The 55055-nt window shown below is 71.5% G+C and carries 53 protein-coding genes and 1 pseudogene (2 of these 54 only partly in view); 25 read left to right on the top strand and 29 right to left on the bottom strand.

The window, feature by feature from the left end; genetic code table 11:
• Positions 1-243: the 3' portion of a VOC family protein gene (locus ACFWYS_RS20400; RefSeq protein ID WP_384770539.1), read on the top strand. Its footprint begins 198 nt before the window's first position; only the last 243 of its 441 coding nucleotides appear in the window; its start codon lies off the left edge, out of view; its stop codon occupies positions 241-243.
• A 91-nt stretch (positions 244-334) separates the two neighbouring features.
• Here ACFWYS_RS20400 and ACFWYS_RS20395 read toward each other — a convergent pair whose 3' ends face one another.
• Entirely contained in the window at positions 335-1696 is a 1362-nt protein-coding gene (locus ACFWYS_RS20395; RefSeq protein WP_384770536.1) for a glutamine synthetase family protein, read from the bottom strand.
• A 320-nt stretch (positions 1697-2016) separates the two neighbouring features.
• On the opposite strand from ACFWYS_RS20395, the pseudogene ACFWYS_RS20390 reads away from it, so the two are divergent.
• Positions 2017-3269, top strand: a pseudogene (locus ACFWYS_RS20390) (globin domain-containing protein).
• An 88-nt stretch (positions 3270-3357) separates the two neighbouring features.
• Here ACFWYS_RS20390 and ACFWYS_RS20385 read toward each other — a convergent pair.
• On the bottom strand, positions 3358-3792 hold the full coding sequence (locus tag ACFWYS_RS20385) for an Rrf2 family transcriptional regulator (protein ID WP_384770533.1): 435 nt from the start codon (positions 3790-3792) through the stop codon (positions 3358-3360).
• A gap of 121 nt (positions 3793-3913) precedes the next feature.
• Here ACFWYS_RS20385 and ACFWYS_RS20380 point away from each other — a divergent pair, with 121 nt between their 5' ends.
• From ACFWYS_RS20380 to ACFWYS_RS20370, 3 genes are all read left to right on the top strand, one after another.
• On the top strand, positions 3914-4582 hold the full coding sequence (locus ACFWYS_RS20380; RefSeq protein WP_384770530.1) for a DUF3105 domain-containing protein: 669 nt from the start codon (positions 3914-3916) through the stop codon (positions 4580-4582).
• Positions 4579-5202 carry a DUF305 domain-containing protein gene (locus tag ACFWYS_RS20375; protein WP_384770528.1) on the top strand — a complete coding sequence of 208 codons (624 nt, stop codon included), beginning with the start codon at positions 4579-4581 and terminating at the stop codon, positions 5200-5202. The genes ACFWYS_RS20380 and ACFWYS_RS20375 overlap by 4 nt, the downstream gene beginning before the upstream one ends.
• A gap of 146 nt (positions 5203-5348) precedes the next feature.
• A complete protein-coding gene (locus tag ACFWYS_RS20370; RefSeq protein ID WP_384770525.1) occupies positions 5349-7292 on the top strand; it encodes a protease pro-enzyme activation domain-containing protein in 1944 nt (647 codons plus the stop codon).
• Between the two features lie 68 nt (positions 7293-7360).
• Here the strand turns inward: ACFWYS_RS20370 and ACFWYS_RS20365 are convergent, their stop codons facing one another.
• Positions 7361-8338 (bottom strand): SDR family NAD(P)-dependent oxidoreductase, encoded by a 978-nt coding sequence (locus tag ACFWYS_RS20365; protein WP_384770523.1) that lies wholly within the window; start codon positions 8336-8338, stop codon positions 7361-7363.
• Positions 8339-8403: 65 nt separating this feature from the next.
• Here ACFWYS_RS20365 and ACFWYS_RS20360 point away from each other — a divergent pair, with 65 nt between their 5' ends.
• The gene (locus ACFWYS_RS20360; RefSeq protein WP_384770520.1) at positions 8404-8826 is read left to right on the top strand and encodes a MerR family transcriptional regulator; all 423 of its coding nucleotides are present in this window, start codon (positions 8404-8406) and stop codon (positions 8824-8826) included.
• A gap of 120 nt (positions 8827-8946) precedes the next feature.
• On the opposite strand, the gene ACFWYS_RS20355 is transcribed toward ACFWYS_RS20360, so the two are convergent.
• The 4 genes from ACFWYS_RS20355 to ACFWYS_RS20340 all read right to left on the bottom strand — a co-directional run bounded on the left by ACFWYS_RS20355 (position 8947) and on the right by ACFWYS_RS20340 (position 13840).
• Positions 8947-10173 carry an MFS transporter gene (locus tag ACFWYS_RS20355; RefSeq protein WP_384770517.1) on the bottom strand — a complete coding sequence of 409 codons (1227 nt, stop codon included), beginning with the start codon at positions 10171-10173 and terminating at the stop codon, positions 8947-8949.
• A 94-nt stretch (positions 10174-10267) separates the two neighbouring features.
• Positions 10268-11326 (bottom strand): endonuclease/exonuclease/phosphatase family protein, encoded by a 1059-nt coding sequence (locus ACFWYS_RS20350; RefSeq protein ID WP_384770515.1) that lies wholly within the window; start codon positions 11324-11326, stop codon positions 10268-10270.
• Between the two features lie 187 nt (positions 11327-11513).
• On the bottom strand, positions 11514-12161 hold the full coding sequence (locus ACFWYS_RS20345; protein ID WP_384770512.1) for a TetR/AcrR family transcriptional regulator: 648 nt from the start codon (positions 12159-12161) through the stop codon (positions 11514-11516).
• Between the two features lie 89 nt (positions 12162-12250).
• Positions 12251-13840 (bottom strand): MFS transporter, encoded by a 1590-nt coding sequence (locus ACFWYS_RS20340; RefSeq protein WP_384770509.1) that lies wholly within the window; start codon positions 13838-13840, stop codon positions 12251-12253.
• Between the two features lie 192 nt (positions 13841-14032).
• Here ACFWYS_RS20340 and panB point away from each other — a divergent pair, with 192 nt between their 5' ends.
• From panB to ACFWYS_RS20320, 4 genes are all read left to right on the top strand, one after another.
• The gene (gene panB, locus ACFWYS_RS20335; protein ID WP_384770506.1) at positions 14033-14908 is read left to right on the top strand and encodes a 3-methyl-2-oxobutanoate hydroxymethyltransferase; all 876 of its coding nucleotides are present in this window, start codon (positions 14033-14035) and stop codon (positions 14906-14908) included.
• Positions 14909-15055: 147 nt separating this feature from the next.
• Positions 15056-15625 carry a DinB family protein gene (locus ACFWYS_RS20330; RefSeq protein ID WP_384770503.1) on the top strand — a complete coding sequence of 190 codons (570 nt, stop codon included), beginning with the start codon at positions 15056-15058 and terminating at the stop codon, positions 15623-15625.
• A 94-nt stretch (positions 15626-15719) separates the two neighbouring features.
• Entirely contained in the window at positions 15720-16745 is a 1026-nt protein-coding gene (locus ACFWYS_RS20325) for an ATP-binding cassette domain-containing protein (protein WP_384770500.1), read from the top strand.
• Positions 16742-17566 (top strand): ABC transporter permease, encoded by an 825-nt coding sequence (locus ACFWYS_RS20320; protein ID WP_384770497.1) that lies wholly within the window; start codon positions 16742-16744, stop codon positions 17564-17566. The genes ACFWYS_RS20325 and ACFWYS_RS20320 overlap by 4 nt, the downstream gene beginning before the upstream one ends.
• Before the next feature lie 27 nt (positions 17567-17593).
• Here ACFWYS_RS20320 and ACFWYS_RS20315 read toward each other — a convergent pair whose 3' ends face one another.
• Together ACFWYS_RS20315 and ACFWYS_RS20310 are read right to left on the bottom strand one after the other, a co-directional pair.
• The gene (locus ACFWYS_RS20315) at positions 17594-20998 is read right to left on the bottom strand and encodes a BTAD domain-containing putative transcriptional regulator (RefSeq protein WP_384770494.1); all 3405 of its coding nucleotides are present in this window, start codon (positions 20996-20998) and stop codon (positions 17594-17596) included.
• A 145-nt stretch (positions 20999-21143) separates the two neighbouring features.
• A complete protein-coding gene (locus ACFWYS_RS20310) occupies positions 21144-21560 on the bottom strand; it encodes a DUF6578 domain-containing protein (protein ID WP_384770491.1) in 417 nt (138 codons plus the stop codon).
• A 115-nt stretch (positions 21561-21675) separates the two neighbouring features.
• On the opposite strand from ACFWYS_RS20310, the gene ACFWYS_RS20305 reads away from it, so the two are divergent.
• Positions 21676-22476, top strand: coding sequence for a site-2 protease family protein (locus tag ACFWYS_RS20305; RefSeq protein WP_384770488.1), 801 nt, complete (start codon positions 21676-21678; stop codon positions 22474-22476).
• Here ACFWYS_RS20305 and ACFWYS_RS20300 read toward each other — a convergent pair.
• The 3 genes from ACFWYS_RS20300 to ACFWYS_RS20290 all read right to left on the bottom strand — a co-directional run bounded on the left by ACFWYS_RS20300 (position 22466) and on the right by ACFWYS_RS20290 (position 24635).
• Positions 22466-22651, bottom strand: coding sequence for a hypothetical protein (locus ACFWYS_RS20300; RefSeq protein ID WP_384770485.1), 186 nt, complete (start codon positions 22649-22651; stop codon positions 22466-22468). The two genes, ACFWYS_RS20305 and ACFWYS_RS20300, sit on opposite strands and share 11 nt — an antisense overlap.
• A 53-nt stretch (positions 22652-22704) precedes the next feature.
• Complete coding sequence (npdG, locus tag ACFWYS_RS20295) at positions 22705-23430, bottom strand: NADPH-dependent F420 reductase (protein ID WP_384770482.1); 726 nt, start codon at positions 23428-23430, stop codon at positions 22705-22707.
• Between the two features lie 131 nt (positions 23431-23561).
• The gene (locus tag ACFWYS_RS20290) at positions 23562-24635 is read right to left on the bottom strand and encodes an exo-alpha-sialidase (protein ID WP_384770479.1); all 1074 of its coding nucleotides are present in this window, start codon (positions 24633-24635) and stop codon (positions 23562-23564) included.
• A 107-nt stretch (positions 24636-24742) separates the two neighbouring features.
• On the opposite strand from ACFWYS_RS20290, the gene ACFWYS_RS20285 reads away from it, so the two are divergent.
• Both ACFWYS_RS20285 and ACFWYS_RS20280 read left to right on the top strand, forming a co-directional pair.
• Positions 24743-25345, top strand: coding sequence for a hypothetical protein (locus ACFWYS_RS20285; RefSeq protein ID WP_384770476.1), 603 nt, complete (start codon positions 24743-24745; stop codon positions 25343-25345).
• Between the two features lie 110 nt (positions 25346-25455).
• Positions 25456-26802 carry an MFS transporter gene (locus ACFWYS_RS20280; protein ID WP_384770473.1) on the top strand — a complete coding sequence of 449 codons (1347 nt, stop codon included), beginning with the start codon at positions 25456-25458 and terminating at the stop codon, positions 26800-26802.
• On the opposite strand, the gene ACFWYS_RS20275 is transcribed toward ACFWYS_RS20280, so the two are convergent.
• Positions 26803-27033, bottom strand: a complete 231-nt coding sequence (locus tag ACFWYS_RS20275) for a hypothetical protein (protein WP_384770470.1) — start codon at positions 27031-27033, stop codon at positions 26803-26805.
• A gap of 57 nt (positions 27034-27090) precedes the next feature.
• Here ACFWYS_RS20275 and map point away from each other — a divergent pair, with 57 nt between their 5' ends.
• Both map and ACFWYS_RS20265 read left to right on the top strand, forming a co-directional pair.
• Complete coding sequence (gene map, locus ACFWYS_RS20270) at positions 27091-27948, top strand: type I methionyl aminopeptidase (protein WP_384770467.1); 858 nt, start codon at positions 27091-27093, stop codon at positions 27946-27948.
• Positions 27949-28085: 137 nt separating this feature from the next.
• On the top strand, positions 28086-28733 hold the full coding sequence (locus ACFWYS_RS20265) for a heme oxygenase (biliverdin-producing) (RefSeq protein WP_384770465.1): 648 nt from the start codon (positions 28086-28088) through the stop codon (positions 28731-28733).
• A gap of 14 nt (positions 28734-28747) precedes the next feature.
• On the opposite strand, the gene ACFWYS_RS20260 is transcribed toward ACFWYS_RS20265, so the two are convergent.
• The 3 genes from ACFWYS_RS20260 to ACFWYS_RS20250 all read right to left on the bottom strand — a co-directional run bounded on the left by ACFWYS_RS20260 (position 28748) and on the right by ACFWYS_RS20250 (position 30544).
• Complete coding sequence (locus ACFWYS_RS20260) at positions 28748-29431, bottom strand: PhzF family phenazine biosynthesis protein (protein ID WP_384770462.1); 684 nt, start codon at positions 29429-29431, stop codon at positions 28748-28750.
• Positions 29424-30269 carry a hypothetical protein gene (locus ACFWYS_RS20255; RefSeq protein WP_384770459.1) on the bottom strand — a complete coding sequence of 282 codons (846 nt, stop codon included), beginning with the start codon at positions 30267-30269 and terminating at the stop codon, positions 29424-29426. The genes ACFWYS_RS20260 and ACFWYS_RS20255 overlap by 8 nt, the downstream gene beginning before the upstream one ends.
• Positions 30270-30355: 86 nt before the next feature.
• Positions 30356-30544 carry a hypothetical protein gene (locus ACFWYS_RS20250; protein ID WP_384770457.1) on the bottom strand — a complete coding sequence of 63 codons (189 nt, stop codon included), beginning with the start codon at positions 30542-30544 and terminating at the stop codon, positions 30356-30358.
• Between the two features lie 71 nt (positions 30545-30615).
• Here ACFWYS_RS20250 and ACFWYS_RS20245 point away from each other — a divergent pair, with 71 nt between their 5' ends.
• The 6 genes from ACFWYS_RS20245 to ACFWYS_RS20220 all read left to right on the top strand — a co-directional run bounded on the left by ACFWYS_RS20245 (position 30616) and on the right by ACFWYS_RS20220 (position 37125).
• The gene (locus ACFWYS_RS20245) at positions 30616-31704 is read left to right on the top strand and encodes a FecCD family ABC transporter permease (protein ID WP_384770454.1); all 1089 of its coding nucleotides are present in this window, start codon (positions 30616-30618) and stop codon (positions 31702-31704) included.
• 207 nt (positions 31705-31911) lie between these two features.
• The gene (locus tag ACFWYS_RS20240; RefSeq protein ID WP_384770451.1) at positions 31912-32730 is read left to right on the top strand and encodes a heme ABC transporter ATP-binding protein; all 819 of its coding nucleotides are present in this window, start codon (positions 31912-31914) and stop codon (positions 32728-32730) included.
• A 128-nt stretch (positions 32731-32858) separates the two neighbouring features.
• Positions 32859-34016: an iron uptake system protein EfeO gene (gene efeO, locus ACFWYS_RS20235; protein WP_384770448.1), complete on the top strand. Its 1158-nt coding sequence runs from the start codon at positions 32859-32861 to the stop codon at positions 34014-34016.
• A gap of 9 nt (positions 34017-34025) precedes the next feature.
• On the top strand, positions 34026-35294 hold the full coding sequence (gene efeB / locus ACFWYS_RS20230) for an iron uptake transporter deferrochelatase/peroxidase subunit (RefSeq protein ID WP_384770445.1): 1269 nt from the start codon (positions 34026-34028) through the stop codon (positions 35292-35294).
• A gap of 6 nt (positions 35295-35300) precedes the next feature.
• The gene (gene efeU / locus ACFWYS_RS20225; protein ID WP_384770442.1) at positions 35301-36173 is read left to right on the top strand and encodes an iron uptake transporter permease EfeU; all 873 of its coding nucleotides are present in this window, start codon (positions 35301-35303) and stop codon (positions 36171-36173) included.
• Positions 36133-37125, top strand: coding sequence for a hypothetical protein (locus ACFWYS_RS20220; protein ID WP_384770439.1), 993 nt, complete (start codon positions 36133-36135; stop codon positions 37123-37125). The genes efeU and ACFWYS_RS20220 overlap by 41 nt, the downstream gene beginning before the upstream one ends.
• 25 nt (positions 37126-37150) lie before the next feature.
• Here the strand turns inward: ACFWYS_RS20220 and ACFWYS_RS20215 are convergent, their stop codons facing one another.
• Together ACFWYS_RS20215 and ACFWYS_RS20210 are read right to left on the bottom strand one after the other, a co-directional pair.
• Positions 37151-37888: a bifunctional DNA primase/polymerase gene (locus ACFWYS_RS20215; RefSeq protein WP_384770436.1), complete on the bottom strand. Its 738-nt coding sequence runs from the start codon at positions 37886-37888 to the stop codon at positions 37151-37153.
• Between the two features lie 220 nt (positions 37889-38108).
• Positions 38109-38744, bottom strand: coding sequence for a TetR/AcrR family transcriptional regulator (locus ACFWYS_RS20210; protein ID WP_384770433.1), 636 nt, complete (start codon positions 38742-38744; stop codon positions 38109-38111).
• Between the two features lie 107 nt (positions 38745-38851).
• Between ACFWYS_RS20210 and ACFWYS_RS20205 the strand changes: the two genes are divergently transcribed.
• Positions 38852-39070: a DUF6243 family protein gene (locus tag ACFWYS_RS20205; RefSeq protein WP_384770430.1), complete on the top strand. Its 219-nt coding sequence runs from the start codon at positions 38852-38854 to the stop codon at positions 39068-39070.
• Between the two features lie 5 nt (positions 39071-39075).
• Here ACFWYS_RS20205 and ACFWYS_RS20200 read toward each other — a convergent pair whose 3' ends face one another.
• From ACFWYS_RS20200 to ACFWYS_RS20190, 3 genes are all read right to left on the bottom strand, one after another.
• Positions 39076-40065 (bottom strand): small ribosomal subunit Rsm22 family protein, encoded by a 990-nt coding sequence (locus ACFWYS_RS20200; protein ID WP_384770427.1) that lies wholly within the window; start codon positions 40063-40065, stop codon positions 39076-39078.
• A 204-nt stretch (positions 40066-40269) separates the two neighbouring features.
• Positions 40270-41469 (bottom strand): serine hydrolase domain-containing protein, encoded by a 1200-nt coding sequence (locus ACFWYS_RS20195; protein ID WP_384770424.1) that lies wholly within the window; start codon positions 41467-41469, stop codon positions 40270-40272.
• A complete protein-coding gene (locus ACFWYS_RS20190; RefSeq protein WP_384770421.1) occupies positions 41397-42743 on the bottom strand; it encodes a multidrug effflux MFS transporter in 1347 nt (448 codons plus the stop codon). Before ACFWYS_RS20190 ends, ACFWYS_RS20195 begins: the two co-directional genes overlap by 73 nt.
• A gap of 88 nt (positions 42744-42831) precedes the next feature.
• On the opposite strand from ACFWYS_RS20190, the gene ACFWYS_RS20185 reads away from it, so the two are divergent.
• Positions 42832-43875 (top strand): Gfo/Idh/MocA family protein, encoded by a 1044-nt coding sequence (locus ACFWYS_RS20185; RefSeq protein ID WP_384770418.1) that lies wholly within the window; start codon positions 42832-42834, stop codon positions 43873-43875.
• Here the strand turns inward: ACFWYS_RS20185 and ACFWYS_RS20180 are convergent.
• Positions 43862-45502, bottom strand: coding sequence for an alkaline phosphatase D family protein (locus ACFWYS_RS20180; RefSeq protein WP_384770415.1), 1641 nt, complete (start codon positions 45500-45502; stop codon positions 43862-43864). The genes ACFWYS_RS20185 and ACFWYS_RS20180 overlap by 14 nt on opposite strands.
• Before the next feature lie 134 nt (positions 45503-45636).
• Here ACFWYS_RS20180 and ACFWYS_RS20175 point away from each other — a divergent pair, with 134 nt between their 5' ends.
• On the top strand, positions 45637-46401 hold the full coding sequence (locus tag ACFWYS_RS20175) for an SDR family oxidoreductase (RefSeq protein ID WP_384770412.1): 765 nt from the start codon (positions 45637-45639) through the stop codon (positions 46399-46401).
• Positions 46402-46661: 260 nt separating this feature from the next.
• Here ACFWYS_RS20175 and ACFWYS_RS20170 read toward each other — a convergent pair whose 3' ends face one another.
• Positions 46662-47648 (bottom strand): aldo/keto reductase, encoded by a 987-nt coding sequence (locus ACFWYS_RS20170; RefSeq protein ID WP_384770409.1) that lies wholly within the window; start codon positions 47646-47648, stop codon positions 46662-46664.
• Between the two features lie 52 nt (positions 47649-47700).
• Positions 47701-48027, bottom strand: coding sequence for a nuclear transport factor 2 family protein (locus ACFWYS_RS20165; RefSeq protein WP_384770407.1), 327 nt, complete (start codon positions 48025-48027; stop codon positions 47701-47703).
• A 133-nt stretch (positions 48028-48160) separates the two neighbouring features.
• On the opposite strand from ACFWYS_RS20165, the gene ACFWYS_RS20160 reads away from it, so the two are divergent.
• Positions 48161-48754 (top strand): DoxX family protein, encoded by a 594-nt coding sequence (locus tag ACFWYS_RS20160; RefSeq protein WP_384770404.1) that lies wholly within the window; start codon positions 48161-48163, stop codon positions 48752-48754.
• A gap of 6 nt (positions 48755-48760) precedes the next feature.
• Here the strand turns inward: ACFWYS_RS20160 and ACFWYS_RS20155 are convergent, their stop codons facing one another.
• The 5 genes from ACFWYS_RS20155 to ACFWYS_RS20135 all read right to left on the bottom strand — a co-directional run.
• Positions 48761-49312 carry a YciI family protein gene (locus ACFWYS_RS20155; RefSeq protein WP_384770401.1) on the bottom strand — a complete coding sequence of 184 codons (552 nt, stop codon included), beginning with the start codon at positions 49310-49312 and terminating at the stop codon, positions 48761-48763.
• A gap of 33 nt (positions 49313-49345) precedes the next feature.
• Positions 49346-51031, bottom strand: a complete 1686-nt coding sequence (locus ACFWYS_RS20150) for a hypothetical protein (protein ID WP_384770398.1) — start codon at positions 51029-51031, stop codon at positions 49346-49348.
• Positions 51028-52824: a flavin-containing monooxygenase gene (locus tag ACFWYS_RS20145; RefSeq protein WP_384770395.1), complete on the bottom strand. Its 1797-nt coding sequence runs from the start codon at positions 52822-52824 to the stop codon at positions 51028-51030. The genes ACFWYS_RS20150 and ACFWYS_RS20145 overlap by 4 nt, the downstream gene beginning before the upstream one ends.
• Positions 52825-53024: 200 nt before the next feature.
• Positions 53025-53741 (bottom strand): response regulator transcription factor, encoded by a 717-nt coding sequence (locus ACFWYS_RS20140; RefSeq protein WP_384770392.1) that lies wholly within the window; start codon positions 53739-53741, stop codon positions 53025-53027.
• 57 nt (positions 53742-53798) lie between these two features.
• Positions 53799-55055, bottom strand: partial view of an esterase/lipase family protein gene (locus ACFWYS_RS20135; RefSeq protein WP_384770390.1) — the 3' portion only. Its footprint extends 270 nt past the window's final position; only the last 1257 of its 1527 coding nucleotides appear in the window; the start codon falls outside the window, past its right edge; the stop codon is at positions 53799-53801.

Here is a 55055-nt window from a genome sequence, read left to right as displayed (position 1 = left end):
CCACGCCCGGCCCCCGGCTCCTACCAGGGCCTCCAGCTCTGCGTGGCCGACATCAAGGCGGCCCACGCGGAACTGACCGAACGCGGCCTGGAGATCTCCGAACCGGTCCAGTACACCCCCGACGACGGCGCCACCTTCATGTACTTCAAGGACCCCGACGGCAACGGCTGGTCGATCCAGGAGTACCGCCGCAGGGCAACAGAGCCCCTGCACGAGGTCCTGTCCAAACTGGCAGAGAAGTAGCCCACCCAAAGGGGCGCGGGGAACTGCGCGACCAGCCCCCACCGGGCGGCACGCGCCAAACCACTCCGCGCCCCTACGGCGAGCAGGCGCACTAAAGAACCGGCAGATTCTTCCGCAGCTCGAACGCGGTCACCTCGGACCGGTACTCGTGCCACTCGTGCCGCTTGTTGCGCAGGAAGAAGTCGAAGACATGCTCACCGAGCGTCTCGGCGACAAGATCGCTGCGTTCCATCAGCGTCAGCGCCTCGCCCAGGTTCTGCGGCAACGGCTCGATGCCCATCGCACGGCGCTCGGCGTCGGAGAGGGCCCAGACGTCGTCCTCGGCGCCCGGCGGCAGCTCGTAGCCCTCCTCGATGCCCTTGAGGCCGGCGGCCAGGAGCAGGGCGTACGCCAGGTACGGGTTCGCGCCGGTGTCCAGTGACCGGACCTCGACCCGCGCCGAGCCGGTCTTGCCCGGCTTGTACATCGGGACGCGGACCAGGGCGGAGCGGTTGTTGTGGCCCCAGCAGATGTAGGAGGGGGCCTCGCCGCCGGCCCCGGCGGTCCGCTCGGAGCCGCCCCAGATGCGCTTGTAGGAGTTCACCCACTGGTTGGTGACGGCCGAGATCTCCGCCGCGTGCTTCAGCAGGCCGGCGATGAAGGAGCGGCCGACCTTGGAGAGCTGGTACTCCGAGCCGGACTCGTAGAACGCGTTGCGGTCGCCCTCGAAGAGGGAGAGGTGCGTGTGCATGCCGCTGCCCGGGTGCTCCGAGAACGGCTTCGGCATGAAGGTCGCCTGCACGCCCTGCTCCAGCGCCACCTGCTTCATGACCAGGCGGAACGTCATGATGTTGTCCGCCGTGGACAGCGCGTCGGCGTAGCGCAGGTCGATCTCCTGCTGGCCGGGGGCGCCCTCGTGGTGGGAGAACTCGACCGAGATGCCCATCGACTCCAGCATGGTGATCGCCTGGCGGCGGAAGTCCATGCCGATGTTCTGCGGGGTGTGGTCGAAGTAGCCGGAGTTGTCGGCGGGGGTCGGCACCGAGCCGTCGACCGGCTTGTCCTTCAGCAGGAAGAACTCGATCTCGGGGTGGGTGTAGAAGGTGAAGCCCTGGTCGGAGGCGCGGGCCAGGGCGCGCTTGAGGACGTAGCGCGGGTCCGCGAAGGACGGTGAGCCGTCCGGCATGAGGATGTCGCAGAACATCCGGGCCGTGCCGGGCGCCTCGGCGCGCCACGGCAGGATCTGGAACGTCGACGGGTCCGGCTTGGCGATCATGTCGGACTCGTATACACGGGCGAAGCCCTCGATCGCCGAGCCGTCGAAGCCGATGCCCTCGTCGAAGGCCTGCTCCAGCTCGGCAGGGGCCACGGCCACGGACTTGAGGAAGCCCAGCACGTCCGTGAACCACAGCCGTACGAACCGGATGTCGCGCTCCTCCAAGGTCCGGAGCACGAACTCCTGCTGCTTGTCCATCTTCCGCTTCCCCATCCTTGCTGGTCAGGCCGCCTGTCTCCGAGTACCGCGGGAGGCGGTCGGGCACCTGAGCATCACACCACAACACCGTTTCAGGCGCGTTGCGCACCTTGATCGCCGAAACGATCCCCGGCTGAACTCCCGACCTACGGCGGGTGTCCCCGAGTGGTGCCGGTGCACTGCTCTGCCGCCCATCTTGCCTGCTCGCACCGACATCCGTAATGCCCGGCCCCTCAGGACCCACCCCGCTTTAATTTGCATCTTGGATGCAAGTTTTAATGGAGGCACCGGAACGGCCCGATCGAGCCCGAGGAGACCCGATGCTGTCCGAGCAGTCCACCGCCACCGTGCGTGCCACCCTTCCCGTCGTCGGCGCGGCCATCGGTGAGATCACCGAGCGCTTCTACGCCGGGATGTTCGCCGCCCGTCCCGAGCTGCTGCGCGACCTGTTCAACCGCGGCAACCAGGCGGCCGGCACCCAGCGGCAGGCGCTGGCGGGGTCGATCGCCGCGTTCGCGACGTACCTCGTGGACCGCCCCGACGAGCGGCCGGACGCGATGCTGGCCCGTATCGCGCACAAGCACGCCTCCCTGGGCGTCACGGCGGAGCAGTACGCGCTGGTGCACGAGCACCTCTTCGCCGCCATCGCCGAGGTGCTCGGCGAGGCCGTCACGCCCGAGGTCGCGGCCGCCTGGGACGAGGTGTACTGGCTGATGGCGAACGCCCTGATCGCGATCGAGAGGCGGCTGTACGACGAGCGCGGCGGGGCCGGATCGCGGGAGTGGGAGGTCGTGGAGCGCGTCGAGGAGACCGCCGACGTCGCCACCTTCCGGCTGCGCCCGGCCGACGGCCGCCCGGCACCGGACTTCCGGGCCGGGCAGTACGTGTCCGTGCAGGTCGAGCTGGCGGACGGGGCCCGGCAGATCCGCCAGTACAGCCTCTCCGCAGCGCCCGGATCACCGATACGCCAGTTCAGTGTGAAGCGCGTGCACGACGGCGCCTCACCCGACGGCGAGGTCTCGAACCACCTCCACGCGTGCGTGCACGTCGGCGACCGGCTGCACCTGTCGGCGCCGTACGGCGATCTCGTGCTCGGTGAGACCGAGGGCGAGGCCGGGACCGGGACCGGGACCGAGGCACCGCTGCTGCTCGCCTCGGCCGGCATCGGTGTTACCCCGATGGTCGCCATGCTCGGTCAGCTCGCGGACTCCGGGCACCAGGGCCCGGTGCTCGTCGTGCACGGCGACCGCTCCCCCGCCGAGCACGCCTGCGCGCCGACCACGAGGGGTACGCCGGGAAGCTGCCGGGGGCGTCGGTCCACTTCTGGTACGAGAAGGACACCGACTGGTACGAGACCGGCGCCGCCGGCGCCGCCACCCCCGGCGTCACCCACCGCACCGGTCTGGTCGACCTCACCGACATCGCCGTACCGCAGGGCACGCGCGCGTACCTGTGCGGGCCGCTGCCGTTCATGCGGGCGGTGCGGGCGCAGCTGATCGGGAAGGGTGTGGCGCCGGCCGACATCCACTACGAGGTGTTCGGGCCGGACCTCTGGCTGGCTCAGGAGGGCTGAGGCCGGGCGGGCGGGGTTTTCCGCGCCCGCTCTCAGGGTGCGCGCCGGTTCTCAAGAGGCGCGCCGGTTCTCAGGGGGCGCGCCGGCTCTAGGGTGCGCGGCCGATCTGGAGCAGCAGCGGCCCGGTGGGGTCGGCGGTCACGTCGGCCACCGTGAGCGGGTCCAGGGAGGCGAAGAAGGCCTCCTGGGCCCGCCGCAGCGCACCGCGCAGCCGGCACCCGGTGTGGAGCGGGCAGGGGTTGTCGCCCTCGCACTCGACGACGTCGCCGTCCCCCTCGAAGGCGCGCACGATCGCGCCGACCGACGCGGTGCGGCCCTTGCCGCTGAGCGAGAGCCCGCCGCCGCGGCCCCGGCGTGCGTCGACCAGGCCCATGTGCTGGAGCTCGGCGACGACCTTGGCGGCGTGGGTGTACGGCACCTCCATGTCCGCCGCGACCTCGCGGGTCGTCGGCGTGGCGTCCCCCAGCACGGCGAGCCGCATGAGGAGGCGCAGTGCCAGGTCGGTCGAGCGCAACAGCCGCATACGTCGCAGCGTAGATAATGCGCATCCGCGGTTCAAAATATCGGTCGCTCTACTGGAGGTCACACCTCCCCCATTACGATCAGCGGACCCGACCGTCCCACCCCCCAGAAGGGCACATCCCATGGGCTCCGCCAAGAACAAGGGCAGCGCGGCGCGCAAAGCGCGAATAGAGGAGATGCGGCGTGCCGAGCAGTCCCGTGAGCGCCGCAACCGGATCCTCACCATCGCGGCCAGCGTGGTGGTGGTCGCCGGTCTCGTCGTCGGCGGTGTGGTGCTCGTCCAGTCGCAGTCCGACAAGAGCGACAAGGCGAAGGCCGACAGCGACAAGACCACCGGGAAGTTCGTCGCGGGCAAGGACGGCGTGAACACCTGGGAGGGGACGCTGGCCCGCACCCACGTCAACACGAGCGTGAAGTACCTGATGGAACCCCCGGTCGGCGGCAACCACCACCAGGCCTGGATGAACTGCAACGGCGACGTCTACACCAAGGAGCTCGCCAACGAGAACGCCGTGCACTCGCTGGAGCACGGGGCGGTGTGGGTGACGTACACCAACAAGGCCTCCAAGGCCGATGTCGCGGCGCTGGCGGAGAAGGTCAAGAAGACGCCGTACACACTGATGAGCCCGGACGAGAAGCAGAAGGCGCCGATCATGCTCAGCGCGTGGGGGCACCAGCGCACGGTGACGAGCGCGAGCGACCCGAACGTCGGCAAGTTCTTCGAGACGTACGTCCAGGGCAAGCAGACCCCTGAGCCGGGCGCGGCGTGCACGGGTGGTCTGTCGGAGTGAGGCAGCACATCGGTTGGATCGCCGGGACCGCGGCGGCCGTGCTGGTCGCGGCCGGCGCGATCACCTACTCGGTCGCCGAGGACGGGGGCGGCGCGAAGACGCCGGCCGCCGACTCCGCGGACGCCGGGTTCGCGCGGGACATGGCGGTGCACCACCAGCAGGCCGTGGAGATGTCGTACGTAGTGCGCGACCGCACCAAGGACGAGGAGGTGCGGCGGCTGGCGTACGACATCGCCCAGACGCAGGCCAACCAGCGCGGCATGCTGCTGGGCTGGCTGGATCTGTGGGAGCTGCCGAAGGTGTCCGCGGACGCGCCGATGACCTGGATGGGCATGGGTGACATGGCCTCCGGCGAGGACGGCGCGCTGATGCCTGGCATGGCGACCAACTCGGAGATGAAGAAGCTCGAAACCCTGAGCGGCAAGCCAGCGGAAGTCTTTTACCTCCAGTTGATGACGGCCCATCACAAGGGCGGCATCCACATGGCCGAGGGCTGTGTCGACAAGTGCTCGGTCGGCGTGGAGAAGAGGCTCGCGCAGGGCATGGTCGAGGGGCAGCAGTCGGAGATCGACCTGATGAAGGACATGCTGGCGGAGCGGGGCGCGAAGCCGCGGCCATGAGAGCCCGTGGCGGGCTCTGACAAATGGCCTTGTCATTAGGTTAATTGGGGTCTTCTTGGCCCTCGCATTCCCCTGACATGAACGGTTCATCGCGAGAGTGACGACAGTCGAGTGATCCACTCGCGACGAACCGCACAGGGGGTTTCATGAGATCCAATCGCGCCACCGCGCGTGCCGGACTGAGCCTGGCAGCGACACTGCCCCTGCTCGCCGGTGCGCTGGCGCTCGGCATACCCGCCGCGCACGCCTCGGACCACCCGGACCGGGACTCGCTCGCCGGCACCAAGCCCACGTGGGCCACGGCCAAGGCGGACAGGGGCGCGGCCTCGGACGACGGCCAGGTGGCCGCGCGGGTCTATCTCGCGGGCCGGGACGCGGCCGGCCTCGCCGCGTACGCGAAGGCGGTGTCCGACCCGAGCTCGGCGTCGTACGGCAAGTACCTGACCGCTCGCCAGACGCAGGCCCGCTTCGGCGCGACCAAGGCCCAGGTGGCCGCCGTCCAGAGCTGGTTGAAGTCGGCGGGCCTGAAGGTCACGGGCGTCACGCGGCACTACGTCGCGGTCAGCGGCGATGTGGCCGCCGCGGAGAAGGCGTTCGGCACCCAGCTGCGCAACTACACCAAGGGCGGGCGCACTTACCGCGCGCCCGCGACGACGGCGTCGGTGCCGGAGGACCTCAAGGGTGCCGTCCTGACCGTCACCGGCCTGGACAACGCGCCGCACCGGGCGAGCCACAAGGACCAGCTCCCGCCGCCGGAGACGGTGTTCCGCAACGCCGGGCCGTTCTCGACGTATCACGGCTCCAACGTGGCGAGCACGCTGCCGGACGCGTACGGCACGAAGATCCCGTACGCCGTCAGGGGCTACACCGGCAAGCAGCTGCGCGCCGCGTACGGCGCGGGCAAGCGCACCGGCAAGGGGGTGCGCATCGCCATCACGGACGCGTACGCCTCCCCGACCATCGCCTTCGACGCGGCCACCTACGCGAAGCGCAACGGCGACGCGGCCTGGACCACGGGCCAGCTGCGCCAGGTGCTGCCGAAGAACTACACGAAGACCAAGGAGTGCGGTGCGGCCGGCTGGTACGGCGAGGAGACCCTCGACGTCGAGGCCGCGCACGCGGTCGCGCCCGGCGCGCAGATCACCTACGTGGGCGCCGCGTCCTGCTTCGACGACGACCTGCTCGACTCGCTCAGCAAGGTCGTCGACAACCATCTGGCCGACATCGTCTCCAACTCCTGGGGCGACATCGAGGCCAACCAGACGCCGGACCTCGCGGCCGCCTACGACCAGGTCTTCCAGTTCGGCGCGGTCGAGGGCATCGGCTTCTACTTCTCCTCCGGCGACGACGGCGACGAGGTCGCCAACACCGGTACCAAGCAGGTCGACACCCCGGCCAACTCGGCGTGGGTGACGGCGGTCGGCGGCACCTCGCTGGCGGTCGGCAAGGGCGACACATATCTGTGGGAGACCGGCTGGGGCACCCAGAAGGCGGTGCTGGCGGCCGACGGCAAGAGCTGGACCGGCTTCCCCGGCGCGTTCACCTCGGGCGCGGGCGGTGGCACCAGCAAGGCGGTCGCCGAGCCGTACTACCAGAAGGGGGTCGTGCCGGACGCGCTGGCCAAGGCCAACAGTGCCGACGGCAACCGCGTCGTCCCGGACATCGCGGCGATCGCCGACCCGAACACCGGGTTCCTGGTGGGGCAGACGCAGACCCTGCCGGACGGGAAGACGCAGGCCTACGACGAGTACCGCATCGGCGGCACCTCACTGGCCGCGCCGGTGATCGCGGCGGTCCAGGCGCTGGCGCAGGAGGCGGGCGGCGGCAAGCCGATCGGTTTCGCCAACCCGTCGATCTACGCGCGGTACGGCTCGAAGGCCTACCACGACGTGACGGACAACCCGACGGGCTCCGGGCTCGCGGTCGCACGCATCGACTTCGCCAACGGCTACGACAAGACGGGCGGCCTGACCACGTCCGCCCGGACGCTGGGCAAGGACAGCTCCCTGCGGGCCGTGAAGGGCTACGACGACGTGACGGGCGTGGGCACGCCGGCGAACGGCTACGTGGAGTCGTACCGCCGCCGCTGACCTGCGGCGGACGACGGGGTCTCTTCACAGGCTCTGAGGGGGTGGCGGCGCGCCACCCCCTCACCTGTTCACCGGGTGACCGGGGTGGCGGCGGTCGCCGCGGCGGACAGTTCCCACAGGCGTGCGGCGGCGTCGGGGTCGATGGCGTGGGCGCGGACGCCGCCGTCGTCCATGGGCTCGTCGGGAGCGGAGACGCGGGCGACGTCGCAGTCCTCCAGGTAGAGCCCGCCGCGTCCGTCGAGCAGCGGGGACGTGGCCGCCCAGAGGCCGGTGGCGGCGCCCTGGGAGGGGGTCTTGAAGCCGGCGCCGATCACCGTGCCGTGCTCGTCCACCCAGCCGCGTTCGATCTGCTCGTGCAGTGTCATCTCCCGCTGGAGACCGGTGATGATCCTGCCCGGGTGGAGCGCGAACGCCCGGACGCCGTCGTCGTGTCCGAGGGTGTCGAGGTGTACGGCGAACAGGGCGTTGGCCGTCTTGGACTGGCCGTAGGCCAGCCACTTGTCGTAGCCGGTGCGCCAGTGCGGGTCGTGCCAGCGGATGCCGGTCAGGGTGTGTCCGGCGGAGCTGTTGACGATCACGCGTGCCCCGTCGGCGGCGGCCAGCAGCGGGTACAGCTCGCAGGCGAGCGTGAAGTGTCCGAGGTGATTGGCAGTGAACTGGCCTTCCCAGCCGGGTCCGACGCGTCGTTCGGGGGTGGCCATGACACCGGCCACGGCCATGAGCAGGTCGATCCGGCCGACGGAGCCGGAGATGTGCGCGGCGGCGGAGCGCACGCCGTCGAGGTCGGTCAGATCCATGGGGACGACGTCGCAGCCGTCCAGTTCCGCCTGCGCGAGGGCGTCGCGGGCGGTCCCGGGACGGCGTGCCGGAACGATGACCCGGGCCCCGGCGGCCGCCAGACCCCGGGTGGTCTCCAGTCCGAGCCCGGAGTAGCCGCCGGTCACGACGGCGGTCGCGCCGGAGAGGTCGAGGCCCGCCATGACGTCCTCGGCGGTACTGGTGGCGGAGAAGGGCGAGCCGAGCGGGCGCTGTTCAGTGGTGGTCATGGCGACGACGCTAGGATCTAGAGCAAGGTCTAGATCAAGTCCCGGGCTGCCCTAGGGTGGGCCGCATGACCACCACCGAGCCCCATGCGCCGCCCCTGAGCATCGGCGAGGTGGCCGAGCGGACCGGCCTCAGCGTGCACGCCCTGCGCTTCTACGAGCGCGAGGGCCTGCTGGTCGGACCGGTCCGGCGCACCTCGGGCGGGCTGCGCCGCTACACCACGGTCGACGTCGACTGGCTGCTGATCTGCGTCAAGCTGCGCGAATCCGGTATGCCGCTGGCCGACCTGAAACGGTTCGCCGAGTTGGTACGGCAGGGCCCCGGCAACGAGGCCGAACGCCTCGAAATCCTCGACACCCATCAACAGCGCGTCGAGGCACAGATCCAGGCGCTCCAGGAGTGCCGCTCCGTCATCGCCTGGAAGGTCGGCGTCTACGCCGAACACCTCGCCCGCGGCGAGGCGAACGGCCTCTGGGACCCGACGGCCTGACGGGACGTCGGGAACGCCGTACGCCCCGAACCTGCCTGGGCGATCATGAGCAGCGAGGTGGTCGACGACGATTGCCGCGGCTACCCGCGAAGCCTCGCCACACGCCCCCCGGAGCCGGTCTCAGGACCGCACCGTCTCCCCCTGTTGCGGAACGTGCCCGGCGACGACCCGCTCCCGGACGGGTCGCGGTGTGGTGACCCGGCGGCGGTCCACCGTGTAGGCGGCGCCCGCGACGGCCAGGCCCAGTGCGGCCAGGACCGCGCCCGCCAGTGCCGGGGACGTCACGCCGAAGCCGGCCGCGAGGGCCAGGCCGCCGATCCAGGCGCCGCCGGCGTTGGCGAGGTTGAAGGCGGCCTGGTTGGCCGAGGAGGCCAGGGACGGGGCCGACGACGCCTTCTCCATCACCATCAGGTTCAGCGGGGAGCCGGTCACGAACGCCGCCATGCCCAGCAGGAACACGGCGAGGGCGGCGCTCCAGGCCGTGGACATCAGCAGCGGGAACAGTGCCAGCACCGCGACCAGCGAGAGCAGGCCCCCGAACAGCGTCCCGCGCATCGCGTGGTCCGCCAGCCGCCCGCCCAGCAGGTTGCCCGCGGTCGCACCCACGCCGAACAGCGCCAGCAGCAGCGTCACGCTGGCATCGGCGTACCCGGCGGACTCGGTCAGCATCGGTGTGACGTAGCTGTACGCGGCGAAGAGCGCGCCGAAGCCCGCGACCGTCGTGCCGAGCGCCAGCCACACCGGCAGGGAGCGCAGCGCGGCCAGCTCGCCGCGCAGTCCGGCCGGCGGGGCGGCGTGAGCCTGGGCGCGCGGGATCAGCAGGGCCAGCGACGCGACCGCCGCCAGTCCGATCGCGCTCACGCCGAGGAACGTCGCCCGCCAGCCCAGCTGCTGCCCCATCAGCGTGGCCACGGGCACGCCCGCGACGTTGGCCACCGTCAGGCCCAGGAACATCAGCGAGACGGAGCGGGCCTTGCGCTCCGGTGCGACCATGCTCGTCGCCACGACCGCGCCGACGCCGAAGAAGGCGCCGTGCGGCAGGCCGCTCAGGAAGCGGGCCGCCACCAGCCAGTCGTAGTCGGGGGCGAGGGCGGACAGCGCGTTGCCCGCGATGAACAGGACCATCAGGCCCATCAGGACCGTGCGGCGCGGCATACGGGCGGTCACTGCCGCCAGCAGCGGGGCGCCGATCACGACGCCGAGCGCGTACGCCGAGACCAGGTGTCCGGCGGCGGGGATGGATATGTCCAGGTCGTTCGCGACTTCGGGCAGCAGGCCCATCATCACGAACTCGGTGGTACCGATGCCGAAGGCGCCCACGGCGAGGGCGAGCAGGGCCAGGGGCATGAAGAGAGCCGTGCCTTTCAGGGGGAGCGGGTGTTCCGTACGAAGCTTATGTTCAGCTTGGGAACAAAGGGGCTCGCCCCCGGTATTCCTCGGGTTAAGAGGACGTGTCGACCTTCACACGGGCGGCCACCGGAAGGTGGTCGCTGCCCGTCTGGGGCAGCGTCCACGAGCTCTCCGGCTCGACGCCCTTCACCATGATCTGGTCGATCCGCGCCATCGGGAACGACGCCGGCCAGCTGAACCCGAACCCGCTGCCCGCAGCGCCCTGCGTGGAGCGCATCTGGGCGGTGACCGCGTTGAGCGCGCGGTCGTTCATCGTGCCGTTCAGGTCGCCGAGCAGGACCACCCGCTGCTGCGGCTCGTCGGCGATGGCCTCGCCCAGCGCGTCGGCGCTCTTGTCGCGCTGCCGGGCGGTGAACCCGGCCTCCATCTTCACCCGCACCGACGGCAGATGGGCGACGTACACCGCGACCTGCCCGGACGGGGCGGTCACCACGGCCCGCATGGCACGCGTCCAGCCCAGCTTGATGTCGACGGGCTTGACCCCGGCCAGCGGGTACTTGCTCCACAGCCCGACGGTGCCCTGCACCGAGTGGTACCGGTACGTCGACGCCAGCGCCTTCTCGTACGTCGGAACCGCCGTGGCCGTCAGCTCCTCCAGGGCCACCACGTCCGCGCCGGACGCGGCCACGTCCCGGGCGGTGCCGGACGGGTCGGTGTTGTCCGCGTTGACGTTGTGCGTGGCCACCGTGAGGTCGCCGCCGGCGCCGGCCCGGTCGACGAGGAGGCCGCCGAAGAGGTTCAGCCACACGATCGCCGGGAGCAGCACGGCGATCAGCGCGGTCGCGGACCTGCGGACCAGGCCCAGCACGAGCAGCAGCGGGACGAGCAGCCCCAGCCAGGGCAGGAACGTCTCGGTGAGGCTGCCGAGGTTGCCGACCGCGTTCGGAATCTGCGCGTGCAGCAGCATCACCAGCGCGAGGATCACCGCGAGGGCGGCCAGTACGATGCCCCGCCGCCAGATGTGCGGATCACCGCGCCAGCCGGCCGCCAGGCCCTTCAGTCGGTTCCTCAGGCGCCGAAGCCCGGATCCCTGGCGCTCGGGACCCGAGCCGCCGTTGTCCGTCTCCGTCACGTACGCCTGCTGCGCCATACCGTCGCCTCACTACCTGCCGTGCACACCGTCGTCCCCCCGCGCCCAGAGAAACCCTAGGGGATGATCGGTTCCGATCCCGCCGTCCCATGACGGCCGTACGGGGGCGAGGACGTACAAGTCGCCTTCCCGAGTTCCGGTCGCGGCAGGGGAAAGCGCGCTCTGTGACGAAACGCGCACATGCGATCTACGGGGTGCGCGAACTGACGGGCCGTAGACCTTCGAGGACGGCGTCGACGATCTGCTCCGACAGTCCCTCCGGGAGGTCACCGTCCGCGCGCATGACGGTGTCGGCGCGCATGACGGTGCGCATCAGCATCGGCCCTATGAACAGGTCGTTCATCAGCTCGGCGTCGATGTCCGCGCGCAGCTCGCCGTTCTCCTGGGCGCGCAGCAGCAGCGCGACCTGCTTTCTGCGGCGCGGCTCGACGACGATGGTGTGGTAGGCGTCCCAGAGCTTCGGACTGCTCTTCACCTGCGCGAAGACACTGCGCAGCAGAGCCGACGAGCGGGTCATCAGCCCTCGCTGGCGCATCTGCTCCAGAAACGCCACGAGGTCGTCCCGCAACGAGGTGCCCGGGAGTTCGGGGTCGGGTGGTTCCGCGGTGCGTACGACGTCGATGAAGAGCTCCTCCTTGCCGCTCCAGCGACGGTAGATGGTGGCCTTGCCGACGCCGGCCGTGCGGGCGATGCGCTCGATGGAGAGTTCCGCGAGCGGTACGCCGTCCTCCAGCAGTTTCATCACGCCCTCGATGATGGACCGCTCCACGGCCTCGCTGCGGGGGCGGCCCCGGGTGGGGCCGTCCGGCCGTGGCTGGCTGTCGGCGAGGCTCACTGGGTTCGGTCCTTTCCGTGGGCTGGGCTGAATTCTCCCCCGAGTACGGCGCCGTCCCGTGCGAAGGCGACGGCGGCGCGTGTCCTCGTCTACTCCGCTGCCGCCAACTCCCGCTCCGGCTCTCCCTCCTGAGGCTTCGTCGGCCGCCCCGGCAGGAACAGCGCCACCACCACCGCGCCGAGCACCGCGACACCCGCTCCCCACAGCGCCGTCACATGCATGGCGTGCAGGAAGGCGTCGTGGGCCGGGCGGACGAGGGCATCGCCCTGCTGCCCGAGCCTGGCGGCGACGCCGAGGGTGGCCTCGACGGACTCGCCCGCCGTGTGCCGTACGCCTTCCGGCAGCACCGTGAGCCGGTCCTCGATGCCGCCGCGGTAGGCCGTCGACAGGACCGAGCCCAGGACGGCGATGCCGAGGGCGCCGCCGACCTGGCGGAAGGTGTTGCTGAGCGCGGAGGCGGCGCCGGCCTTCTCCCGGGGCAGGGCCTGCATGATGACGACGCTGATCGGGGTCATGATGTGCGCCATCGCGGCGCCCATCAGGAAGAACACGACCTCCAGGAGCCAGATCGGCGTGTCCGTCTCGAACGTCGCGAACGCGGCCAGGGTGGCGGCGATGAGCAGCATGGCGCCGGTGGTCGTGGCCCGGTTGCCGAACCGGTCGACCAGGAGCCGGGCACGCGGCGCGAAGATCATCTGGGCGGCGGCGAGCGGCAGCATCAGCAGACCGGTCTGCAGGGGCGAGTAGCCGCGCACGCTCTGGGTGTAGAACACCGAGAAGAAGGTCACGCCCATGAGGGCGAAGAAGACCAGCGCGATGACACCGACGGCGGCCGAGAAGACCTTGTTCTTGAAGTAGGTGACGTCGATGGACGGATGGTCGCTGCGCTTCTCGAAGACGACGAACCCGGCCAGGACGGCGAGACCGGCGGCGATCGTCGCGAGGACCGTCGGGTCGGTGAAGTCCGCGAGCTGGCCGCCCTTGATGATGCCGTAGACGAGCAGGACGAGTCCGACGACGGAGAGCACGACCCCGATCGGGTCGATCCGCCCCGGGTTCGGGTCGCGGGAGTCGGGCACGAGCCACAGCATCAGGGCGAGCGCGAGCAGCACGATCGGCACGTTGATGAGGAAGACGGACCCCCACCAGAAGTGGTCGAGCAGCACACCGCCCGTGATGGGCCCGATGGCGATGGCGAGTCCGACGCCGCCGGCCCAGATGCCGATGGCCTTGGGCTGCTCGTCGCGCTCGAAGACGTTCATGAGGACGGCGAGGGTGGCCGGCATGACGAAGGCGGCACCGAGGCCCATCACCGAGCGGAAGGCGATGAGTTCGCCGGGCGAGCCGGAGAACGCGGCGAGCGCGGAGCCGATGCCGAACATGGTGAGCCCGCCGAGCAGGACCTTCTTGCGGCCGAGCCGGTCACCGAGGAGACCAGCGCTGAACAGCAGGCCGGCGAAGACGAGCGTGTAGGCGTTGATCGCCCACTCCAGCTCGCTCTGGGTGGCGCCGAGGCCGGTCGGGGCGGGGGTCGAGATGGTCTTGATGGCGACGTTGAGGATCGAGTTGTCGAGGACGACGATCAGCAGGCTGAGCATCAGCACGCCGAGGATCGCCCAGCGGCGCCGGTGCACGGCCTCGGGTATCCGGGGGCCGGTGTCAGGGGCGGGAGAAGTCATGTCGTCGAGCCTAGGCATGTTTCGATACGGCACCGTCTCGTATCGTAAATTTTTACCGAGACCTTACGTGGCACGCGCACGGGGCGGAACTCACACAGGGGGGCCTGGCTCTGGTCGGCACGAAGTGCCACCATGGAGGAGATCCGGGGACGCCGTCAGGGCGCTTCGAGATGACATGAAGGAGCCGTTGCAATGACGCAGCTTTCGGCTGCCCAGACGCCTCAGGCGAAGACCTCCGACGGCAGCAAGGCGCTGTACGGAGGGAAGGGCACCCGCCGCATCACTGTCCGGGACATCGCCCTCGCCAAGGAACGCGGCGAGAAGTGGCCCATGCTCACCGCGTACGACGCGATGACCGCGTCCGTGTTCGACGAGGCCGGCATCCCGGTCATGCTCGTCGGGGACTCCGCGGGCAACTGTCACCTCGGGTACGAGAGCACCGTGCCCGTCACGCTCGACGAGATGACCATGCTGTCGGCGGCCGTCGTACGGGGCACCTCGCGTGCCCTGATCGTCGGCGACCTGCCCTTCGGCTCCTACCAGGAGGGCCCGGTGCAGGCGCTGCGCTCGGCGACCCGGATGGTCAAGGAGGCCGGGGTCGGCGCGGTGAAGCTGGAGGGCGGCGAGCGCTCGTACGACCAGATCCGGCTGCTGGTCGAGTCCGGCATCCCGGTGATGGCCCACATCGGCCTGACCCCGCAGTCCGTCAACGCCATGGGCTACCGCGTCCAGGGCCGCGGCGAGGAGGCGGCCGCGCAGCTGCTGCGGGACGCGAAGGCGGTCCAGGACGCGGGCGCGTTCGCGGTCGTCCTGGAGCTGGTTCCGGCGGAGCTGGCGGCCGAGGTGACCCGGGTCCTGCACATCCCGACGGTCGGCATCGGCGCCGGCGCGGAGACCGACGCACAGGTCCTGGTCTGGACGGACATGCTGGGTCTGACCGGCGGCCGCGTCCCCAAGTTCGTCAAGCAGTACGCCGACCTCCGCGAGGTCATGGGCAACGCTGCGAAGGCGTTCGCCGAGGACGTGGTCGGCGGAACGTTCCCGCTGGAGGAGCACTCCGTCCACTGACGGCCACCACCGGGCCGGCACCCCTGAACCACTGCGGCACCGAGCGCCCCGCCGATCTTCCCCCGTCGGCGGGGCGCGCCTTTTGCCCGGCGGAGGTGGGGCGGCCGGGCAGAAACTCGATGGCGGGCCCGGTCCTCGCGCACCAGCATGGTCCGCATGACTGACGAACCCGCACGATGGAGCCAGGCGACCACCTACCCCGACATGTGGGTCGACCCGGACGACGACCCCCGCAACAGCGACGGAGTCAGTCCGGACGGCGAGCTCGGGACGCTGCTGGACTTCCTGACGAACTACCGCATCACCCTGCGGATGAAGTGCGACGGCCTGGACGCGGAGCAGCTGGCCCGCCGGTCGGTGCCGCCCTCGACGATGTCGCTGCTCGGCCTGGTCCGGCATCTCGCCGAGGTGGAACGGGACTGGCAGAACTGGATCACCGAGGGCGACCCGCTGCCGAAGCTGTACGGCGACCCCGACGGAGACTTCCTGGGGGCCGTCGCCGAGCAGTCCGTGGTCGACGCCGCGTACGCCGATCTGGAGCGCGAGCAGGCCGCGACCGACGCGGCGCTCGCCCGGCACCCGGATCTGGGCGAGCGGCTGGGCAAGGACGGGTTCGCGGTCCGGGAGCTGATGGTGCACCGGATCGAGGAGTACGCCCGCCACTGCGGCCACGCCGACCTGCTGCGCGAGTGCGTCGACGGACGGGTGGGCCAGTGACGCGGGCCCGCCGTGACCGCCGCTGTCGGCGCCGTATGGGCCGTGTCGGCGATCTGTCGGTCGTTTGTCGGTGCCCTCTGACACCGTCGTCGGCATGACGCGAATCGACAAGAACCCCGGCGGCGTGAGCAGCGCCGTGTCCGTGCGGGGGTTGGTCAAGCACTACGGCGAGACCAAGGCTCTGGACGGTGTTGACCTCACGGTGCGCGAGGGCACCGTCATGGGTGTGCTCGGGCCGAACGGCGCCGGGAAGACCACCCTGGTGCGGATCCTGTCCACACTGCTCGCGCCGGACGCCGGAGAGGCCACCGTCGCCGGGTACGACGTGCTGCGCCAGCCCCGGCAGCTGCGCCGGGTGATCGGGCTGACCGGGCAGTACGCCTCGGTCGACGAGAAGCTCCCCGGCTGGGAGAACCTGTATCTGATCGGTCGGCTCCTGGACCTGCCCCGCAAGGAGGCACGCGCGCGTGCCGACGCACTGCTGGAGCGGTTCTCGCTGACCGAGGCCGCCAAGCGGGCGGCCGGCACCTACTCCGGCGGTATGCGGCGGCGGCTCGACCTGGCCGCCTCCATGATCGGGCGGCCCAAGGTGCTGTTCCTCGACGAGCCGACCACGGGGCTCGACCCGCGCACCCGCAACGAGGTGTGGGACGAGGTCAAGACCATGGTCGGGGACGGTGTGACCGTGCTGCTGACCACCCAGTACATGGAGGAGGCCGAGCAGCTCGCCACCGAGCTGACCGTCGTGGACCGGGGCACGGTCATCGCGGGCGGCGGCATCGAGGAGCTCAAGGCCAAGGTCGGCGGGCGCACCCTGCGCGTCCGGCCGACGGACGCCCTGCAACTGCGGCCGCTCGCCGGGTATCTGGACGAGCTCGGCATCACCGGGCTCGCCACCACCACGGTGGACACCGAGACCGGCACACTGCTCGTCCCGGTCCTCAGCGACGAGCAGCTCACCGCCATCGTCGGTGCCATCACCGCGCGCGGCATCACGCTCGCCGCCATCACCACCGAACTGCCCAGCCTGGACGAGGTGTTCCTGTCCCTCACCGGCCACCGCGCCAGTGCCCCGCAGGATGCCGTGCCCACCGACGACCGCGAGGAGGTCGCCGTATGAGCGCCGCCACCGCCACCGCCCACGCCACCCCCACCGACGACGCCCGCATCCCGCTGCGCGGGCACCTGCGGCACACCGGTGCCCTCATCCGCCGCAATCTGCTGTGGATCCGCAAGGACCCGGAGTCGATGGCCGACGCGCTGCTGATGCCGGTCGTGTTCACCCTGCTGTTCGTGTTCGTCTTCGGCGGCTCGATCGGGCAGGCGCTGGGGGGCGGGCAGGACCGGTATGTGCAGTATGTGATCCCGGGCATGATCGCGATGATGAGCATGACGATGTCCCAGGGCGTCGGCACCGGCTTCAGTCAGGACTTCAACTCCGGTGTCATGGACCGCTTCCGGTCCCTGCCGATCGGACGCGGCTCGGTGCTCTTCGCGAAGATCTCCGTGGAGCTGCTGCGGATGCTGTTCGCGACCGCCGTGCTGATGGTCGTCGCCGTCGCGGTCGGGTTCGAGATCAACAACTGGGGCGGTCTGCTCGCGACCGTGGCCCTGTCCGCGACGTTCGCCTCGTCGATCATGTGGATCTTCCTCACCCTGGGCGTGATCATGAAGAACGCGCAGTCGGTGCAGGCCATGGGCTTCCTGGTGCTGTTCCCGCTGCAGTTCGGCTCGTCGATCTTCGCTCCGACGACCTCGATGCCGGGCTGGCTGCAGGCCTTCACCGACTACAACCCGCTGTCCACGCTCGCGGACGCCGCGCGCGGTCTGATGGTGGGCGGGCCGGTGGCCCACGACCTGTGGGTGACGCTCGCCTGGTCGGTGGCCATCACGGCGGTCATGGCGCCGGTCGCGATCCACAAGTTCCGCACCAAGAACTGACGAGAAACGAGAACTGAAGAACCGACGTCAGATCAGGGCGGCGGCCTCCCGGGAGGAGAGGCCGCCGCCCTCGGCGTACGCCGCCGCGTAGGCCACCTCGCCGAGCAGCTCGCGCGAGCGTTCCACGGCCCGGCCGTACACCTCGCGTTCCTGGATCGACGGGGCGTGCCGATGCGGCAGCAGGGCGTCGGCGGTGCCCAGACAGCGGGCGGCGTCCCGGGCGCGGCCCCCGCCGTCGATCCGGGCGAGGGCGAACGCGGCGGTGGTGAGATACATGGAGCGCATCTGCGGTGCGATGGCCTCGGCCAGCGGATCCTCGGCCCGCTCCAGGGCCCGCCTGATCGTCTCCAGGGCCTCCTGGTAGCAGCCGTCGGCCGCTTCCAGCCAGGCCTCGGTACCGAGGATGAAGGCGTCGAAGATGATGAAGTGGGCGATGTGGAACTGCTCGCGCAGCAGCCGGACGTGTTCGCGTGCCTCCGGGATCCGGCCCGTCACGCTGAGCCATCCGGCGAGGATGAGCCGGGCCATGGGCATCGCGTGCTCGACCGGACCGCTCTCCTGGTCGAGCACCCCGCGCAGCAGGCTCTCGCCCCGCTCGCCCTCGCCCGCCTCGATCAGCGCACTGCCGAGCCGGGCGGCGAGCACGGCCGTCTGGGCGCGGGCGCCGAGGCGATCGGCGTGTTCGATGCCCGACTGGTAGTCGGCGGCGGCCCGCAGGTAGTGCCCTCTGCGCTCATGGGCCTCGGCCCGCGCGGCGTACGCCTCGGCGGTGCCCCACAGGTCGCCGAGGCGCCGGTAGATCGCCAGCGACTCGTCGGCGTCGCGGAGGGCGTCACCGGCCCAGTCGGGGCGGTTGGCCAGCAGGTTGGCGCGCATGTGCAGATTGGCCGCCAGGTCCCACTCGTATCCGGGCGCTCCGCGGCAGGTGTCGATGGCGCCGTCCACGATCGCCCGCACCCGCCCTATGTCGCCGGTGAGCATGACGGCGAAGAACCACAGGGAGCCAGGGCTGTGGCAGGTCTGCGGGAGGCCGGGCTCGTAGGTCTCGGCGATGACCCGCAGCTTGGTCTGCGCCTCGGGCGTCTGCCAGGCCTCCAGCTCGGTGTCCATACTGGCGAGATGGACCAGGTGCACACCGCGCCGGGCCTCGTCCAGGACCGGGCCGGTCCAGGGCGGCGGGGTGTCCGTGCAGCGCTCCCACAGGGGCGCGGCCCGGCGGGCGGGCCCGGTGAACGGGTCGGGGCCGAGGCCGTGCACCTCGCGCGCCCAGTTGCGGGCGACGATCCGCAGGTCGCGCATCTGCCAGTACCAGGCCATCGACAGCACCAGGCAGAGCGCCTCCTGCTCGTCCCGCAGGGCGAGGGCGTGGTGCAGGGCGGCACGGAAGTTCTCGCTCTCCCGCTCGAACAGCCGGATGGCGGCTATCTGCCCGGCGCCGCGCAGCAAAGGCTCGCTGGTGCGGGCGAGTTCGCGGTAGTACGTCAGATGCGCGCGCTCGGCCTCCGCCCGCTGACCGGCCTCGTCCAGCCGCTCGGCGGCGTACTCGGCGACGGTCTCCAGGAGCCGGTAGCGCATACCGCCGTCCGTCTCGTCGTCCGGCAGCGGGGTGGCCACGACCAGGGTCTTGTCGACCAGCGAGCCGAGCGACTCCAGGGCGGCGGGTCCGCAGACGGCCTCGGCGGCGGCGAGGTCGCAGCCGCCGGAGAACACCGACAGCCGCCGCAGTACGTCGCGTTCGTCCTCGTCCAGCAGCTCCCAGGACCAGTCGACGACCGCCCGGAGGGTCTGCTGGCGGGGCAGCACGGTACGGCTGCCCGAGGTGAGCAGGCGAAAGCGGTCGTCCAGCCGGTCGGCGATCTGACGTGGCGTCAGCATGCGCAGCCGGGCCGCCGCGAGCTCGATCGCCAGCGGCAGTCCGTCCAGGCGCCGGCAGATCTCGGCGCACGCGGCGGCGGTCTCCTTGTCGGCCTCGACCCGGAACCCGGGCCTGGCCGCGGCTCCCCGGTCGGCGAGCAGCCGCAGCGCGACCGGCTCGGGCAACGGGTCCACGGGCCGCAGCAACTCCCCCGGTACGCCGAGGGGTTCACGGCTGGTGGCGAGCACCGTCAGGTGCGGGCAACGCTCCAGCAGCTCCGCCACGAGCCGGGCGGCGGCCTCGACCACATGCTCGCAGTTGTCGAGGATCAGCAGCATGCGGCGCTTGCCGCAGTGCTCGGCGAGCCGCTCCACGGGGTCGTCGTGCCGGTCGGACCCGGCCCGCATGGCCTCGGCCCCGGCGCCGTACAGCACGGTCTCGCGGGCGCCGACGGCGGTGAGCACGGCCTCGGGGACGGCCTGCGCGTCGTCGACCGGCGCGAGCTCGACCAGCCACACCCCGTCCGGGGCGGCGTCCCGCACGCCCTCACCGACCTCCTGCGACAGCCGCGTCTTGCCCGCGCCACCTGGGCCGAGCAGGGTGACGAGCCGCGCGCCGCGCAGGTCACCGCGGATGGCCTCGATGTCCGCCTCCCGGCCGACGAAGGAGGTGAGGCGGGCCCGGAGGTTGCCGGTGGGTGATGGTGAGGCCGGGGCCGGGGCGGCGGTGGTGCGGGCGGTGAGGTCGGAGGTGGGAGCGGGGGCGGGGGCTGGGGCGGGTGAAGCGCCAGGGCGGCCGGTCGAGGTGCCGGAGGCGTCGGTCGAGGTGCCGGAGGCGTCGGCCCCCTCCCGCGGTCGCAGCAACTCCCCGTGCAGCGCCCGCAGTTCCGCCCCCGGGTCCGAACCGAGCCGGTCCGCGAGCAGTCGTCGTACGTCCTCGTAGGCGGCCAGCGCTTCCGCGGTGCGGCCCGCGTCGCGCAGGGCCCGCAGGCGGAGGGCCTGGAGGGGTTCGTCCAGGGCGTGGGTGTCGCACAGGGCGGTCAGCTCGGGCAGGGACTGTTCGGCGTGGCCGAGGGCGAGGGCGGCGGTGTGGCGGGCGCGCAGGGCGTCGAGGCGCCGGGCCTCCTGGCGGGCAGCCTCCGCGGTGCGGTCGGGGAGGTCGGCGAGGGCGGGACCGTGCCACAGGGCGAGGGCGTCGTCCAGGACGACGGCGGCCTTGGCGGGGTCACCGTCGGCCAACGCGCGCGTGCCCTCGCCGACGAGGCGTTCGAAGCGGTGCAGGTCGATGTCGTCGGGCCCGGCGGCGAGCCGGTATCCGCCCTCCGCGGAGACGATCGCGCCGGGTCCGAGAGCCCGCCGCAGACGTCCGACCAGCGCCTGTAGCGCACCCGGGGCGTCGGCGGGCGGTTCCCCGCCCCACACCTCGTCGACCAGCAGCCCCACGGGCACGGTCCGCCCGCCCCGCAGCGCCAGCACGGTCAGCAGAGCACGAAGTCGCGCCCCGCCGACCGGAACGGGACGGCCGTCGGGGCGAAGTACCTGGGTGGTGCCGAGGATGCGATAGCGCACGGGGTCCATTGTCTCTGGTGGAGTCGGGGGCGGTCACAGGGTTGGGGCGGTGCGGCGGCGAGGTCCGTGGCCGGGGCGGTACTCATGGGCTACCGGTGTCCGTGGCCGGGGCGGGTGCTCATGGGCTCCAGGAATCCGTGGCCGGGGCGGGGGCTCATGGGCTGTCGGAGTCCGGGCCCGGCACCTCCAGGGTCACGAGCACGCCCGCGTCGGCGTCCGCGAACCACTTCGGGCACTCCCGCACCGACCGCAGTGACCGTTCCCCGGGGATCGGCACGCGGGTGAGCGCACCCGGCGCCATCTCGGCGTACCCCTGGGTGACGACCTGGATCGCGTGGACCCGGCCCCGGGTCTCGGGCAGCTTCGGGTCACCGTGGAACTCGGCGGTGTGGAGGCCGGGCCTGCCCGCCGTCCGACCGGCGATCCCGGTGAGCCGGTCGGGCCAGCCGCCGCCGCAGACGTCGTCGGCGTCCCTCAGCAGCAGCGGCCAGCTCACCTCGTCCCCCACCTGGAACGGCGTGCCACAGCACTCCATCTGCCAGCTCTCGTAGAACACTTGCCGAATCCCCATGCCCCCACCCTCCCCGGAACCACCACCCCACCGCGAGACGTTTTCCCCGTACGCCCGGTACGGTCGGGCAGGTCCCCACGCGGTCCCGCGCGTGTACGAGAGCTCAGGGAGCCCCATGACCACCGCCCTCAGCCGCCGCAGCGAACGGCGGATCAGTCCCGTCTTCCTCGGCATCCTGGCCGTCACGGCGGTGACGGGCTGGGCCACCTGGACCGGGTTCGCCGAGCAGCCGGGCGTGGCCGTGTTCCTGTTCGTGACCGCCGCCTGGATCGTCTCCCTGTGTCTGCACGAGTACGCACACGCGCGTACCGCCCTGCACAGCGGTGACATCTCGGTCGGCGCGAAGGGCTACCTCACGCTCAACCCGCTGAAGTACACGCACGCGCTGCTCAGCATCGTGCTTCCCGTCATCTTCGTGATCATGGGCGGCATCGGCCTCCCCGGCGGTGCCGTCTTCATCGAGCACGGGCGGATCAAGGGCCGCTGGCGGCACAGTCTGATCTCGGCGGCGGGCCCCCTGACCAACGTCCTGTTCGCCGTCGTGTGCACGGCGCCGTTCTGGCTGGACGCGCTCGACGGCGTTCCCCAGGACTTCCGGTTCGCGCTGGCCTTCCTGGCGCTGCTCCAGGTCACGGCCGCGATCCTGAACTTCCTGCCGGTCCCGGGCCTGGACGGCTACGGCGTCATCGAGCCCTGGCTGTCGCGGAGCGTCAAGCGCCAGGTGGAGCCGTTCGCCCCGTTCGGCCTGCTGTTCGTGTTCGCGCTGCTGTGGGTGCCGGAGATCAACAGCGTGTTCTTCGACATGATCGACGCCGTGCTGCGCGGCCTCGGCATCAGCGACTTCGACACCTACTGCGGCTACGACCTGTTCCGCTTCTGGCAGGACTCCAACGAGCTCTGCTCGATCAGCTCGTAGCGGAGTCCCGTCGGGCGTCCTTGGCGCGCTTGAGGTAGTACCAGGTCATGTTGGACGACAGCCCCGCCAGCAGCACCCAGACGATCCCGAGCCAGCTGCCCTGCGAGAAGGAGACGACGGCCGCGGCCACGGCGAGCACACAGACGATCAGGGCATAGAGACCAAGGCGGGGCATTTCAGTCGGCTCCTTCGGGGGACACTGCTTGACGACCAGTGTCCCCCATCCCCTCATACGTCCGTGACGCGGAGCCCGGCGTGTGCCTTGTAGCGCCGGTTCACCGAGATCAGGTTGGCGACCAGCGACTCCACCTGGTGGGCGTTGCGCAGCCGCCCCGCGAAGATGCCGCGCATGCCGGGGATACGGCCGGCGAGCGCCTGGACGATCTCGACGTCGGCGCGGACCTCGCCGAGCACCATGACGTCGGTGTCGATCTCCTCGATCTCCGGATCCTCCAGCAGTACCGCCGACAGATGGTGGAAGGCGGCCGTGACCCGTGACTCCGGCAGCAGGGCGGCGGCCTGCTCGGCGGCGCTGCCCTCCTCCGGCTTGAGCGCGTAGGCGCCCTTCTTGTCGAAGCCGAGCGGGTTGACGCAGTCGACGACCAGCTTGCCGACCAGGTCCTCGCGCAGGGACTCCAGCGTCTTGCCGTGGCCCTCCCACGGCACGGCGACGATCACGATGTCGCTGCGCCGCGCGCACTCGGCGTTGTCGGCTCCCTCGACACCGTGCCCGAGCTCCTCGGCGGCGGCCTGCGCACGCTCGGCGGCCCGCGAGCCGATGATCACCTTCTGGCCGGCCCGGGCGAGCCGGTAGGCCAGGCCCTTGCCCTGCGGCCCGGTCCCACCGAGCACGCCGACGACGAGCCCGGAGACATCGGGGAGGTCCCAGGGGTCCTTGGCCGGGGCCTTCGCGGGGGCGCCGGCGGGCTGCTGTGCACTGTCGGTAGAGGTCATGGGCCCGACTTTACTGAGGCTGGTCTCGTGTTGGCCGCGCCGGGCATCCCCGGCCCACCTGCTTTTCTGCTGGGGGTCCGGGGGTTGTCCCCCGGAATGATGCAGCCGTCCGCCCCGCCCGCGCCGATCGCTCAGGTGAGCCGGTTCACGGGCACCCGCCGGAAGGTGATGGTCTCGTACGGGCCGAAGTCGCCGGTCTCGTAGAGCAGTCCGACCGTGTCGGCATCGACGCGGACCAGATCCGAGTAGGCGGCGGGCAGCCCGTTCACCGGGTACGCGGGCCGCCAGGTGACGCCGTGGTCGGTGGAGGCGCGGATGGTCATCAGGGCGCGGGCGACGGGGTCGGCGGGGCCCGAGAACAGGAGCACGTCCGGGTCGCGGAGCTGAAGGACGCTGCCCTCGCAGATGGGGGCGATAAGGCCCGCCTGCGGACGGAAGGGCTTCACCAGCGTCTCGCCGCCGTCCTCCGAACAGGCGTCGGCGCGGTTGCCCGGGGACACGGAGTCGTTGCGGGTGTTGAAGTAGACGCGACCGTCCGGGAGTTCGGCGGCGGTGGTCTCGTTGACGTTGATGTAGCCGTCGGTGTTCTCGTCGACATACCCGATGCGCCAGGTCGCGCCCCGGTCGTCGCTGAGCAGACAGTGGCCGCTGTTGTATCGGGCCTCGGTGCCGATGTCGTCCCCGGTGGGCGGGATCGTGTGGTTGGCGGCGACGACGACCCGGCCGGTGCCCAGCTGGATCGCATGGCCGGGCGTGGTGGCGTACCACCGCCATCCCGCCCGCTTGACCTGCGCGGTGATCTCCTTCGAGCTGGACCAGGTGACACCGTCGTCGTCGCTGTACCGCACCCAGATCCGGCGGCCGTCGGCGTCACTGACCTCGCCGCGCAGGATGCCGTCCTCGGTGGCGGCGGCGTGGTTGCGGATGTAGACGAGCAGGATGCGGCCGGTGTCGAGGACGACGGGGGCGGGGTTGCCGGCGAGGTGCCAGTTGTTGTCGGCGGCGACCCGGAGGGGGCCCCAGGTGCGGCCGCCGTCCGTGGAGCGCTTCAGCACGATGTCGATGTGCCCGTGGTCGGCGGCCGAGTCGACCCGCCCCTCGCAGAAGGCGAGGACCGTGCCCGCACCGCTGACGACGACGGCCGGGATACGGAAGGAGGCATACCCTGCCTGGCCCGCACGGAAGGGGACACTGGTCTCGGTCATCGTCGGAACTCCTCACCCTGGCCAACGGGCCCTGTGTTTCCCCACGCCAGGCGAATTCGCGGTGAACGCCCGGTCACGAACGGTCGGTTGCGGCAGGATGCGGTCGCATGGATGCCGTGCGGGTCGCCTTGTTGCGCGAAGTACTCTCCGGGACCGAGTGGCTGGGGGCCACTCGGCGGTTCGCGGGGACGTTGCGGGCGTCGGCGGTGGCGCACGGGGGCGGGCTGTTACTGGTCGGCACGCGGGAGTACGAGCCCTGGCATCTGGCGGCCCACCTGGTGGACGAGGCCGCGTGGTCCGGGATGCCGGAGCTGACCCCCACACTCGTACGGCATGACGCGCGCGCCTCGGATCCGGCGCATCTGGCGGTCGGCCTGGGGCGGTTGGCGGCGGCGCGGCGCGGGGAGACGCTGCTGGTGGTGTCGCCGGGCGGGCCGGGGGCACCGCTTCTGGAACGGGTGCACGACGCGCGCCGGGCCGGGGCGACGGTGCTGGCGCTCGGCCCCGCCGAGGGAGAGCTGACGGCCATGGCGCACGAGACGCTGGCCGTGCCGGAGGGGTCGGAGCTGGACCTGGACACCGTGCAGCACCTGGTGAGCGCGGCGGCCGGCGAGAACGCACTGCCCTCCCCGAGGGGCCGCCGACGCTTCCGCGACCGCCTCGCCCGCCTGGCGGAGTCGCTGACCGCACCGCCGCCTGCCCGCTGGTAGCGCGCCCGTCCGAACCGCCGCCTGCCCACTGGTAGCGCCCGTCCGATTCGGTACCCGGGGCCCGCAAAACCGTTTGCCTCCGGTAACCGCCCACCCGAGCATGGCCCCTCGTGACCGACGACTCCCCCACCCCCACCCCTGCGCCACGCTCCCGCCTGCGTGCCGTACTCCCCGACCTCGCCCCCTGGCGGGCCTCCGCCGACTTCCGGAAGCTGTGGCTGGCGGGGTTGATCTCGTACTTCGGGAGCTTTCTGACGTTCGTCGCGCTGCCCGTGCAGATCAAGGAGCTCACCGGGTCCGCGGCGGCGGTGGGGGCGATCGGGGCCGTGGAGCTGGTGCCGCTGATCGTGTTCGGGCTGTACGGGGGCGCGCTCGCCGACGCCCTCGACAAGCGGAAGCTGATCCTGTGGACGGAGGTCGGGCAGGGCCTGCTGAGCGCGGCGCTGCTGGTCAACGCGCTGCTGCCGAGCCCCGCCGTCTGGCCGCTGTACGCCGTCGCCGCCGTGTCCTCCGCGCTGGTCTCGGTGCAGCGCCCCGCCCTGGACGCCCTGTGGCCCCGGATCGTGGCCCACGACCATCTCCCGGCCGCCGCCTCGCTCAACGCGCTGCGCTGGCAGGCCGGCGGTGTCGCGGGCCCGGCCCTGGCCGGTGTGGTCGTCGCGTACGCGGGGCTCGGCTGGGCGTACGGCGCGGACCTGCTGACCTTCGCCGCCTCCGTACTGCTCACGCTGGGCATCGCCCCCTCCCCCGCGTCCCACGAGGCCGCGAAGCCGTCGCTCAAGGCCATCGCCGAGGGCGCCCGGTACGCCTGGAGCCGCAAGGAGCTCCTCGGCACCTACGTCATCGACATCGCGGCGATGCTGTTCGCGCTGCCGCTCGCCGTACTGCCGTTCCTCGCCGACGAGTTGGACGCCCCCTGGTCGCTGGGCCTGATGTACGCCGCCGTCCCGGCCGGGGCGATGCTGGTGAGCCTGACCAGCGGCTGGACCTCACGGGTGCACCGGCACGGGCGGGCCGTCGTGCTGTCGGCGGCGCTGTGGGGCGTGGCGATCATGGCCGCCGGTGTCTCCGGGAACGTCTGGCTGGTGCTGCTGTTCCTGATCCTGGGCGGCGCCGCCGACATGGTCAGCGGCATCTTCCGCGGGGTGATGTGGAACCAGACGATCCCGGACGAGCTGCGCGGCCGGCTCGCCGGGATCGAGCTGCTGTCGTACTCGGTGGGCCCGCAGCTCGGCCAGACCTACATGGGTGGCGTCGCCGCCTGGAAGGGCGTCAGGACGTCGATCTGGTCGGGCGGGCTGCTGTGCGTGGGCGCGGTGGGGCTGCTGGCGCTGTGTCTGCCGAAGCTGATGTCGTACGACGCGCGCACGAACGAGCACGCGGTGCGGGTGCGGGAACAGCGGGCGGCGGCGGCCTCAGCGACCACCGCCCCCGTGCCGTCACCGGCGGAGAGTTGATCAGCTGTCGTCCGCAGGGCCCGTCGGGGCGTCGTGCCACCTGGGGTCGTTCTCCCACTCCAGGTTGCGTTCCCGCGCCAGGTCCATCGCCTGCTGGGCCTCCTCGCGGGTGGTGTACGGCCCGAAGCGGTCCTTGGCCGGGCACTCCGGGCCCTCCTCGACCTTCTTGTGGACGAGGCAGTAGTACCACTCCCCCGGCTTCCCCACCGTGCGCTTCTTGAACAAGGCCATGACCGGCTCCTCTCGCCACCGTCATGTTCCCCCATGGCCGCTGGTTAGACTCGCTGCATGTCTGGCCAGTCGCTGCTCGTGCCCGGGGAGCTGTCCCCCACCCGTTCCGTGCCCGGAAACATCCGTCGCCCCGAGTACGTCGGCAAGCCCGCGCCGACGCCGTACACGGGTCCGGAGGTGCAGACCCCGGAGACCGTCGAGGCGATGCGTGTCGCCGGGCGGATCGCCGCGCGGGCGATGGCGGAGGCCGCGAAGCTGATCGCGCCCGGTGTGACGACGGACGAGCTGGACAGGGTGGCGCACGAGTACATGTGCGACCACGGCGCCTACCCCTCGACGCTCGGCTACCGCAACTTCCCCAAGTCGCTGTGCACCAGCGTCAACGAGGTGATCTGCCACGGCATCCCGGACTCCACGGTCCTGCGCGACGGCGACATCATCAACCTCGACGTGACGGCGTACATCGGCGGGGTGCACGGCGACAACAACGCCACGTACCTGGTGGGCGACGTGGACGAGGAGAGCCGCCTGCTGGTGGAGCGCACCCGTGAGTCCCTGAACCGCGCGATCAAGGCGGTCAAGCCGGGCCGCCAGATCAATGTCATCGGCCGGGTGATCGAGTCGTACGCGAAGCGGTTCGGGTACGGGGTGGTGCGGGACTTCACCGGGCACGGCATCAACTCGTCGTTCCACTCGGGCCTGATCATCCCGCACTACGACAGCCCGCACGCGACGACGGTGATCCGGCCCGGGATGACGTTCACGATCGAGCCGATGCTGACGCTGGGCACGCACGAGTACGACATGTGGGACGACGGCTGGACGGTCGTCACGAAGGACCGGAAGCGGACGGCTCAGTTCGAGCACACGCTGGTGGTGACGGAGACGGGGACGGAGATCCTGACTCTCCCCTGATCGCCGATCACTGGATCACGAGATCACTGATCTACAGAGCCCGCCCTGCCAGGGCGGGCTTTCTCTTGTACCCTTTTACCGACAGGGTGTCGGCAAGCTATTGACTTAGGTAAGCCTTACCTTAGAGGATGTGCCCCATGGAGTCCTTCTCGACACTCATCCGCACCGCGTCCCATGAACAGCACGTGGAGGCCGAGACCTCCACGTTCATGAGCGACCTGCTCGGCGGCAGGCTGGGCGTGGACGCCTACGCGCGCTACACGGAGCAACTGTGGTTCGTGTACGAGGCGTTGGAGACCGGCGCCGAGCGGCTGGCGTCGGACCCGGTGGCGGGGCCCTTCATACAGCCGGAGCTGTTCCGCCTGGCATCACTGGAGCGGGACCTGGCGCATCTGCGGGGCCCCGACTGGCGGACGGGCGTGTCCGCGCTGCCGGCCACGCGGGCCTACGCGGACCGGGTGCGGGAGTGTGCCCGCGACTGGCCGGCCGGCTATGTCGCCCACCACTACACCCGCTACCTCGGCGACCTCTCCGGCGGCCAGATCATCCGCGACAAGGCGGAGAAGACCTGGGGCTTCGCCCGCAAGGGAGACGGCGTCCGCTTCTACGTCTTCGAGGAGATCTCCAACCCGGCGGCGTTCAAGCGGGGTTACCGCGAACTCCTGGACGCGGTGCCCGCGGACGACCTGGAGAAGCAGCGGATCGTGACGGAGTGCAAGAGGGCGTTCGCCCTGAACACGGCGGTGTTCCGGGCGTTGGGCGAGGAGTTCCCGCTGAGCGCCTGAAGGACGACGGGGGCTCAGTGTTCCAGGACGACCCGGCCGCCGAGTTCGACCCAGTCCCCGGGCTGCGGGGCGGTGAGGAGCTGTGAGCCGGAGCCCTGCGTGATGTTGAGGGCGCGGCCCAGCTGGTGGGTGAGCTGGATGGCCGCCGCACCGGTCGCCTCGTCCTCCTCGACGCCGTCACCCCGGCCGGGGAAGCCACGGGCCCGGACACGTCCGGCGGCCTCGTCCTCCCACGCCCAGGCGTAGATCCTCCCCCAGACTTCGTCCGGGGGGACCCCCATCTCGCTTCGCTCGCCTGCCGGGGGTACGTCGAGATCCTCCACCTCGGCGGCGGTCGCGTACTGCCGCAGGGTGCGCGGCGGGGCCCACTCCGCCCGCGCCTCGATCCAGCTGAACTCCCCGTCCAGCCGCGCGCCCACCACTCCGGCCGGGGTGACCAGTTCGGGCACGTCGAGCAGCCAGGCCGTACCGACACAGGCGTAGCCGGCGAACGGCAGCCGCACGGAGGGCGTGTAGATGTCGATGACCCCGCGCTCGGGATCGTCCACGAACACGGTCTCGCTGAAGCCGAACTTCGCCGCCATCGCCTGCCGGTCACTGCGCTCGGGGACCACCGAGCCGTCCCGGACGACGCCGAGTTCGTTGCCGTAACCGCCCTTGGGGCCGCAGAAGACGCGGAGGACGTCGTAGTCAGTCACGGGGAAATTGAAACATCACCCGAGCGGCGAGGTCGTCCCAGACGGGGGCGCCGCCGGGGAGCGGCAGGAAGCGCGAGGGAGGCACACCGTAGGGCAAATCGGCGATCGTTTCGGCGTACGCCCTTTCCATGGCGGTCCGTTGGCGTCCCGTGGCCGGATCGTCGGGGAGGGCCGCCAGTTGTCGCATGCGGTGCTCGTGCCCCTCGGTCACCCCTTCGATCCCCCGCCGCCAGTCCTCCTCGTCGGGCACCTGGCTCAGCACGACGCACTCCGGTGTCCACCCCTCGGCCAGTGCCGCCACCGCCCGGTCGTGGCCGTCGAGCATGACCCAGCCGTCGAGGAAGGTCACCCACCACAGCAGGACGGGCGCGAGCGTGCCCTCGCGGGCGTGCTTGCGGTACGCCTTCACCCGCCCGGCGTCCGGGGGCGAGAGCGGGCGCAGGGGGAGGACGCCGTGCCAGCCGCCGCCGCAGAACAGCTCCAGTCGGCCGCCCGGCCAGTCCCGTACGAGGTCGTCGGTCCAGATGCCCGGCGGAAAGCCGGTGCGGCGGGCCAGCTCCCAGCGCCCGTCCCGCAAGGGCGTCCCCTCCGACTGCTCCAGCCAACTGGCGTACTGATGCGTCCAGTCGACGGACGAGCGCATGGTCGTCGAGCGCAGCGGCGGCAACGGCGAGCGGTAGCCGTCGAGGCGGTGCAGATACAGCTCCGGGCAGCAGCCCTCGCCCACCGACCGGCCCAGCATCAGGGGCCGCTCCCCCTGCCGCAGCAGGAGCCGGCCGTCGCCCGCCGTCTCGAAGCGCAGCGGCGGCGGATCCGGACGGCCCTGTGCGGTGAGCACGAGCCGTCCCGGCCCCAGCAGTTCCCTGTGTCCCCCGTGTCTCCTGTGTCCCCTGTGCACGGGGGCAGTCTTGCGTATGCACGGGATCAGGCTTCGGGTCGGTCTTCGTCGTGGGCCGGGTCGGGTGTCGCGCCGTCATCGTGGGGGCCGCGCAGGACGAGGGTGCCGACGCCGGATGTCAGCAGTACGGCGAGGGCCGTGAGGGCGATGGGCAGGATCGGGACACCGCCGTCGCCGCCGATGCCGATGCCGCCGAGGGAGAGGGAGTCAGGCATGGGGGGTCCTCCGGGACGACGGACGCACTGACCGGTAGCAAGCGAAGGTAAGGCTAACCTAAGCTTTGCGCGTGACCGTACTGGAGAAGCCCGCCCCCGAGGCCACCGTCCCGGACACCCCGCAGTCCGGACGCCGCGGCACCGGCCGTCTACTGACCGCCGGCCTGCTCGTCGCCCTCCTCGTCCTCGTCCCGGTCGCCGCGGGCACCGGCGCCTACCCGGTCCCGGTCGGCGACGTCCTCGCCTCCATCCAGCACCGCGTCGGCCTCGGCGGCACCGAACTCGACCGGGTCGCCGAGTCGGTGCTCTGGAACGTCCGCTTCCCGCGCATCGTGCTCGCGCTGCTCATCGGCGCGTCGCTGGGGTGCGCCGGCGCGCTGATGCAGGGCGTGTTCGGCAACCCGCTCGCCGAGCCCGGTGTCATCGGCGTCTCCTCCGGCGCGGCGGTGGGCGCGGTCGGGGCGATCGCGCTCGGCGTCGACTTCCTCGGCACCTGGACGGTTTCCGTCTTCGCGTTCGTCTCCGGCCTCGCGACCGTGCTGCTCGTGTACGCCATGTCGCGCTCCGGCGGCCGCACCGAGGTGGTGACGCTGATCCTCACCGGTATCGCCGTGAACGCGTTCGGCGGGGCGGTGATCGGGCTGTTCCTCTTCTTCGCGGACGCCGCCGCCATCCAGCAGATCACCTTCTGGCAGCTCGGCTCGCTCGCCCAGGCGACCTGGCCGAAGGTGCTGGCCGTACTGCCGTGCGCGGCGCTCGGGCTGGCCGTCGCGCCGCTGTACTCGGGCCGGCTCGATCTGCTGGCACTGGGTGAACGGCCCGCGCGGCATCTGGGCGTGGACGTGGAGCGGCTGCGGATCCTCCTTGTACTGGTCATCGCCCTGCTCACGGCGGCCGCGGTGAGCGTGTCCGGGATCATCAGCTTCGTCGGGCTCGTGGTGCCGCATCTGCTGCGGATGGCCGCCGGCCCCGGGCACCGGTTTCTGGTGCCGGCGAGTGCGTTGCTGGGGGCGCTTGTGCTTCTCGCCGCGGATCTGACGGCACGGACGGTCGCCGCGCCCGCGGAATTGCCGCTGGGGGTTTTGACGGCCCTGTTGGGCAGTCCGTTCTTCTTCTGGCTGCTGCGTCGGACTCGGCGGCGACAAGGGGGGTGGGCCTAGGGGGTCGCGTGTCGGCTGCGGGTGCGTGGGGGCTTGTCGCGCGGTTCCCCGCGCCCCTTTGGTCGGCCGCCGTCCCGCCAGCCATCACGTACCGACCGCCTTCCCGACGTCGCGCCGCCCCTTCTTCCGCCGCAACGGCGCTCAGCCCCCACAACCTGTGCGGCGGTGCCGAACCGTCCGCAGCCGCCCCCTGCAAGGAGCCCGTGCATGAGACTCCTCCGTCCTCGGCCCACTCCCCCGCCCCCCGCCGACCCCGGCGACATCCTCGCCGAGGCCGAGGGCCTCCGTGTCCGGCTCGGATCTCGCGAGGCTCTGCACGGCGTCTGCGTCCCCGTCCGTGCCGGTGAAGTGCTGGCCCTCGTCGGGCCCAACGGTGCCGGGAAGTCGACCCTGTTGAGTGCGCTGGCCGCTGATGTCCCGGCCGCCGAAGGGGTCGTACGGATTCATGGGCACCCGGCAGCCGACTGGTCCGCGGCCGAGCTCGCGCTGCGTCGGGCCGTGCTGCCGCAGTCGGCGACGCTGTCGTTTCCGTTCGCCGTGGAGGACGTCGTGCGGATGGGGCGTGCGCCCCACGCGTCCTCACCCGCCGAGGACGATCTCGCGCTGGCCGAGGCGATGGCCGCCACCGAGGTGACCGGCTTCGCCCGGCGGCCGTTCTCCGCGCTCAGCGGTGGTGAGCGGGCCCGGGTCGCGCTCGCCCGGGTGCTCGCGCAGCGCGCCCCGCTGCTGCTGCTCGACGAGCCGACGGCGGCGCTGGACCTCCGGCACCAGGAGCTGGTGCTGCGGGTGTGCCGGGAGCGGGCGCGGGCCGGGGACGCGGTGGTCGTCGTACTGCACGACCTGGGGCTCGCGGCGGCGTACGCGCACCGGGTCGCGATTCTGTGCGCCGGAAAGGTCGCGGCGGACGGGCCGCCCGCCGAGGTGTTCTCCGAGCGGCTGCTGTCAGAGGTCTACGACCAGCCCGTCGAAGTGCTTTCGCATCCTCGAACGGGAGCACTGTTGGTGACCCCACGACGCAATCTTTGACGTTCCTTTGACTTTTCCATGGGATCAATTTTGGCCACTTAGGTAATCCTTATCTCCGTTAGGCGAGCCTCACCTTCCTGGATGTGAGGCCCGTCACGCACACTTTCCGGCCACCTCCTGGAGCCTTCATGCGCGCCGCCAGACTCTCCGTCACCACCGCCATCGCCGCCGTGGCGGCGCTGACCGCCGTCACGGGATGCACCGAGAAGGGCAGCTCCGCGGGCGGTGACCGGGTCGTCAACGTGACCTCCACGGACGACAAGTGCGAGGTGTCGAAGAAGGAGTTCCCGGCCGGGCACGTCGAACTCGCCATCGAGAACAAGGGGTCCAAGGTCACCGAGGTCTACGTCCTCTTCCCGGACGACCGCATCGTCACCGAGCGCGAGAACATAGGCCCCGGCACCAAGCAGACCGTCACCGCCGAGGTGAAGGCCGGCGACTACACGATCGCCTGCAAGCCCGGCATGAAGGGCGACGGCATCCGGCAGGCCGTCAAGGCCACCGGCAAGGGCACGGCCGCCAAGCGCGACCCCCGGCTGGACAAGGCCGTCGCCGCCTACCGCGAGTACGCGCAGGCCCAGGCCGACGAGACGCTGCCGAAGGCGGAGGCGTTCGCCAAGGCCGTCAAGGACGGTGACATCGAGGCCGCCAAGAAGGCCTACGCCACCTCCCGTATCGGCTGGGAGCGCACCGAGCCGGTCGCCGAGTCGTTCGGCGACATCGACCCGAAGGTCGACGTCCGCGAGGACGGCCTGGAGCCCGGCCAGGACCCGGCCAAGGACTGGACCGGCTGGCACCGGCTGGAGAAGGCCCTCTGGCAGGACAAGAAGATCGGCGACCGCGAGAAGCAGCTCGCCGACCAGCTGATCACCGACCTGAAGGACTGGCAGAGCCGGGTCGGCAAGGCCGAGATCACCCCGACGAACATGGGCAACGGCGCCAAGGAACTCCTCGACGAGGTCGCCACCGGCAAGGTCACCGGCGAGGAGGAGCGCTACTCGCACACCGACCTGGTCGACTTCAAGGCCAACGTCGAGGGGGCGGAGAAGGCGTACGAGCTGCTGAAGCCGGTCGTCAAGGAGAACGACCCGGCGCTGGTCACCGAGCTCGACAAGCAGTTCGGCGCGCTGAACACGCTGCTGGACAAGTACCGCGCGGACAAGTCGTCGTACGACTTCACCTCGTACGACAAGGTCGGCGAGGCCGACCGCAAGGAGCTGTCGGACGGTGTCAACTCCCTCGCGGAGCCGCTGTCCAAGCTCGCCGCCGCCGTCGTCGTGAAGTAGGGGCCGACCATGACTGAATCAACGGAATCGGCTGAAGCAACGACTGAGGCGACCACCTCCCGTCGTGCGCTGATCGGCTGGGGCGGTGCCGGGCTCGCGCTCGGTGCCGTCGCGGCCGGCGGTGCCGTGGCGATGACCCGTACGGGCAACGACGTGGATCCGGCCGCCGCCGCGACGGGTGCCGCGATCCCCTTCCACGGCGAGAAGCAGGCGGGCATCGCCACCCCGGTGCAGGACCGGCTGCACTTCGCCGCGTTCGACGTGAAGACCGACGACCGCGCCGAGTTCGTGCAGATGCTGAAGGACTGGACGGCCGCCGCGCGCCGGATGACCGCCGGGCACGCGGTCGGTGAGGGCGCGTACGGCGGTCTGGCGGAGGCGCCGCCGGACGACACCGGTGAGGCGCTGGGGCTGAAGCCGTCGCGGCTGACGCTCACCATCGGGTTCGGCCCGTCGCTGTTCGAGAAGTTCGACCTCGCCGGCCGGCGGCCCGAGGCCCTCGTCGAGCTGCCGCACTTCTCCGGCGACAACCTCGACAAGAACCGCAGCGGCGGCGACCTGTGCGTCCAGGCCTGCGCGGACGACCCGCAGGTCGCCGTGCACGCGATCCGCAACCTGGCCCGCATCGGCTTCGGCAAGGTCGTCATCAAGTGGTCCCAGCTCGGCTTCGGGAAGACCTCCTCGACCACCCCCGAGGAGCAGACCCCGCGCAACCTGATGGGCTTCAAGGACGGGACACGGAACATCGCCGGGACGGAAACGGACCGGCTGAAGAAGTTCGTGTGGGTCGGCGAGAAGGACGGCCCGGAGTGGATGGCCGGCGGCTCGTATCTGGTCGCCCGGCGCATCCGGATGCACATCGAGACCTGGGACCGCACCTCCCTGCAGGAGCAGGAGGACATCATCGGCCGCGACAAGGGCGAGGGCGCCCCGGTCGGCAAGGCCAAGGAGCGCGACAAGCCGTTCCTGAAGGCGATGCTGCCCGACGCGCACGTCCGGCTCGCGCACCCCGAGTCCAACGACGGGGCGACGATCCTGCGCCGCGGCTACTCCTTCACCGACGGCACCGACGGCCTGGGCCGCCTGGACGCGGGCCTGTTCTTCCTGGCCTACCAGCGCGACCCGCGCACCGGGTTCATCCGGATCCAGCGCAACCTGGCCATCGACTCGCTCAACGAGTACATCCAGCACGTGGGTTCGGCGCTCTTCGCGGTCCCGCCCGGCGTCCGCGACAAGGACGACTGGTGGGGCCGGACGCTGTTCGGGAAGGAGGCGTAGAGGCCCGTGTTCTCCAACTATCTGATCGGACTGCGCGAGGGCCTGGAGGCGTCGCTCGTCGTCTGCATCCTCATCGCCTATCTGGTGAAGACGGACCGCAGGGACGCGCTCAAGCCCATCTGGATCGGCATCGGCGTCGCGCTCGCCCTCGCGCTCGGCTTCGGCTGCGCGCTCGAATTCGGCTCGCAGGAGCTGACGTTCGAGGCACAGGAGGCGCTCGGCGGGTCCCTGTCGATCCTCGCCGTCGGCCTGGTGACGTGGATGGTGTTCTGGATGCGGCGCACCGCCCGGCATCTGAAGGCCGAGCTGCACGGCAAGCTGGACGCGGCCCTGCAGATGGGCACGGGCGCGCTGGTGGCGACCGCGTTCCTGGCGGTGGGCCGGGAGGGCCTGGAGACGGCCCTGTTCGTGTGGGCGTCGGTGCGCGCGGCCGGTGACGGCAGCCCGCGCCCGCTGGTCGGCGTCGCCCTCGGCATCGCCACGGCGGTCGTGCTGGGCTGGCTGTTCTACCGGGGCGCCCTGCGCATCAACCTCTCCAAATTCTTCACCTGGACCGGCGGCATGCTGGTCGTCGTGGCGGCGGGCGTGCTGGCGTACGGCTTCCACGATCTGCAGGAGGCCCGCTGGGTACCGGGCCTGAAGACGCTGGCCTTCGACATCAGCGACACCATCGATCCGTCGAGTTGGTACGGCACCCTGCTGAAGGGCGTCTTCAACTTCCAGCCCGATCCGACCGTCCTCCAGGTCACGGTGTGGCTGCTGTACTTGATCCCGACGCTCGCCCTGTTCCTGGCCCCGGTAGGGTTCGCCTCCGGGAAGGGGAAGGTGAAGGCACCTGATGAGCAGGGAACGCGGCCCTCGAAAGCTCCGCAGGCTTGACCGGAGCGCACTGATTGCGGCATCCGTGACCGCTTTGTCGTTGACGGCGAGCGGTTGCGTGGTGGTCCACGGGGAGCGGGAGATCCTCCCCTCGGCCACCAAGGCGGAGGCCGCCAAGGCCCTCCAGCAGTTCACAGCCGCGTACAACAAGGCGGACAAGGCGTACGACAGCTCCCTGGACGCCGACCATGTGACCGGCGCCCTGAGCGACATCGACAGCGCCCGGCTGAAGGCGGGCAAGGCGATCAGCCCCGGCGGCAACCCGTCGCACACCCCGCTGAAGCTGTCGGACGTCGAGTACACGATCCCGAAGAAGGCGGGCTGGCCACGCTGGTTCATCGCCGACGCGGCCGCCAACAAGTACGGCAGCGCACGCTGGATCTTCGTGTTCACCCGGGGCGGCCTGGCCGAGCCGTGGGAAGCGACGTATCTGACGCTGGTGGCCCCCGGCGACCTGCCGAAGTTCAAGACCGACAAGGACGGCTGGGCCGAGGCCGTCCCCGCGAACTCGACCGAACTGGCCGTGCCGCCGGAGGGCTTGAGCAAGGCGTACGCCGGCTACCTCAAGGACGGCACGGGCGCCTTCGCGCCCGGTCGCCACACCAGCGAGTGGCGTGCCGACCGGGAGAAGGACGCCAAGCGGCCGGGCCGGGTCAGCCAGTTCATCGACGAGCCGCTGACCGAGGGCGACTACGCACCGCTGGCGCTGCGCACCACGGACGGCGGCGCGCTGGTGTTCTTCACCACGCGCTACTACGAGAAGCAGACGGCCTACGCGGGCACCAACATCCCCTCGCCGGGCAAGGGTGTGGAGGCGCTGACGACGGGCGAGATCAAGCAGTCGCTCACGATGGAGATCATCTCCAACGAGGTGGCGCTGGACCCGAAGGGCTCGGGGAAGGTGCAGGTCATCGGCCGCACCCAGGGCCTGACGTCGGCGAAGGGCGAGTAGCGCCGCCGCCTGCGGTGGCGGTGACTCAGTGGCGCAGGGGCCAGGCCGCGGGGATGTGGTCGGGCTCCTGGCCGGCGTGGCGGCCGCAGGCGTCGGTGAGGACTTCCAGCAGGCTCAGCGGGTCGGGCAGCGGGTGTTCGAGTCCGCGTACCCAGTGCACGGTCTGTCCGTCGCCGGGCAGTTGGGCGGGCGGTACGAGGACATACGACCCGCGGCAGTGCCAGCGCAGTCCCGGGTGCTCGTCCATGGTCTCGGGGTGGCAGTCCAGCTCGCACGGCCACCACTCGTCCTCGACCTCGGGGGTACCGCGGGTGAGGGTGAAGAACAGCAGCCGGCCGTCGTCGCTCTCGGCGACCGGGCCGACCTCGATCTCCGCGCCGAGCAGCCGCTCCAGCGCCTCGCGCCCGGCCTCCAGCGGTACGTCGAGGACGTCGTGGACCATGCCGGTGGCGGTGATGAAGTTGGCCTGGGGCTGATGGCGGGCCCAGCGCTCGATCTGGGCGCGGTCGGTGGTGGACTGCGTCTGCCAGGCGAAGGACACCGGGTGCCTGGCGGGGGTGGGACAGCCGACGCGGTCGCAGGAGCAGCGGTAGCCGGGGGCGGGGTGCGCGGCGGGCGCGAGCGGCAGGCCCGCTCCGGCGGCGGCCAGCAGCAGGGCCTCGCGACCGCCGCTGTCCGCGGCGGCCTCCTTCGGGCGGCGTCCACGCAGCCACTGGGAGAGTTTGCCCTGCAGGCCGGTCCGGCCGCCCAACTCCGCGCTCATGTATCGCCTCGCCTCGCTGTCGTGCGGAACAGCATGCCCTATGGTCCCACCATCGTGCGCCTCGGGGGGCCGTAGCGGATAACCGGGCCAGGTGGGGCGAGGTGTACACAGCACCGTGATCAGGGGTAATGGGCAGCTTTGACAGGATTTACACCCCTACCGCGTGACGTTCCTGCCGCGTGACGTTCCTGCCACCTGACACCCCTACCGCCCGACGTCCCTACGGCGTGCGCGGTGCGATGCCGTGGAGTGCGTACTCGACGAGGGTGTCCGTGTACGCGTACGAGATCGGGCCCGTGTACTGGAGCCAGCGCTGGGCGAGGGGTGAGACCCAGAGTTCGAGGGCGATGCGCGGGTCGACCTCCTGGCGGACCTGGCCGGCCTTCTGGGCGGCGCGCACCCGGTCGACATACAGCTGGAGCGAGGGTTCGAGGAGCTTGGTCATGAAGATCCGGCCGAGCTCCTCGTTGACCACACCCTCGGCGGCCAGGGCGCGGGACGGGATCTCGAAGCGGGGGTCCTTGAGCTGGTCGACGGTGAGGCGCAGTACGGCCTTGAGGTCGGCCGCGAGGTCGCCGGTGTCCGGGATGGCGAACTCGTACTCCGGGCCCGCGTCCCGGGACGCCTGTTCGCTCAGGGCGAGGAAGGCCTCCAGCAGGACGTCCGCCTTCGACGACCACCAGCGGTAGATCGTCTGCTTGCCGACGCCGGCGCGGGCGGCGATGCCCTCGATGGTGGTCCTGGGGTAGCCGACCTCCCCGACGAGGGCGAGGGCGGCGTCGTAGATGGCGCGACGGGACTTCTCGCTGCGGCGGCTGGAGTTGGGCTCGGACTGGGCGGACTTCTGGGCTGCCATGGCTCGATTTTAACAGGTTGACAAGACGGAGCGTCTCGCCGACCCTGAAGGGGCTTGATGCGAGACGATACGTCTCGGTTTTTGGTGAACGACGAAAGGAGCCGGTCATGGCCCGAAGCGGAGCCGGAAACATGCTGGGAGTCGGCGGGACGCGGCACAACCTCGGCCGCAACGCGATGCGCGGCGGCAGCCGGGGCAACCGGATCGGCGGCGGGACGGACCCGACGGCACAGAAACGGGAGCTGTTGCGCAAGCTCCAGGAGCGGCGCGCGGAAGAAGGGGAAGGAGAGGCGAGGGCGGGAGCGCAGGACGAGGAGACGTCCTAGTCCCGCTACTCCGTCGCCGGCGGCCAGGCGTCGCCCCAGTCCGCGTCGCGGGCCGCCTTGTAGAGGTCGCCGTGGCGTTTGGTGACCGTGGTGCGGCGCAGGGAGGGTTCGGTCTCGCAGAGGTCGAGGAGGACCTGGCCCTTGCGGATCTGGGGTTTGCGTACGACGCGGGCGGGGGCCGGGGTGACCGGGAGGCGGGTCGCGGCGACGTAGCTGAACTTCTCGTCCTCGTAGGCGAGGGAGCCGCCCTTGATCTTGCGGTGGAGCGAGGAGCGGCTGACCCGGGCCGAGAAGTGGCACCAGTCCGTGCCGGGGACGATGGGGCAGGCGGCGCTGTGCGGACAGGGTGCGGCGATGTGGAAGCCGGCGCTGATGAGGCGGTCGCGGGCCTCGATGACGCGGGTGTAGCCGTCGGGGGTGCCGGGTTCGACGATCACGACGGACTGGGCCGCGGCGGCGACGGTGTCGATGAGGGTGGTGCGGTCGGGGGCGGTGAGTTCGTTGAGGACGTAGGAGACGGTGACGAGGTCGGCGGGGTCGAGGGTGAGGGCCGATCCGATCCGCGCTCGCTGCCAATGGGCGTTCCTCAGCGCCGGGTTGGCGGTGGCGATGTCCCGGCCGATGGCCAGGGCGGGCTCGGCCCAGTCCAGCACGGTGACGCCGCGCTCGCCGGGCCAGGTGGCGGTGACGGCCCAGGTCGCGGCGCCGGTGCCGCCGCCCACGTCGACATGGCTGGCGGGCACCCATTCCGGCACGGCCTCCGCGAACGCCTCCAGCGCCGCGCGCACCGCCTCGAAGGTCGCGGGCATCCGGTACGCGGCGTAGGCGGCCACGTCGGCGCGGTCCCGGAGGATCGGGGCGTCGGTGGGGGTGGCGCCCCGGTAGTTGGCGATCAGCCGGTCGACGGCCTGGGCGGCCTGGCGGGGCGGGAGGCCGTCTAGAAGGGTGGCGAGCCTGCTGCGGAGGGCGTCGGCCGGGGGTACGGGGGCGTTCACCCGGCGATTCTACGAGGACGCCGGCGCTGGCCTCGCAGTTCCTCGCCCCCGCCTACCCGGAGGGGCTGAATTTGGCGGAACTCACCGCGTTTTCAGCCCGTCCGGCGTTTGAGGACGAGGCCCTTCGGGCCGATGCGGGGGTCTGGGGGCGGCAGCCCCCAGGGACGGGAAGGGTAGGAGCGGCGGGGGCGAAATCCTCTGCCGCTATCGCCCCCGCACGGCCCGTGCCAACCGCGTCCCCGCCCTCGCCCGTGGCCGGCTGTCCGCCCCCCGCCTCCGGGGATGGACCGTGTTCGCCAGCAGTACCAGGAAGGTGTCTGTCGCCGGGTCCAGGACCAGGGACGTTCCCGTGAAGCCGGTGTGGCCCGCGGCGCCCTGGCCCGCCAGTTCTCCCATGAACCACGGCTGGTCGACCGCGAAGCCCAGGCCGGGTGGGGTGAGCAGGAGGTCCACGAAGTCGGGGCCGAGGATGCGGGCGGGGCCGTATGAGCCGCCGGAGAGCAGGGTGCGGCAGAAGACCGCGAGGTCGCGGGCGGTCGAGAACAGGCCCGCGTGGCCTGCGACGCCGCCCAGGGACCAGGCGTTCTCGTCGTGGACGACGCCGCGGAGCATGCCGCGGTCCGCCTTGGCCCACGGGCGGCGTTGGTCCTCCGTCGCTGCCGCCGCCGGGCAGGGGCCGAAGCGGGTGGCCGTCATGCCGAGCGGGCGGGTGATGCCGTCGTGGATCAGGACGTCGAGGGTGCGGCCCGTGATGCGTTCCAGGACGTGTTGGAGCAGGAGGAGGTTCAGGTCGGAGTAGCAGTAGGTGCCGGGGACTCCTATCGGCGGCTCCGCGCGCAGCAGTTCCATGCGTTCCGTGTCGTCCGCGCAGTCGTACAGCGGGAGCTCGGGGCGCAGTCCGGACGTGTGGGTGAGCAGCTGACGCACCGTGATGTCGTGCCGGGACGCCGCCCGGAAGTCCGGCAGGTACGCCCCGACCCGCGCGTCGATGCCGAGTGTGCCGCGCTCGATCTGCTGCACGGCGGCCACCGAGGTGAACAGCTTGGTGAGGGAGGCCAGGTCGAAGAGGGTCGACGGGGTCATCGGGATTCGGGAGTCGGGCGCGAGCTCCACGCCCGCGTCCTTCTCCTCGTCGTAGGACGCGTATCGCACCGCCCAGCCCGCCGCCTCCTCGACGGCGAGGTACGGCCCCCGCCCCACGGCCAGCACCGTACCGGCCGCCCAGGGGCGGGAGCCGGTGGTGAGGTCGTGGACCTCGCGGACGAGATGACGGATCTCCTCGGGGTCGAGTCCAGCCCTTTCCGGGGTGTCCCCGCGCAGTCTCGGCGCGCTCAGCTCTCTGCTCCCTCCGCACCCACCCGACCGTCCGAACGTCTGTCCGCACGTGTGTTCCAGGGACGGCACATTCCCATGAAGCAGGTCAGCGCCACCAGTGCCGCGGCCAGTTGGACGACGGCCATCGGGACGGCGGTGTCCTCCCCGGCGACGCCCACCAGGGGCGAGGCGACCGCTCCGATCAGGAAGGACGACGTACCGAGAAGGGCGGACGCGGATCCGGCGGCGTGCTTGGTGCGCAGCAGGGCGAGCGCCTGGGTGTTGGGGAGCGTCACCCCCATCGCGGACATCAGGACGAACAGCGCGGCGGCCACCGGCAGCAGCCCGGCCTCGCCGAAGACGCCGACGGACATCAGCAGCAGCGCCGCAGCCGCCAGGATCACCACCGTCAGGCCCGCGCCCAGCACCCGGTCCAGGCTGACCCGCCCCACCAGCACCTTGCCGTTGATCTGGCCGACGATCACCAGCCCGACCGAGTTGAGCCCGAACAGCAGGCTGAAGGTCTGCGGCGAGGCCCCGTAGATCTCCTGGACGACGAACGGCGACGCCGCTATGTAGGCGAAGAGGGCGGCGAAGGCGAACCCGCCCGCCAGCATGTACCCGGCGAAGGCGCGGTCGGCGAGCAGCCCCCGCATCGCGCGCAGCGCCTCACCGACCCCGCCGCCGTGCCGGTCCTGCGGCGCCAGGGTCTCGGGGAGCCGCCGCCAGACCAGCCCGGCGAGCAGCGCGCCGACCACCGTGAGCACGACGAACACGCCCCGCCAGTCGGTCACCCGCAGGATCTGCCCGCCGATGAGCGGCGCCACGATCGGGGCGGCCCCCGAGATCAGCATGAGGGTCGAGAAGAAGCGGGCCATCGCCACACCGTCGTAGAGGTCGCGTACGACCGCCCGCGCGATCACGATCGCCGCCGCGCCCGCGAGGCCCTGCGCCAGCCGGAACGCGACCAGGAACTCGATGGTGGGTGCGAACGCGCAGAGCGCGGTGGCCACGATGTACACGGCCAGCCCTGCCAGCAACGGGCGTCTGCGGCCCCATCGGTCGCTCATCGGGCCGACCACCAGCTGCCCGAGCGCCATACCGGCCAGACAGGCGGTGAGCGTGAGCTGGACGGTCGCGGCGGGCGCGTGCAGGGCGCCGGTGACCTCGGGGAGCGCCGGGAGGTACATGTCCATCGCCAGCGGGGGTGTGGCCGTCAGACCGCCGAGGATGAAGGTGACGAGGAAGCCGGTGCGGCGGAGGGATCGGGTGGAAGGTCCCTTCGCCGCCGGTGCCGCCGACCGCGGTACGTCGTCTGTCGTCGACTGCGGTACGTCCGGTATCGGCCCCCCACGGTCCCCCATGCGCCCCTCCCTCTCCAAGTGATCCGCCCTCTATGCTCTCAGCTCGTACAGAGTGCCTAGGGTCACATGAGCGAGGGGTGGGGCCGCAGTGGCGGAACGGAACGTGCGGTGGGGGATTCTGGCTACCGGCGGGATCGCGGCCGCCTTCACGGCCGATCTGGTCGATCTGCCCGACGCCGATGTGGTGGCCGTCGCCTCGCGGCGGCAGGACTCGGCCGACGCGTTCGCCGAGCGGTTCGGGATACCCCGGGCGTACGGCGACTGGGACGCGCTCGCCCAGGACGAGGACATCGATGTCGTGTACGTCGCCACCCCGCACTCGGCACACCGCACGGCCGCCGGTCTGTGTCTGGAGGCCGGGCGGGGCGTGCTGTGCGAGAAGGCGTTCACGCTGAACGCGCGCGAGGCGAGGGAACTCGTCGCACTGGCCCGGGCGCGCGGCAGCTTCCTGATGGAGGCCATGTGGATGTACTGCAATCCACTGATCCGGCGTCTCAAGGCGCTCGTGGACGACGGCGCCATCGGCGAAGTGCGTCATGTCCAGGCCGACTTCGGGCTGTCCGGTCCCTTCCCGCCCGCGCACCGGCTGCGGGACCCGGCGCAGGGCGGGGGCGCGCTGCTGGACCTCGGCGTCTACCCGGTCTCCTTCGCCCAGCTGCTGCTCGGGGAGCCGTCGGACGTGACGGCGCGCGCGACGCTGTCCGCGGAGGGCGTCGACCTCCAGACGGGAGCCCTGCTCTCCTGGGAGGGCGGCGCGCTCGCCTCGCTGCACTGCTCCATCGTCGGCGGTACGGCCACCTCGGCGTCCGTGACCGGCTCGGGCGGCCGTATCGACGTACCGAACGGCTTCTTCTTCCCGGACCGTTTCGTGCTGTACCGCGACGGCCGTGACCCCGAGGAGTTCACGGCCGACCCGGCGGACGGGCCCCGGGGCAGTCTGCGCCACGAGGCCGCCGAGGTGATGCGGGCCCTGCGCGCCGGGGAGACGGAATCCCCGCTGGTCCCGCTGGACGGCACGCTCGCGGTGATGCGGACGCTCGACGCGATCCGGGACCGCGTCGGCGTCCGCTACCCGGGCGAGGCCCCCGACGGGGACGCCGCGCCCGAGGCACCCGCGCTCACGCCGGTGTGAGCCCCGGCTCCCCGGCCTCCGTGACGAACGACGCGGCCGTCGAGATCGGCGCCCCGGGCCGGGTCACGTACGCCACCGTCTTGAAGTCGGCCCGGGCCTGCTGCTCCCCCAGCGCGACGGTGACGTAGCCGCGCCGGCCGTTGTAGAACTTCATATGCGGGTTGGCCTGCATGTACATGTCCCAGTTGGCGGGCTTGTCGATGCCGTCCCGGCCGCTGGCGATCGAGGTGGCCACGATCTCCGTGCCGAGGGTGGTGGAGGCGGGGTCGTCGAAGTCGTCCTTGATGTCGAAGCCGTAGCCGACGTGGACGTCACCGGTGAGCACCATCAGGTTCTCGATGCCGGCCGCCTTGGCCCCGTCCAGCACCCGGCGCCGGGAGGCGCGGTAGCCGTCCCAGGCGTCCATCGACACCCGGGCGGGCGCGGTCGTCTCGAACTTGCGCTGGGAGAAGGTGACCTGCTGCGGTACGACGTTCCACAGCGCCGTGGAGTCGCGCCAGCCGTCGAGCAGCCAGCGCTCCTGGGTCTCGCCGGTCATGGTGCGCGCCGGGTCGTCGACGTCCGGGCCGGGGATCTGGGAGCCGTCGCCGTAGGCCTGGTTGGAGCGGTACTGGCGGGTGTCCAGCACGTCGAACTGGGCGAGCCGGCCCCACTGCAGGCGCCGGTAGAGCTGCATGTCGGGGCCCGTGGGCTGCTGGGGGCTGCGCAGCGGCTGGTTCTCCCAGTAGGCCCGGTAGGCGGAGGCGCGGCGGAGCAGGAACTCCTCCGGCGGGACGTTGTTCTCGGGGATGTCGTCGGCGTAGTTGTTCTCGGTCTCGTGGTCGTCCCAGGTGACGACGAAGGGGTGCGCGGCGTGTGCGGCCCTGAGGTCGGGGTCGGTCTTGAACAGGGCGTAGCGCAGGCGGTAGTCCTCCAGGGTCACCGTCTCGCGGTTGAACACCGCGGGGAGGGTGCGGTCGGTGTAGTTGCGGTAGCCGCCGACGGAGTTGACCGCGTACTCGTACAGGTAGTCACCGAGGTGGAAGACGACGTCCACGTCGTCCTGCGCGAGATGCCGGTACGGCGTGTAGTAGCCGTCGGTGTAGGCCTGGCAGGAGACGGCCGCCAGGGTGAGCGAGCTGGTCGCGGCGTCCGCGAGGGGCGCGGTGCGGGTGCGGCCCGTCTCGCTGATCCAGTCGCCGGTGCGGAAGCGGTAATGGAAGACGCGGTCCGCGTCCAGGTTGTCGACCTCGACGTGGACCGTGTGGTGGAACTCGGGGTGCGCGGTGGCGGTGCCCCGTCTGGCGATGCGGCTGAACTGCTCGTCGTGCGCCAGCTCCCACTGGACGGTGACCCGCTCGGCGGGCAGTCCGCCGTCGGGCTGGTACGGGGCGGGGGCCAGGCGGGTCCACAGGACGACCGAGCCGGGCAGCGGGTCGCCGGAGGCGACGCCGAGGGTGAAGGGGTTGTCGGTGATCTTGCGCGGGTCGAGCCGGGCGGCGCTCGCCGCGCCCGCGGCCGGCAGATTGACGGCGAAGGCGAGCGCGGCGGCGGCGCCGGTGAGGGTCAGGAAACGGCGGCGGCCGATGTGCCGGGCGGCGGCACGAAGTTCGGGGGTGTGCTGGGGCGCGTCTGGTGTGATTGTCATCCGGTCCTCCCCTGCCTGATGGATGCATGAGGCATTGGAGTGGCCGGGGACGACACTCGCTTGGCGCGTACACAACACCCGGATGGCGGATGGATGAGTTCCGGATGGCGGACCCTCGCCTACGCTGCGGGCCCATGACGAACAGGCAAACGGACACGAGGATCGCCGTGGTGACCGGCGCCGGATCCGGCATCGGACGGGCGGTCGCGACGGAACTGCTGCGCGCGGGCTGGGCGGTGGCGCTGGCGGGGCGGCGCATGGAGACGCTGGAGGAGACGGCGGGGCTGGTGCCCGACGGGGCCGCTCTCGCCGTACGGACGGACGTGGCGCGGCAGGAGGACGTGGCCGCGCTGTTCGCCGCCACCGTGGAGCGGTTCGGGCGGGTGGACCTGCTGTTCAACAACGCCGGCACGTTCGGGCCGGGCGGGGTGCCGTTCGAGGAGCTGTCGTACGACGCGTGGCGGCATGTCGTGGACACCAACCTCAACGGGGCGTTCCTGTGCGCGCAGGCGGCGTTCCGGCAGATGAAGGAGCAGGACCCGCACGGCGGCCGGATCATCAACAACGGCTCGATCTCCGCGCACACACCCCGCCCGCGCTCGGCGCCCTACACGGCGACCAAGCACGCGCTGACCGGCCTGACCAAGTCGCTGTCGCTGGACGGGCGGCCGTACGACATCGCCGTCGGCCAGATCGACATCGGCAATGCCGCGACCGACATGACCGCCCGGATGCAGACGGGTGCGCTGCAGGCCAACGGGTCCGTGGTCCCCGAGCCGGTCATGGACGTCGCCGACGTGGCGCGGACCGTCCGGCACATGGCGGAGCTGCCGCTGGAGGCGAACGTGCAGTTCGCGACGGTGCTGGCGACGGCCATGCCGTACGTGGGACGCGGCTGAGGCTCCGGCGCGCCCCCCGTCACCTCCACAACTTGCACAATCGGAGTATCTAATTCCGCTGCATCGCGGCCGGTCGGGGGCATATGCTCGACTCCACGCGCACCAGAGCTTCACATTTAGAGCACAAGGCTTCCGCAGGCCACTCCGAGGGGGGAGGCGGCAGCCGTTCCACGATCACCGGGTGGGGGTGGATCTCGCGTGGGACCGCGAGGTACACACCGGTGCGTGGAACGGCTGCCGCACCGTCGGGACGGTGACGCTCAACGGCCGAGGATGCGCTCCACGTCGGCCAGCTGATCGGCGGTGAGCGGGCCCTTCGCCAGCGCGCCCGCGTTCTGCTCGGCCTGCGCGACGGAACGGAACCCCGGGATCGGTACGGCGCGGGGGCTGCGCGCCCACAGCCAGGCCAGGGCACCCTGGCCGAGGGTGCGGCCGCCGCTGGTGAGCACGTCCTTGAGCGCGTCGACGCGGGCGACCCAGTCCGGGGCGGCGCCCGACCCGTCCTCGAAGCCCTGCAGCCACTGCGGCGGCCGGCTGCGGATGTCCCCGGCCTCCAGGGCCTGACCGCTCCTGCGCTTGCCGGCCAGCAGGCCCATCGCCAGCGGGCTGCGGTTGACGCTCGCCAGCTCCAGTTCCTCGCACAGCGCGAACATCTCCGGCGCGTCCTGGAGCACATTGGCCATGTGCTGTACGGCCGCGCAGTGCTCCCCGCGGGCGAAGACGGCGGCGCGGGCCGGGTCGTCGGTGCTCCACGCGTAGGCACGGATCAGCCCCTCGCGCACGAACTCCTCGCAGACGTCGCGGAGTTGGGCGGCGCGCTCGGGGTCGGCGTCGGACAGGTGCAGCTGGTAGAGGTCTATGTGGTCGGTGTCGAGCCGCTTGAGCGAGGCGGTCAGCGCACGGCGGGCGTACTCGGGGGTGTCGTCGGCGCCGGTGAGGGTGCGGGTCTCCTCGTCGAAGACGTTGCCCCACTTGGTGGCGACGACGACATCGGCGCGGCGCTTGCCCAGGGCGCGGCCGAGAACGCGTTCACTGTGCCCGGCGCCGTAGGTGTCCGCGGTGTCGAAGAAGGTGACGCCCAGGTCGAGGGCGCGCCGGACCGCCCCTACCGACTCCTCGTCGTCGACCTTGCCCCAGCCGAGCGGCTGCCCGTCGGCGGACTGCCACTCACCGCCGATGGCCCAGCAGCCGAAGCCGAGCGCGCTCACCTCGATGCCGGTACGTCCCAAAGTCCTCTTGGTCTCCATGAGGCAGGACGTTAGAGGTTGGAGTGCACACGAGGGCAAGCGCTTGCACCCGTTACGCCTGACCGGTCTCGAAGCGGGAGATCCTGCCGTCGTCCTCGATCTCGAAGTGCCACCGGGTGCGCATCTCGCCCCAGGCGTCGTTGCGGTAGCTCGCCAGGAGGTCTCGGCCGTGGTTCGACTCGTTGTCGACCTCCATGTGGCCGTGGGACGAGAAGATCTCCCGCTCGATCCAGTCGGCGAGGTCGCGGTCGGTGCCGTCGTCCGCCATGGTCGCGCCGGGCGCGAGGATGTTCAGGAAGCCCTCGCGGTCATGGGCGTTGACGGCGGTGACGAAGGCACGGACGGCCGGGTCGCTGAGTTTGGACGTCTGAATCGTCATACCGGTCAGACTCACACCGCCCCCGGCGGTCCGCCACCCGAACGGCCGCGAAGGCGGGCCGGTTGGGTGTCTTCGGTGCCACGGTGGATACGCGGGAGGGGACCTGTCCCTGCTGACTGTTCCGGGAGTCGCTGTGAGTACTGAGAGTGCGGTGTGTGCCGGGAAAGCCCTCGGCCGACGTGATCTGGGCCTGCTGCTGCTCCGGCTGGGTACCGGCGGAGTGCTGGTCGCGCACGGCACCCAGAAGCTGTTCGGCTGGTTCGGCGGCCACGGCATCCACGGGACCGGCCAGTTCATGGAGTCGGTCGGCTACCGCCCCGGCAAGATGAGCGCCACCGCCGCGGGCCTCGCGGAGACCGGCGGCGGCACCCTGCTGGCGCTGGGACTGGCGACGCCCGCGGCGGGCGCGGCGGCGGCCGGCGCGATGGCCGGGGCGTCCGCGGTGCACGCCCCGAACGGCTTCTTCAACCAGGGCGGCGGCTACGAGTACGCCGCCACCCTGGGCCTGGCCGCGACCGGCCTGGCGATCACCGGCCCCGGCCGCCTCTCCCTCGACCACGCCCTGGGCCACGTCCTCGACCGCGGCTGGATGGTCCCCACCGCTCTCGCGGCGACGGCGGCGGTGACGGCCCTGGTGGTGGGGGCGCGGAACAGGAGGCTGGACCGGCCGGAGAAGGAGGACGGAGCGGCGGCGTTCGAGGGACAGGAGCCCTTGTTCGGCGAGTAGGCGGGTTCAGGTCCGCCGCCCGCCGAACTCCCACGCATGCACCTCGATGTCGGCGTACCGGTCCGGGATCAGCACGGCGCGTGCGGTCTCCGGGTCGGGCGCCCGCAGCAGCACGGCCGTGCCCAGCCAGGCGGTGCCGTCGTCGGACAGCAGAGGCCCGTACGCGATCAGTGCGTCCCGGTCGGCCGGCCCGGCGAGGTCGGCGGCCTGTCCCGCGCCGAGGCCGAGCACCAGGTACCGGTTGCCGCCGCTCGGGCCGCCGGGGAAGTCCCACATGGTGCGGCCCAGCAGATTGCGCCACCGGCGCACCAGCACGTCCCGGTACACGCCCGCCTGGTGGTTGGGCTCGTCGAAGGCGAACGCGCGGGCGGCGGCGGCATCGGGCAGGTCGACGATGTGCACACTGCCGGTGGGGGTCTCGCCGTCGGCGGCGAAGGTGGGGCCGCGGGCGATCATCTCCTTGGCGTACCGGTCCATGTAGGACCAGTGCTCTTCCAGCAGTTCGTCGCGCAACGCGAGCGAGCCGGGCCGGTCGCGGTGGTAGCAGAAGTACTCCATGTCTCCAGACCCTCACCGACGCACGGCGGCATCTCAACCGGTTTCGGGAGCGCCCGGGGACCGGTGGCTCTCCCCGCCGGTACGGCTCCGCCGCGCGGGCGTCAGCCGCAGCACCGTCCCGTCCCCGTTCGCCGAGAGCAGCAACGCCCCGTCCGCCCCCGCCGCCAGCCCGGCGAACCGACGGGCCATGCCCGGCATCCCGGCTGCGAAGAGCGCGGGTTGCGCACGCGGGACCACTCCCGGCGGCGCCCCGACCGGCAGGTCCTCCGCGTCGACGCGGGTCTCCCCCGTGGTCAGCGACACGGCCCGCAGCCTGCGCGGTCCCGTCTCCACCACGAACAGTTCGTCCCCCAGCACGGCGAGCCCCTGCGGAGCGTCGAGCCCGGCCACGACGACCGCCACCGCCCCGTCCGCCTCGATCCGCAGCACCGCGCCCAGCCGCTCGTCGCTGACGTGACAGCGCCCCTCGGCGTCGAAGGCCACGTCCACGGGCAGTTCGAGCCCGTCCTCGGCGAGCACGGTGACGGCGTCGTCCGCCGCGACGGCCACGACCCGTCCCGCGTCCGATTCGGCGACGACGAGCGAACCGTCCGGCGCGAGGGTGATGCCGAGCGGCCGGCGCAGTCCGCCCGCCCTCTCCCGCGTGGCGCCGGTCCCGGGGTCGTACGTCCGGACCTGCCCGAACTGCGAGGTGAGGTGCAGGAGTTCGCCGTCGGCCACGATGCCGTGCGCGAAGTGCAGCAGGGCGTGGGTGGTGACGCCGCCCTCCCGCGAGGGCTCGGGGCGGGCGACGCGGTAGTGGTCGGCGGCGTAGACCCGCCCGCCGAGGTCGACGGTCACGCCGTACGGTCCGTCGAGGCCGCGCGGCACGAGCTCACGGGTGCGGCCGTCGGGGTGCATCTCGGTGACGCCGCCGCTGGCGTAGCTGGAGACGAACATGCGGTTCTCGGCGTCGAAGGCCGCGTTGTCCAGTCCGACGACCCCGCTGGTGACGAGGGTGCGCGAGCCGCTGCCGTGCAGGTCGATGCGGGTGACGATGCCCTCGGGTCCGCGGGAGAGCACATGCAGCACCCCGCCCCGGTCGAACCGCACGGCGACCGGTTGGTGGACGTCGTCCGCGACCACCTCGGGCACGCCCCCGTCCGGCGGGATCCGCCAGACCTGGCCGGTGAGCAGGGGGTTCCGGCCGCTCGTCATGTGCGGGTAGTACAGGTGGCCGTCGGGGCCGAGCTGCATGGCGTTGCCGAGGGCGAGCCCTTCGGTGAGCACCACCGGGTCCCGGCCGCCTGTATGTCCGGGGCTGTCGGGGAAGAGCTCCAGCAGACGGCCGTCGGGCTTCATCTCGTTCACGAACAGCCGGTCACCGACACAGGTGATGCCGTTGGGATTGGCCACCTCACCGGAGACGAGCGTGTACTCCCCGTCCGGACTCCGCCGCCACACCCGCCCCGGCACCAGATCGGCGATGTACATCGAGCCGTCCGCACCGAAGGCGAGGTCGTCCGGGGACTGGACAGGACTGTCCATCGGTACGACGACCTCCACCTCCCCCGTGGCCGGGTCGACGGCGCTGATCTGCCCGGCGAGGAACTGGGCGACGTACAGCCGCCCGTCGGGCCCGAAGGCGACGCCGTTGGAACCCCACAGCGGGTTGGGCGGGTTGAGCCGCTCGACGGCCAGGCGGGCGCTGGTGGCGGACCGGTCGCCGTACCTGCTCACGCCTCGTCCCCGTCCACGAGCACCTCGCGCATGCCGCCCTCCGACCGCCAGCGCCGCAGCAGCTCGTGGAAGGCGACCGGGCCGTCGCCGTACGACTGGCTGCGCTGTCTCGGGCTGCCCTCGTTGTTGTAGTAGCCGGGCGTGCACTCGGTCTGGAACTTGTAGAGGTCGGCGGCCTTCTGACGGATCGTCGCCACCCAGGCGTCCTGTGCCTCGGTGCTCGGCTCGACGTACCGGGCCCCTCGCCTGCGGGCCTCCGCCACGACCTCGGCGACGTGGGTGGCCTGTTCGTCGAGGATGTGGACGTAGTTCACGGCGGAGGCGTTCTGCAGCGGGCCGAGGTGGAAGAGGTTGGGGAAGCCCTGGCTGTAGAACCCGTGCAGTGTCCGCGGGCCACCGCTCATCCAGGTCCGCAGCAGATCGGCACCGCCCCGGCCGTACACCGGCAGCCGCCCGGAGAGCACTCCGGAGACGCCGACCTCGAAGCCGGTCGCGAAGATGATGCAGTCGACCTCGTACCGCCTCCCGCCGACCACGACGGCGTTCTCGGTGATCCGCTCCACGCCGTGGGTGTCGGCGGTGTCCACGAGGGTGACGTTGGGGCGGTTGAAGGTCTGGAGGTAGTTGTCGCTGAACGTGGGGCGCTTGCACATGTAGCGGTACCAGGGCTTGAGCTTCTCGGCGGTCTCCGGGTCCTCGACCATGGCCTCGACCCGGGCCCGCAGCTCGTTCATCTTCTGGAAGTCGGCGATCTCGTAGGCGCGTTCGCGCTCCTCCGCCGGTACGTCCGCGTAGGCGTTGGTCGGGATGAGCTTCTCCTGGAGCCGGGCGCTGGAGGTCCAGGCATCGTCCACCAGGTCCTCGTCCTGCCGTACGCCGGTGACGACCTTGAGGAAGTTCTCCCTGCGGCGCCGCTGCCACCCGGGCTCCAGGGTGTTCGCCCACTGCGGGTCGGTGGGCCGGTTGCCGCGTACGTCCACGGTGGACGGGGTGCGCTGGAAGACGTACACCTGCGCCGCGTCCGACCCGAGGTGCGGTACGACCTGGATGGCGGTGGCGCCGGTGCCGATGAGGGCGACACGCTTGTCGGCGAGCCCGGTCAGGCCGCCGTTCGCGTCGCCGCCGGTGTAGGCGTAGTCCCAGCGGCTGGTGTGGAAGGTGTGACCGCGGAAGGTCTCGATGCCGGGGATGCCGGGGAGTTTGGCCTGGCTGAGGGTGCCGCTGGAGACGACGACGTACCGCGCCCGCATCCGGTCACCGCGGTCGGTGGCGACGATCCACTCCGACTCCTGCTCGTCCCAGCGCAGTTCGGTGACCTGGGTCTGGAAGCAGGCGTGCTCGTAGAGGCCGAAGCGGCGGGCGACGGCCCGCGCGTGCTCGCGGATCTCCTCGCCCGGGGAGTACTTCCACCTGGGCACGTAGCCGAGCTCTTCGAGCAGCGGCAGATAGATGTACGACTCGATGTCGCAGTGGATGCCGGGGTACCGGTTCCAGTACCAGGTGCCGCCGAAGTCCCCGCCCTTCTCCACGACCCGGATCTCCCGCACACCGGCCTGCCGCAACCGCGCCCCGGCGAGCAGCCCGCCGAAGCCGCCGCCGACGACCACGGCCTCGACCCGGTCGTGCAGCGGCTCACGGGTGAACTCCGGGTCGGCGTGCGGGTCTTCGTCGTACGCGCCGAACTCCCCGGCGATGTGCCGGTACTGGCCGCCGCCGTCGGGACGGACACGGCGGTCCCGCTCGGCGCGGTACTTGGCGCGCAGGGCTTCGGGATCGAAGTCCAGGTCGGGCATGGAGGGGCTCTCCTCGGTCGTGGGGCCGGCCGCGGGCAGGGCCGGCCGGGACAGGGGAAGTCGGGACCAGTGAAGCGAAGCGGGCTGACAGCTCCCAGACATATCCCGGACACGTGATCAATGTGACCCGGGACACAATGCGCTGATGGTCATCTGCTCACGACCCGTCCGCCGACGGCCGTCTGCTTACGGCCGCCCGCCTACGGCCGTGCCGCCCGGCCCAGCCAGTACCCGAAGCCCCTGCGGGTGTGGATGAGCGCCGCCTGCTCGGCGTTCACCTTGCGCCGCAGCCGGGACACGAGTCGCTCGACGGCGCCGTCGGTGGGCGGTTCGTCCCAGACATGCCGGCCGATCTGCTCCTTGGACAGCACGCGTTCGGCGTTGACCAGCAGACAGCGCAGCAGCCGGTACTCGGCGGGCGTGAGCTCGATGGTGCGCTCGCCGCGGCGGGCCCGGCGGGTGGCGTCGTCCAGTACGAGGTCGCCGTAGCGCAGCGCGCCGTCCCATCCGGCGGACTCGCCGGTGCGCACCAACTGCCGTGCCCGCGCGAGGACTTCGGCCACTCTGCCCGGGGCGCGACCCGGCTGTCCGGCCATGCCGGAGCCACCGCCGGGGCCGCCCCCGGGGAGGCTGCCGAGGAACTCGCCGCTTCCGGTGAGGAGCAGGACGGCCGGGCGGTCGGGGGCGAGGAGGCGGCGGCTGTGCCGGAGCGCCTCGGTGTCCGGCAGCGTCACATCGAGGATGACCAGATCGAAGCGGCGCTCGGCGAGCAGGGCGGTGGCCTCGGTGCCGCGGCCCACCGTGACGGTCCGGTGGCCGGTCAGCTCCAGCAGCGCGGAGAGCGGCTCGCGGGTGCGGGGATCGCCGAGGACGAGCAGGACATCCGGTACCGCGTCGGTCGACGGCGGTTTCGGCATACGGTCAGTTTACCTGCGGGTTGCCTGAGGCAAGTAACGGTGCTTCCCGTCCGCGCCTCACGTCCAGGGCGTCGCGACGAGCCGGATCCTCGCGTCGGCGCCGACGAGGCGTGCGGTGGTGGCCGGCAGCGGGATGTGGGCGATCCAGCGGCCGGCGGTGGGGTCCTCGTCGGAGCGGGGCGAACCGGCGACCTGGTGGTCGCGGATGGCGCCGTCGATCTCCGAGTTCCAGGTGGCCCAGATTTCGGGACCCGCGTCCGGTGGGCCGACGTCGATGACCAGGGTGTCGGAGAAGTCGGCGGACTGCTCCAGGTGGTCGCCGAGACCGAGGAAGCCGCCCCGCTCGCGCAGGGAGATGAGCCGCAGGTCGAGGATGAACCGCATGGGCTCGTCGGTGGCCGTGGGGGCCCGCAGACCGCTGTTGAGGAAGGTGGTGGCCAGTGACACCGAGGCGTCCTCGCCTTTCCGGCGTCCGTCGAGCTGGATGGGGCACCAGTGGGCCGCGAGCCGCTCGTGCATCATCACGGGCAGCCCGCGCACCGACAGCCGGGTCTCGGCCTGCCACACGATGTCGTCGTCATCGGGCAGCCGGTAGCCGACCAGCGACGCCTCGATCCGGGTGTCCCCGAACAGGAACCGCCGCAGGTTCTGGTAGCCCTCCTCGGAGTTGACCATGCCGTAGCGCCCGCTGTGGCTGCGGTGCACGAAGGCCCGCTGGGCGCCCGGCACATACGCGTTCTCGATCTGCACGAGTCCGTCGCTGTGCGGCCCGACGGCGGCCGAGGACAGGCCGAGGGCGACGTCGTAGTCGGCCGGGTTGGTGCCCACCAGGCAGAAGATCCGCTCGACGGGCAGCGCCCCCGGCCCCTGCGGCATCCGACGGGCGTCCCACCCGCTGGGCGGACGGGGCGCCCGGTCCAGCTCGGCCTGCGGGGTGAGGTACTCGTACATCCGCCGGGGCCCGAAGATGTCCGCGCCCTGGATGCCGAGCGTGTCCCGCGCCTTCTCCAGCAGCCCGCCCCCGAGGTCGAAGGAGATGCCACCGTGCGGGGTGCCGTAGGTGAAGAACTTGGCGACGCAGTCGGCGGCCTGGCGCCCCTGGTCGGGCAGGATCTTCTGGAGCAGGCAGCGGCAGATCATGCCGCCCATCGAGTGGGCCACGAGGATGACGGCGGGCGCGCCGGTCTTCACGCGGAGTTCGTCGATCAGGTCGCGCAGATCGGCGGCGGCGTCCTCCAGCCGGTACTCCTGAGGCTTGCCGCCCCAGGTCGTGGCCGAGCGGTCGTAGAAGCGGTGGATCCAGATGGTGTCGGG

The organism is Streptomyces sp. NPDC059010, from assembly GCF_042740355.1.
Taxonomy (GTDB): Bacteria; Actinomycetota; Actinomycetes; order Streptomycetales; family Streptomycetaceae; genus Streptomyces.
This window is presented reverse-complemented; position numbering and strand designations above follow the sequence as displayed.

What these genes read in the sequence shown, in the direction of transcription:
- ACFWYS_RS20205 (WP_384770430.1), top strand. Translation starts at nt 38,852, where the DNA reads ATGGCCCGAAGCGGAGCCGGAAACATGCTGGGAGTCGGCGGGACGCGG.
- ACFWYS_RS20275 (WP_384770470.1), bottom strand. Translation starts at nt 27,033, where the DNA reads ATGGCCTTGTTCAAGAAGCGCACGGTGGGGAAGCCGGGGGAGTGGTAC.
- map (WP_384770467.1), top strand. Translation starts at nt 27,091, where the DNA reads ATGTCTGGCCAGTCGCTGCTCGTGCCCGGGGAGCTGTCCCCCACCCGT.
- ACFWYS_RS20385 (WP_384770533.1), bottom strand. Translation starts at nt 3,792, where the DNA reads ATGCGGCTGTTGCGCTCGACCGACCTGGCACTGCGCCTCCTCATGCGG.
- ACFWYS_RS20140 (WP_384770392.1), bottom strand. Translation starts at nt 53,741, where the DNA reads ATGCCGAAACCGCCGTCGACCGACGCGGTACCGGATGTCCTGCTCGTC.
- npdG (WP_384770482.1), bottom strand. Translation starts at nt 23,430, where the DNA reads ATGACCTCTACCGACAGTGCACAGCAGCCCGCCGGCGCCCCCGCGAAG.
- ACFWYS_RS20165 (WP_384770407.1), bottom strand. Translation starts at nt 48,027, where the DNA reads ATGACGATTCAGACGTCCAAACTCAGCGACCCGGCCGTCCGTGCCTTC.
- ACFWYS_RS20180 (WP_384770415.1), bottom strand. Translation starts at nt 45,502, where the DNA reads ATGACAATCACACCAGACGCGCCCCAGCACACCCCCGAACTTCGTGCC.
- ACFWYS_RS20145 (WP_384770395.1), bottom strand. Translation starts at nt 52,824, where the DNA reads ATGCCCGACCTGGACTTCGATCCCGAAGCCCTGCGCGCCAAGTACCGC.
- ACFWYS_RS20220 (WP_384770439.1), top strand. Translation starts at nt 36,133, where the DNA reads ATGAGCAGGGAACGCGGCCCTCGAAAGCTCCGCAGGCTTGACCGGAGC.
- ACFWYS_RS20310 (WP_384770491.1), bottom strand. Translation starts at nt 21,560, where the DNA reads ATGGGGATTCGGCAAGTGTTCTACGAGAGCTGGCAGATGGAGTGCTGT.
- efeB (WP_384770445.1), top strand. Translation starts at nt 34,026, where the DNA reads ATGACTGAATCAACGGAATCGGCTGAAGCAACGACTGAGGCGACCACC.
- ACFWYS_RS20365 (WP_384770523.1), bottom strand. Translation starts at nt 8,338, where the DNA reads ATGACCACCACTGAACAGCGCCCGCTCGGCTCGCCCTTCTCCGCCACC.
- ACFWYS_RS20265 (WP_384770465.1), top strand. Translation starts at nt 28,086, where the DNA reads ATGGAGTCCTTCTCGACACTCATCCGCACCGCGTCCCATGAACAGCAC.
- ACFWYS_RS20170 (WP_384770409.1), bottom strand. Translation starts at nt 47,648, where the DNA reads ATGGAGACCAAGAGGACTTTGGGACGTACCGGCATCGAGGTGAGCGCG.
- ACFWYS_RS20240 (WP_384770451.1), top strand. Translation starts at nt 31,912, where the DNA reads ATGAGACTCCTCCGTCCTCGGCCCACTCCCCCGCCCCCCGCCGACCCC.
- ACFWYS_RS20215 (WP_384770436.1), bottom strand. Translation starts at nt 37,888, where the DNA reads ATGAGCGCGGAGTTGGGCGGCCGGACCGGCCTGCAGGGCAAACTCTCC.
- ACFWYS_RS20325 (WP_384770500.1), top strand. Translation starts at nt 15,720, where the DNA reads ATGACGCGAATCGACAAGAACCCCGGCGGCGTGAGCAGCGCCGTGTCC.
- ACFWYS_RS20300 (WP_384770485.1), bottom strand. Translation starts at nt 22,651, where the DNA reads ATGCCCCGCCTTGGTCTCTATGCCCTGATCGTCTGTGTGCTCGCCGTG.
- ACFWYS_RS20340 (WP_384770509.1), bottom strand. Translation starts at nt 13,840, where the DNA reads ATGACTTCTCCCGCCCCTGACACCGGCCCCCGGATACCCGAGGCCGTG.
- ACFWYS_RS20360 (WP_384770520.1), top strand. Translation starts at nt 8,404, where the DNA reads ATGACCACCACCGAGCCCCATGCGCCGCCCCTGAGCATCGGCGAGGTG.
- panB (WP_384770506.1), top strand. Translation starts at nt 14,033, where the DNA reads ATGACGCAGCTTTCGGCTGCCCAGACGCCTCAGGCGAAGACCTCCGAC.
- ACFWYS_RS20250 (WP_384770457.1), bottom strand. Translation starts at nt 30,544, where the DNA reads ATGCCTGACTCCCTCTCCCTCGGCGGCATCGGCATCGGCGGCGACGGC.
- ACFWYS_RS20155 (WP_384770401.1), bottom strand. Translation starts at nt 49,312, where the DNA reads ATGGAGTACTTCTGCTACCACCGCGACCGGCCCGGCTCGCTCGCGTTG.
- ACFWYS_RS20315 (WP_384770494.1), bottom strand. Translation starts at nt 20,998, where the DNA reads ATGGACCCCGTGCGCTATCGCATCCTCGGCACCACCCAGGTACTTCGC.
- ACFWYS_RS20320 (WP_384770497.1), top strand. Translation starts at nt 16,742, where the DNA reads ATGAGCGCCGCCACCGCCACCGCCCACGCCACCCCCACCGACGACGCC.
- ACFWYS_RS20380 (WP_384770530.1), top strand. Translation starts at nt 3,914, where the DNA reads ATGGGCTCCGCCAAGAACAAGGGCAGCGCGGCGCGCAAAGCGCGAATA.
- ACFWYS_RS20370 (WP_384770525.1), top strand. Translation starts at nt 5,349, where the DNA reads ATGAGATCCAATCGCGCCACCGCGCGTGCCGGACTGAGCCTGGCAGCG.
- ACFWYS_RS20330 (WP_384770503.1), top strand. Translation starts at nt 15,056, where the DNA reads ATGGTCCGCATGACTGACGAACCCGCACGATGGAGCCAGGCGACCACC.
- ACFWYS_RS20395 (WP_384770536.1), bottom strand. Translation starts at nt 1,696, where the DNA reads ATGGACAAGCAGCAGGAGTTCGTGCTCCGGACCTTGGAGGAGCGCGAC.
- ACFWYS_RS20305 (WP_384770488.1), top strand. Translation starts at nt 21,676, where the DNA reads ATGACCACCGCCCTCAGCCGCCGCAGCGAACGGCGGATCAGTCCCGTC.
- ACFWYS_RS20355 (WP_384770517.1), bottom strand. Translation starts at nt 10,173, where the DNA reads ATGCCCCTGGCCCTGCTCGCCCTCGCCGTGGGCGCCTTCGGCATCGGT.
- ACFWYS_RS20210 (WP_384770433.1), bottom strand. Translation starts at nt 38,744, where the DNA reads ATGGCAGCCCAGAAGTCCGCCCAGTCCGAGCCCAACTCCAGCCGCCGC.
- ACFWYS_RS20290 (WP_384770479.1), bottom strand. Translation starts at nt 24,635, where the DNA reads ATGACCGAGACCAGTGTCCCCTTCCGTGCGGGCCAGGCAGGGTATGCC.
- ACFWYS_RS20285 (WP_384770476.1), top strand. Translation starts at nt 24,743, where the DNA reads ATGGATGCCGTGCGGGTCGCCTTGTTGCGCGAAGTACTCTCCGGGACC.
- efeO (WP_384770448.1), top strand. Translation starts at nt 32,859, where the DNA reads ATGCGCGCCGCCAGACTCTCCGTCACCACCGCCATCGCCGCCGTGGCG.
- ACFWYS_RS20175 (WP_384770412.1), top strand. Translation starts at nt 45,637, where the DNA reads ATGACGAACAGGCAAACGGACACGAGGATCGCCGTGGTGACCGGCGCC.
- ACFWYS_RS20350 (WP_384770515.1), bottom strand. Translation starts at nt 11,326, where the DNA reads ATGGCGCAGCAGGCGTACGTGACGGAGACGGACAACGGCGGCTCGGGT.
- ACFWYS_RS20190 (WP_384770421.1), bottom strand. Translation starts at nt 42,743, where the DNA reads ATGGGGGACCGTGGGGGGCCGATACCGGACGTACCGCAGTCGACGACA.